The organism is Vibrio sp. MOR3, from assembly GCF_001557775.1.
GTDB classification, from domain to species: Bacteria; Pseudomonadota; Gammaproteobacteria; order Enterobacterales; family Vibrionaceae; genus Vibrio; species Vibrio jasicida.
In genome coordinates this window covers 288,013-345,332 of sequence record NZ_LNRD01000004.1, presented here as the reverse complement: position 1 = coordinate 345,332, position 57,320 = coordinate 288,013, and the positions used below count along the sequence as shown (strand labels likewise).

General features: G+C 44.7%; 58 protein-coding genes (2 of these 58 only partly in view). 17 read left to right on the top strand and 41 right to left on the bottom strand.

Annotated features, from left to right (window positions below; translation table 11 throughout):
* The 4 genes from ATB76_RS11340 to ATB76_RS11325 form a co-directional block, all read right to left on the bottom strand.
* Positions 1-894, bottom strand: the 5' portion of a protein-coding gene (locus ATB76_RS11340) for a sugar ABC transporter permease (RefSeq protein WP_061035211.1). It extends 96 nt beyond the left edge of the window; the window shows 894 of its 990 coding nt (coding positions 1-894); it begins with the start codon at positions 892-894; its stop codon lies off the left edge, out of view.
* A 60-nt stretch (positions 895-954) separates the two neighbouring features.
* Entirely contained in the window at positions 955-2,202 is a 1,248-nt protein-coding gene (locus ATB76_RS11335) for an extracellular solute-binding protein (RefSeq protein WP_061035210.1), read from the bottom strand.
* Positions 2,203-2,224: 22 nt separating this feature from the next.
* A complete protein-coding gene (locus ATB76_RS11330) occupies positions 2,225-3,229 on the bottom strand; it encodes a LacI family DNA-binding transcriptional regulator (protein ID WP_038880186.1) in 1,005 nt (334 codons plus the stop codon).
* A gap of 415 nt (positions 3,230-3,644) precedes the next feature.
* A complete protein-coding gene (locus tag ATB76_RS11325; protein WP_038869775.1) occupies positions 3,645-4,976 on the bottom strand; it encodes a carbohydrate porin in 1,332 nt (443 codons plus the stop codon).
* 447 nt (positions 4,977-5,423) lie between these two features.
* Between ATB76_RS11325 and ATB76_RS11320 the strand changes: the two genes are divergently transcribed.
* Entirely contained in the window at positions 5,424-6,608 is a 1,185-nt protein-coding gene (locus ATB76_RS11320; RefSeq protein WP_038869777.1) for a GGDEF domain-containing protein, read from the top strand.
* Between the two features lie 20 nt (positions 6,609-6,628).
* Here the strand turns inward: ATB76_RS11320 and ATB76_RS11315 are convergent, their stop codons facing one another.
* Both ATB76_RS11315 and ATB76_RS11310 read right to left on the bottom strand, forming a co-directional pair.
* Positions 6,629-6,910: a hypothetical protein gene (locus tag ATB76_RS11315; RefSeq protein WP_038869778.1), complete on the bottom strand. Its 282-nt coding sequence runs from the start codon at positions 6,908-6,910 to the stop codon at positions 6,629-6,631.
* Between the two features lie 163 nt (positions 6,911-7,073).
* Complete coding sequence (locus ATB76_RS11310) at positions 7,074-7,358, bottom strand: pyrimidine/purine nucleoside phosphorylase (RefSeq protein WP_005448986.1); 285 nt, start codon at positions 7,356-7,358, stop codon at positions 7,074-7,076.
* A 221-nt stretch (positions 7,359-7,579) separates the two neighbouring features.
* Between ATB76_RS11310 and ATB76_RS11305 the strand changes: the two genes are divergently transcribed.
* Together ATB76_RS11305 and ATB76_RS11300 are read left to right on the top strand one after the other, a co-directional pair.
* The gene (locus ATB76_RS11305) at positions 7,580-8,083 is read left to right on the top strand and encodes a DUF2850 domain-containing protein (protein WP_061035209.1); all 504 of its coding nucleotides are present in this window, start codon (positions 7,580-7,582) and stop codon (positions 8,081-8,083) included.
* A 394-nt stretch (positions 8,084-8,477) separates the two neighbouring features.
* On the top strand, positions 8,478-11,018 hold the full coding sequence (locus ATB76_RS11300; RefSeq protein ID WP_061035208.1) for a glycosyl hydrolase family 18 protein: 2,541 nt from the start codon (positions 8,478-8,480) through the stop codon (positions 11,016-11,018).
* 118 nt (positions 11,019-11,136) lie between these two features.
* On the opposite strand, the gene ATB76_RS11295 is transcribed toward ATB76_RS11300, so the two are convergent.
* Both ATB76_RS11295 and ATB76_RS11290 read right to left on the bottom strand, forming a co-directional pair.
* Positions 11,137-11,991, bottom strand: a complete 855-nt coding sequence (locus ATB76_RS11295) for an alpha/beta hydrolase (protein WP_061035207.1) — start codon at positions 11,989-11,991, stop codon at positions 11,137-11,139.
* A 122-nt stretch (positions 11,992-12,113) separates the two neighbouring features.
* Positions 12,114-12,704, bottom strand: coding sequence for a TetR/AcrR family transcriptional regulator (locus ATB76_RS11290; RefSeq protein ID WP_061035275.1), 591 nt, complete (start codon positions 12,702-12,704; stop codon positions 12,114-12,116).
* Positions 12,705-12,957: 253 nt separating this feature from the next.
* On the opposite strand from ATB76_RS11290, the gene ATB76_RS11285 reads away from it, so the two are divergent.
* A complete protein-coding gene (locus ATB76_RS11285; protein WP_061035206.1) occupies positions 12,958-13,983 on the top strand; it encodes an acyltransferase family protein in 1,026 nt (341 codons plus the stop codon).
* A gap of 420 nt (positions 13,984-14,403) precedes the next feature.
* Positions 14,404-15,834 carry a sodium:proton antiporter NhaD gene (nhaD, locus tag ATB76_RS11280; RefSeq protein WP_038869787.1) on the top strand — a complete coding sequence of 477 codons (1,431 nt, stop codon included), beginning with the start codon at positions 14,404-14,406 and terminating at the stop codon, positions 15,832-15,834.
* Between the two features lie 26 nt (positions 15,835-15,860).
* Here the strand turns inward: nhaD and ATB76_RS11275 are convergent, their stop codons facing one another.
* Positions 15,861-16,256 (bottom strand): GFA family protein, encoded by a 396-nt coding sequence (locus ATB76_RS11275; protein WP_038869788.1) that lies wholly within the window; start codon positions 16,254-16,256, stop codon positions 15,861-15,863.
* Between the two features lie 218 nt (positions 16,257-16,474).
* Here ATB76_RS11275 and ATB76_RS11270 point away from each other — a divergent pair, with 218 nt between their 5' ends.
* The gene (locus tag ATB76_RS11270) at positions 16,475-17,083 is read left to right on the top strand and encodes a YitT family protein (protein WP_038880163.1); all 609 of its coding nucleotides are present in this window, start codon (positions 16,475-16,477) and stop codon (positions 17,081-17,083) included.
* A gap of 72 nt (positions 17,084-17,155) precedes the next feature.
* Here ATB76_RS11270 and ATB76_RS11265 read toward each other — a convergent pair whose 3' ends face one another.
* The 3 genes from ATB76_RS11265 to ATB76_RS11255 all read right to left on the bottom strand — a co-directional run bounded on the left by ATB76_RS11265 (position 17,156) and on the right by ATB76_RS11255 (position 19,932).
* On the bottom strand, positions 17,156-17,977 hold the full coding sequence (locus tag ATB76_RS11265) for a hypothetical protein (RefSeq protein WP_038880160.1): 822 nt from the start codon (positions 17,975-17,977) through the stop codon (positions 17,156-17,158).
* A 108-nt stretch (positions 17,978-18,085) separates the two neighbouring features.
* Entirely contained in the window at positions 18,086-18,568 is a 483-nt protein-coding gene (locus ATB76_RS11260; RefSeq protein ID WP_005434707.1) for a methylated-DNA--[protein]-cysteine S-methyltransferase, read from the bottom strand.
* Positions 18,565-19,932, bottom strand: coding sequence for an AlkA N-terminal domain-containing protein (locus ATB76_RS11255; protein ID WP_061035205.1), 1,368 nt, complete (start codon positions 19,930-19,932; stop codon positions 18,565-18,567). Before ATB76_RS11255 ends, ATB76_RS11260 begins: the two co-directional genes overlap by 4 nt.
* A 204-nt stretch (positions 19,933-20,136) precedes the next feature.
* Here ATB76_RS11255 and ATB76_RS27200 point away from each other — a divergent pair, with 204 nt between their 5' ends.
* Both ATB76_RS27200 and ATB76_RS11250 read left to right on the top strand, forming a co-directional pair.
* Positions 20,137-20,340 (top strand): hypothetical protein, encoded by a 204-nt coding sequence (locus tag ATB76_RS27200; protein WP_038869796.1) that lies wholly within the window; start codon positions 20,137-20,139, stop codon positions 20,338-20,340.
* A gap of 349 nt (positions 20,341-20,689) precedes the next feature.
* Positions 20,690-21,133, top strand: a complete 444-nt coding sequence (locus tag ATB76_RS11250; RefSeq protein WP_038869797.1) for a DoxX family protein — start codon at positions 20,690-20,692, stop codon at positions 21,131-21,133.
* Between the two features lie 160 nt (positions 21,134-21,293).
* Here ATB76_RS11250 and ATB76_RS11245 read toward each other — a convergent pair whose 3' ends face one another.
* Entirely contained in the window at positions 21,294-22,187 is an 894-nt protein-coding gene (locus tag ATB76_RS11245) for a LysR family transcriptional regulator (RefSeq protein ID WP_038869799.1), read from the bottom strand.
* A 148-nt stretch (positions 22,188-22,335) separates the two neighbouring features.
* Here ATB76_RS11245 and ATB76_RS11240 point away from each other — a divergent pair, with 148 nt between their 5' ends.
* Positions 22,336-22,689, top strand: coding sequence for a DUF413 domain-containing protein (locus tag ATB76_RS11240; protein WP_038869800.1), 354 nt, complete (start codon positions 22,336-22,338; stop codon positions 22,687-22,689).
* 142 nt (positions 22,690-22,831) lie between these two features.
* On the opposite strand, the gene ATB76_RS11235 is transcribed toward ATB76_RS11240, so the two are convergent.
* Positions 22,832-23,083: a DUF3081 domain-containing protein gene (locus tag ATB76_RS11235; protein WP_038880154.1), complete on the bottom strand. Its 252-nt coding sequence runs from the start codon at positions 23,081-23,083 to the stop codon at positions 22,832-22,834.
* A gap of 374 nt (positions 23,084-23,457) precedes the next feature.
* On the opposite strand from ATB76_RS11235, the gene nagB reads away from it, so the two are divergent.
* Entirely contained in the window at positions 23,458-24,258 is an 801-nt protein-coding gene (gene nagB / locus ATB76_RS11230; protein ID WP_038869802.1) for a glucosamine-6-phosphate deaminase, read from the top strand.
* A gap of 126 nt (positions 24,259-24,384) precedes the next feature.
* Here nagB and ATB76_RS11225 read toward each other — a convergent pair whose 3' ends face one another.
* From ATB76_RS11225 to ATB76_RS11190, 8 genes are all read right to left on the bottom strand, one after another.
* On the bottom strand, positions 24,385-25,251 hold the full coding sequence (locus ATB76_RS11225; RefSeq protein ID WP_061035204.1) for a hypothetical protein: 867 nt from the start codon (positions 25,249-25,251) through the stop codon (positions 24,385-24,387).
* Between the two features lie 151 nt (positions 25,252-25,402).
* A complete protein-coding gene (locus tag ATB76_RS11220) occupies positions 25,403-25,831 on the bottom strand; it encodes a hypothetical protein (RefSeq protein ID WP_038880148.1) in 429 nt (142 codons plus the stop codon).
* A gap of 183 nt (positions 25,832-26,014) precedes the next feature.
* Positions 26,015-26,896, bottom strand: coding sequence for an L-ribulose-5-phosphate 3-epimerase (locus ATB76_RS11215; RefSeq protein ID WP_038898432.1), 882 nt, complete (start codon positions 26,894-26,896; stop codon positions 26,015-26,017).
* Positions 26,897-26,904: 8 nt separating this feature from the next.
* Entirely contained in the window at positions 26,905-27,552 is a 648-nt protein-coding gene (locus ATB76_RS11210) for a 3-keto-L-gulonate-6-phosphate decarboxylase UlaD (protein WP_038880142.1), read from the bottom strand.
* A 5-nt stretch (positions 27,553-27,557) separates the two neighbouring features.
* A complete protein-coding gene (locus ATB76_RS11205) occupies positions 27,558-28,379 on the bottom strand; it encodes a Cof-type HAD-IIB family hydrolase (protein WP_061035203.1) in 822 nt (273 codons plus the stop codon).
* A 4-nt stretch (positions 28,380-28,383) separates the two neighbouring features.
* The gene (locus ATB76_RS11200; RefSeq protein WP_061035202.1) at positions 28,384-29,076 is read right to left on the bottom strand and encodes an L-ribulose-5-phosphate 4-epimerase; all 693 of its coding nucleotides are present in this window, start codon (positions 29,074-29,076) and stop codon (positions 28,384-28,386) included.
* 9 nt (positions 29,077-29,085) lie between these two features.
* Positions 29,086-29,562, bottom strand: coding sequence for a PTS sugar transporter subunit IIA (locus tag ATB76_RS11195; protein WP_009702554.1), 477 nt, complete (start codon positions 29,560-29,562; stop codon positions 29,086-29,088).
* Between the two features lie 121 nt (positions 29,563-29,683).
* On the bottom strand, positions 29,684-31,444 hold the full coding sequence (locus ATB76_RS11190) for a PTS ascorbate-specific subunit IIBC (RefSeq protein ID WP_061035201.1): 1,761 nt from the start codon (positions 31,442-31,444) through the stop codon (positions 29,684-29,686).
* Positions 31,445-31,830: 386 nt separating this feature from the next.
* On the opposite strand from ATB76_RS11190, the gene ulaR reads away from it, so the two are divergent.
* Positions 31,831-32,586 (top strand): HTH-type transcriptional regulator UlaR, encoded by a 756-nt coding sequence (gene ulaR, locus ATB76_RS11185; protein WP_038869808.1) that lies wholly within the window; start codon positions 31,831-31,833, stop codon positions 32,584-32,586.
* 124 nt (positions 32,587-32,710) lie between these two features.
* Complete coding sequence (gene ulaG, locus ATB76_RS11180) at positions 32,711-33,778, top strand: L-ascorbate 6-phosphate lactonase (RefSeq protein ID WP_045422910.1); 1,068 nt, start codon at positions 32,711-32,713, stop codon at positions 33,776-33,778.
* Between the two features lie 564 nt (positions 33,779-34,342).
* Here the strand turns inward: ulaG and ATB76_RS11175 are convergent.
* The gene (locus tag ATB76_RS11175; protein ID WP_038869811.1) at positions 34,343-35,047 is read right to left on the bottom strand and encodes a carbonic anhydrase family protein; all 705 of its coding nucleotides are present in this window, start codon (positions 35,045-35,047) and stop codon (positions 34,343-34,345) included.
* A gap of 359 nt (positions 35,048-35,406) precedes the next feature.
* Between ATB76_RS11175 and ATB76_RS11170 the strand changes: the two genes are divergently transcribed.
* Positions 35,407-35,613: a hypothetical protein gene (locus ATB76_RS11170; RefSeq protein ID WP_038869812.1), complete on the top strand. Its 207-nt coding sequence runs from the start codon at positions 35,407-35,409 to the stop codon at positions 35,611-35,613.
* Between the two features lie 308 nt (positions 35,614-35,921).
* Here the strand turns inward: ATB76_RS11170 and ureG (ATB76_RS11165) are convergent, their stop codons facing one another.
* Entirely contained in the window at positions 35,922-36,545 is a 624-nt protein-coding gene (gene ureG / locus ATB76_RS11165; protein ID WP_038869813.1) for an urease accessory protein UreG, read from the bottom strand.
* 776 nt (positions 36,546-37,321) lie between these two features.
* Here ureG (ATB76_RS11165) and ATB76_RS11160 point away from each other — a divergent pair.
* Positions 37,322-38,167: a helix-turn-helix domain-containing protein gene (locus ATB76_RS11160; protein WP_038869815.1), complete on the top strand. Its 846-nt coding sequence runs from the start codon at positions 37,322-37,324 to the stop codon at positions 38,165-38,167.
* Between the two features lie 214 nt (positions 38,168-38,381).
* Positions 38,382-38,774, top strand: coding sequence for a nucleoside diphosphate kinase regulator (gene rnk / locus ATB76_RS11155; protein WP_038869817.1), 393 nt, complete (start codon positions 38,382-38,384; stop codon positions 38,772-38,774).
* Positions 38,775-38,842: 68 nt separating this feature from the next.
* On the opposite strand, the gene ATB76_RS11150 is transcribed toward rnk, so the two are convergent.
* Together ATB76_RS11150 and ATB76_RS11145 are read right to left on the bottom strand one after the other, a co-directional pair.
* Positions 38,843-40,108 carry a Rid family hydrolase gene (locus tag ATB76_RS11150; protein ID WP_045422915.1) on the bottom strand — a complete coding sequence of 422 codons (1,266 nt, stop codon included), beginning with the start codon at positions 40,106-40,108 and terminating at the stop codon, positions 38,843-38,845.
* Positions 40,109-40,224: 116 nt separating this feature from the next.
* Positions 40,225-40,407 carry a hypothetical protein gene (locus ATB76_RS11145; RefSeq protein WP_061035200.1) on the bottom strand — a complete coding sequence of 61 codons (183 nt, stop codon included), beginning with the start codon at positions 40,405-40,407 and terminating at the stop codon, positions 40,225-40,227.
* Positions 40,408-41,573: 1,166 nt separating this feature from the next.
* On the opposite strand from ATB76_RS11145, the gene ATB76_RS11135 reads away from it, so the two are divergent.
* Positions 41,574-41,801 (top strand): PAS factor family protein, encoded by a 228-nt coding sequence (locus ATB76_RS11135; RefSeq protein ID WP_038869823.1) that lies wholly within the window; start codon positions 41,574-41,576, stop codon positions 41,799-41,801.
* A gap of 121 nt (positions 41,802-41,922) precedes the next feature.
* Here the strand turns inward: ATB76_RS11135 and ATB76_RS11130 are convergent, their stop codons facing one another.
* Genes ATB76_RS11130 through ATB76_RS11120 form a run of 3 tightly spaced genes read right to left on the bottom strand, consistent with a single transcriptional unit; the run spans position 41,923 to position 44,680 of the window.
* Entirely contained in the window at positions 41,923-42,927 is a 1,005-nt protein-coding gene (locus ATB76_RS11130) for an iron ABC transporter permease (RefSeq protein WP_038869825.1), read from the bottom strand.
* Positions 42,920-43,909, bottom strand: coding sequence for an ABC transporter substrate-binding protein (locus ATB76_RS11125; protein WP_102778978.1), 990 nt, complete (start codon positions 43,907-43,909; stop codon positions 42,920-42,922). Before ATB76_RS11125 ends, ATB76_RS11130 begins: the two co-directional genes overlap by 8 nt.
* A 9-nt stretch (positions 43,910-43,918) precedes the next feature.
* Positions 43,919-44,680 carry an ABC transporter ATP-binding protein gene (locus tag ATB76_RS11120; protein ID WP_038869828.1) on the bottom strand — a complete coding sequence of 254 codons (762 nt, stop codon included), beginning with the start codon at positions 44,678-44,680 and terminating at the stop codon, positions 43,919-43,921.
* A gap of 273 nt (positions 44,681-44,953) precedes the next feature.
* On the opposite strand from ATB76_RS11120, the gene ATB76_RS11115 reads away from it, so the two are divergent.
* Complete coding sequence (locus ATB76_RS11115; RefSeq protein WP_227740549.1) at positions 44,954-45,730, top strand: helix-turn-helix domain-containing protein; 777 nt, start codon at positions 44,954-44,956, stop codon at positions 45,728-45,730.
* Between the two features lie 113 nt (positions 45,731-45,843).
* On the opposite strand, the gene ATB76_RS11110 is transcribed toward ATB76_RS11115, so the two are convergent.
* The 12 genes from ATB76_RS11110 to ATB76_RS11055 all read right to left on the bottom strand — a co-directional run.
* Complete coding sequence (locus tag ATB76_RS11110) at positions 45,844-46,896, bottom strand: DMT family transporter (protein ID WP_038869830.1); 1,053 nt, start codon at positions 46,894-46,896, stop codon at positions 45,844-45,846.
* Positions 46,897-47,094: 198 nt separating this feature from the next.
* The gene (gene ureG / locus ATB76_RS11105) at positions 47,095-47,709 is read right to left on the bottom strand and encodes an urease accessory protein UreG (RefSeq protein WP_038869832.1); all 615 of its coding nucleotides are present in this window, start codon (positions 47,707-47,709) and stop codon (positions 47,095-47,097) included.
* A gap of 30 nt (positions 47,710-47,739) precedes the next feature.
* Positions 47,740-48,486 carry an urease accessory UreF family protein gene (locus tag ATB76_RS11100; protein ID WP_240538037.1) on the bottom strand — a complete coding sequence of 249 codons (747 nt, stop codon included), beginning with the start codon at positions 48,484-48,486 and terminating at the stop codon, positions 47,740-47,742.
* Entirely contained in the window at positions 48,437-48,946 is a 510-nt protein-coding gene (ureE, locus tag ATB76_RS11095) for an urease accessory protein UreE (RefSeq protein ID WP_009696562.1), read from the bottom strand. Before ureE ends, ATB76_RS11100 begins: the two co-directional genes overlap by 50 nt.
* A 19-nt stretch (positions 48,947-48,965) precedes the next feature.
* Positions 48,966-50,669: an urease subunit alpha gene (ureC, locus tag ATB76_RS11090; protein ID WP_061035199.1), complete on the bottom strand. Its 1,704-nt coding sequence runs from the start codon at positions 50,667-50,669 to the stop codon at positions 48,966-48,968.
* Between the two features lie 11 nt (positions 50,670-50,680).
* Positions 50,681-51,001, bottom strand: a complete 321-nt coding sequence (locus ATB76_RS11085; protein WP_061035198.1) for an urease subunit beta — start codon at positions 50,999-51,001, stop codon at positions 50,681-50,683.
* Between the two features lie 10 nt (positions 51,002-51,011).
* The gene (gene ureA / locus ATB76_RS11080; RefSeq protein ID WP_009696559.1) at positions 51,012-51,314 is read right to left on the bottom strand and encodes an urease subunit gamma; all 303 of its coding nucleotides are present in this window, start codon (positions 51,312-51,314) and stop codon (positions 51,012-51,014) included.
* Positions 51,315-51,391: 77 nt separating this feature from the next.
* Positions 51,392-52,300, bottom strand: a complete 909-nt coding sequence (locus tag ATB76_RS11075; protein WP_045406481.1) for an urease accessory protein UreD — start codon at positions 52,298-52,300, stop codon at positions 51,392-51,394.
* 460 nt (positions 52,301-52,760) lie between these two features.
* Positions 52,761-53,594 carry an AraC family transcriptional regulator gene (locus ATB76_RS11070; RefSeq protein WP_061035197.1) on the bottom strand — a complete coding sequence of 278 codons (834 nt, stop codon included), beginning with the start codon at positions 53,592-53,594 and terminating at the stop codon, positions 52,761-52,763.
* 219 nt (positions 53,595-53,813) lie between these two features.
* The gene (locus ATB76_RS11065) at positions 53,814-54,914 is read right to left on the bottom strand and encodes a hypothetical protein (protein WP_231570848.1); all 1,101 of its coding nucleotides are present in this window, start codon (positions 54,912-54,914) and stop codon (positions 53,814-53,816) included.
* Between the two features lie 72 nt (positions 54,915-54,986).
* On the bottom strand, positions 54,987-56,432 hold the full coding sequence (locus ATB76_RS11060; protein WP_017189782.1) for a TrkH family potassium uptake protein: 1,446 nt from the start codon (positions 56,430-56,432) through the stop codon (positions 54,987-54,989).
* A gap of 604 nt (positions 56,433-57,036) precedes the next feature.
* Positions 57,037-57,320, bottom strand: partial view of an AraC family transcriptional regulator gene (locus tag ATB76_RS11055; protein ID WP_227741140.1) — the 3' portion only. It continues 409 nt past the right edge of the window; only the last 284 of its 693 coding nucleotides appear in the window; its start codon lies beyond the right edge, outside the window — the gene reads right to left on this strand; the stop codon is at positions 57,037-57,039.

The following is a 57,320-nucleotide window of genomic DNA, read 5'->3' as shown; positions in this document are numbered from 1 at the left end:
TGTGCCCATCTCTAACCATTCCCAACCCACTTTGTAGAGGTACATAGAGATGGTTAAACCAGACTGACCTGTACCACCCGTACCGCGCGTTAGGACGAAAGGTTCTTCGAACAGCTGCAAGTTACCGATGATGGTCATGGTGACCGCAAAGAAGATGAATGGACGAATCATTGGCAGCGAAATGCTCCAGAAACGACGCCATGCGTTTGCACCGTCCATGCGTGCCGCTTCTAAGATGTCTTTAGGAATCGTCATCAAGCCCGTGGTGTAAAGCACGATGTTGAAACCGGTGTATTTCCAGAACACCATGATGGCGATAGAAGGCTTAACCATGGTGGCATCATCTAACCAACGGATTGGTTGGAAATCGTTAACCCAAGAAAATGCCCAACCAAAAAGCGTGCTGTCCGCCAGCGCCATTAAGCTTTGGTTGATGATCCCTGAGTTTGGTGAGTACATGTTGAAGAAGATAAGCGACGCTGCCACCGTAGATGTGATGAACGGTAGGAAGTAAGCCGACGTTAACCAGTGACGGAAGCGATCTCCTAGCGACACCAAGATGTACGCAACAGGCAATGCCACCAAGTGTTGCGCGACACCAGAAGTTACAGCTAGCCAGAGTGTGTTCTTTAATGAACGCCAAAGCCACGGGTCGGTCAGTGCAATGTGGTAATTCTCAAAACCCACATAATCCATCGCCCCCAAGCCTTCAACTGGGTTCCACTCATGGAAAGAAAGAAAAATAGAAAACAGTAACGGGAAGATCCCGAAAACAGAAAAAATAATCAAAAACGGCAGTAGGAATCCATACGGTGTAAGCGCTTTCAAACTTAGACGAGAAAAAATGCTCTCACGCTCTGATGTTTCCATAACCTTGCTCGCTGCATGATTCATAGTAACGACCTCTAATCAGGAGGGCACGTCGCCCTCCTTGCTTACCAAATGGCGAATTGCTTACAAATTACGGGTGCGGCGCTTAATCATGCGTTCCGCTTCTTTCAATGCCGTTTCAATGTCTTTGCCTTCATCCAACACTTCCATCAGTGCGTTTTCTAGGATGATAGAGCGAGCAACGTGGTCGCCTTTAGCTGGTGCCACTGGTTTGATGTTTTGTGCTACTTCTGCAAACAGTAAGCGCGCCTGCTGACCACCTAAGAATTCAATTTTCTCTTCAAACATAGGGTCGTCGTAAGTTGTGGTATTTGCAGGGAACGCTGCAATAGTGTCGAAGTGTTTAAGTTGAATCTCACGCTTAGTTGTCATGTATTCGATCAGCTTCCAAGCGTCATCTTGGTGCTTAGATTGCGTAGGAATCGATAGGAATGAGCCGCCCCAGCTTCCGTAAATACCATCAGGAAGGTTAGATACGCCCCAGCTGCCTGCTGTTTCTGGCGCAATCCAGTTGTTTAGGTGACCAAGTAGCCAAGCACCAGAAAGCTGTGTTGCAAATGTGCCGTTACGGAAGCCTTCGTACCATTCGTTTGACCACGCAAGAATGCGACCGTCCAAGCCTTTATCACGGATCTCTTTCGCTACTTCAAAAGCGTGAACAAAGCGCTCTGACGTCACTACTGGGTTGCCGTCTTTATCAAAGTAAAGACCTTCCCCCTCGGGTACTGTGGTGAAGATGATCGCTTGCGCCACATCTGCTGCAGAAGCAATCAATTGAACATTCTGTTGTTTAAGTTTTTCACCTGCTGCAATGTAAGAATCCCAATCTTTGATTGCCTCATTGATATCAATACCCGCTTTTTCAAAAATGTCAGTGCGGTAATACATCACACCTGGACCAAGGTCGACAGGCATACCGTACACATCACCGTCTGCGCCTTTACCTTGCGCCCATGCATAAGGTGCGAAGCTCTCTGCATATTTATCAGCGCCGTATTTTTCAGACAGGTTAACCAAACCACCCGATGCCACAAATGGGCCTATTTTTTCTACATCAACAACAATCACATCACCCGCACCAGAGCCCGTTGCTAGGTTGGTTGTTAGCTTTGTATGGTGATCACCGTGGTTATTCATCAGGTAATCAACCTTAATCCCTGTTTCTTTCTCGAAATCCGGTAGCAGCACTTTCAAACTGCTGTCGAAATCTGGGAAGCCATCAAAGCGAATTTTGGATTCATCAGCTGCGTTTACCGTCGCAGCCACACCCAATGCAGCGGTCATCGCAAGCGTCAAAGTTTTCAGTTTCATGTTGTTGTCCTTAATTATCGTTTTATAGGGTATGCAGTTCCTTGACCGAACTTCTTGGCACTAAGGCCGGTGATAATTTGAAGTTCACATCTCGTTTGTTTTTATTGAGGATTTGAATCACGAGCTGGACAGCTTCAGCACTCATTTGCTCAATAGGGAAGTTAACTGTGGTAAGGGCTGGCGTGAGGTAGCGCGCAAACAAAATGTCATCAAATCCAACCAGAGATACTTGCTCAGGAACATCAACGCCATGGGCTTTAAGCACTTCATAAGCACCAAAGGCCATGTGATCATTACAAGCAAATACGGCAGTAAAATGACAATCGCGCTTCAACAACTTGCGCATTGCGCTTTCCCCAGACTCTTCGGTAAAACCGGCCTCTGAGACCAATGCTTCGTCATACTCAATTCCCGCTTCTTCAAGAGCCTTGCGGTAACCTTGTAGACGCCCCCGTGCATCGGACTTGTCCAGAGGGCCGGTGATACACGCTATGTTACGATGCCCCATACGCAACAAGTATTCGGTCGCCAACTGGCCACCAAATTCGTTGTCGATCTCAATACAGCTTTGTGCCATTTCAGGGATGAAGCGGTTAACTAACACCACCGGCATACCTTTTTCTTTAAGATCGATTAAATAATCATCTGTTAGGTTTTGTGCGTGCAAAATCATGGCATCAACGCGTCGACCAAGCAGAAACTCCACCGATTCACGCTGACTTTGTTCTGAGTTAGAACCCGCTGTAACAATCACGTGGTAGCCAAAACGACGTAGACGCTCTTCCATGCTGTGTAAGATGCCAGAGTAAAATGGACCACCAAGCTCCGGCACTATGATGCCAATGCTGCCCGTACGGCTTGATGCCAATGCCTGCGCAATAGAATTAGGACGATAGCCAAGTGTTTGAATCGCTTTTTCGACTTTCAGCTTTTTATCATGACTCACTCGGCTGGTGCCGTTGATCACACGAGAAACCGTAGCCTGAGAAACACCAGCGTATTCAGATACATCTTTAATCGTCGCCACAAGAAACCTCTTCCACTTGAACCTCAAGATTCAATCTTGCTTCGAGACAAGCTCCTCGAAACCGCTTTCATGGCAGCTAGTATTTCGGATTCACTGAGGTGTTATCGTGAGAGAAATCACACCGAAATCCCTTTAAATTCGGGCAATGTTTGAAAGAATGAGGCGCGTGGCAGTTTGCTTTCATTTCATGAAACCGTTTCATGAAATGGTTATTTCACGCTCAAATGAAACCAAGCAAAGGCATTGATTTCACAACTCTTTAATATCGATCCATGAATCAAAAACGGCGAGTAAGAAAAAAAAGAGCCGCAAATGCGGCTCAAAATAGGGTTAAGAATGGACAGTTTGGCACTCAACTGGCTGCAATGAGCGCCATGACAAAATAGAGAGAGTTAAGAGTGTAGTTTGAGATGGCTTACCACCAAGCTTCCCACATCGCACCTAGGCTAACCGTATCTTGCTTAGGATCGTTGATGCCAGTCGCTTTGTTGTCCACCTCACCGACTGTTGCGTAGAAGCGCAGCATTGGTCGAGCACCAGCGCCCCAATCAAACGAGATGTTTTGTGATAGGGTGACTTTCCAACCTGTGTTGTCATCGTCAGCACGTGCGTAGTCTACCATCTGGTAGCCTGCTTCTAACCACGTAGAGTGTGCATCGTTCCAAAAGTACATCGGGCGTACGATAGCACTGTAGTTGGTGCGCTCATCTTCCACCGCACTTGAACCATCAACGGAATAATCGTGGTAAGCCAATAGGTATTCAATCGCGGCTTTTTCACCGAGATCGGCATTACCTTCGAAACTTGCATAAATCGTAGTGAGATCTTCTGTTTTCCAGAATACGCCGTTATCGGCATTGTCTGAATAACGCAATACTAAACGGTTTGAACCACTATCGTGTGCACGAGAAATCACCGCACCCAATTGGTACGCGTCTATGTGCTCAGAGCTATCAATCGCTTCGGAATCAAAGCCGTAGTTTGCGTACAACTCTAGATCTGCAAAACCCATGTCGATACCATGCAATTTAGAAGTGAAAGCGTATGCGCCGCTGTCACCCGTTCCTGCACCACCCGTACATGAGATAGAAGGGTTTGAACCTGGATCGACAATTTCTGGGCTACAATTTTCTACCGCTGCAACCACACCGAAATCCAGCTTCACAGAGCCAAGCTCAAGGTTATTGATACCACCACCTTGACCATCATGCATCATCCAAAAGTAGTCATTGATGCCTTGTTGTGGACGTTGATGGAAATCACGACCCGCCCAAATGTAAGCATTCGGCTGGCTTTCGAAAACATTCGTTACCCCTGCGTAAGCCTTTTTCAGGTTTACTTCATCACCCCAGTGATCGAACATCACAACCACATCCCAGATCGCACCGCTGTCATTCTTGAACGCTTTCGCTAACTGGAATTCACCGCCGTTGCCTTCGTTACCTAATCGACCAATTGCTGATGACCCATTAAATGAACCATCAACCATGACGTATTTCTGGTCGCCAGCTTGATAATGTGCGCCGTAGCGAGCATAGCCGGAGAAGACAACACCATAAGGAATCTCAATATCCGGAGTCAGTACAGCCGGTTGTTGATCATCAACATAATTAGGATCGATGCGATTCTCCAGTTCTTGAATGCGTTTTTCCAGAGCTTCTACATCAGAATCGGCAGCAAAAGTAGAGAGAGAAGCAAGCGAAGCGGCCACTGCAAGCGCGAGAGGTAAAACCTTTAAGTTTTTCATGTGATTTCCCTAAGTTTTTAGTAGGTGTAATTATTTCAATAGGGATCTTAAGGAATGAAACGTTTGAAAAGCCGCTACGGCTTCACATGGCCATCGTGTTCAAAATGACATGAAACAACGCGTGAAACTCAAAATATTTATTAGCGAGTAAAATCAGACAGTTAAAATGGTGCTTGTTAGATTTTACATTTTGAAATCGCTTTCATTTCACAGGATTGTTTAATTTCTATCACGTTAATTTGTGCAAAATAAGAGCAATCCACTCATGATGACATGAAACATTTCATAATCATGAAACATTTCATACTTCGTAAATTTCTTACAAATTCAACAAGTCACGTAAATAACAAACATGCTTCATATCACAATTAATGGCTTTGCTATTCCATGTACTACTTAATTACGACCTAGAATAGGCATTAAGTAAGTCTAAAGTAGGGATACACAATGTCGAAATTGGCCGGAGCACGCCTAGAAGAAATGGCGGATATCCGATCGACAAGAAAAAAGAAGATAGTTTTTCTCTGTTCTAGCATCGCCACTGCATTTCTAACCTATGGCTCTGTCCTACACTACCTTGAAGGAAATTGGGGGCTCAGTTTACTCATTGGTTTATGTGCTTTGGCATGCTTAACCATCAGCTATCTGATCAAAGTCCGTGGTCACCACCAATACGCCGATCTGTTGCTCACAGGCGTATTGATGTTTGATGGACTGTTGCTACTGCTTTATAACGACGCCCCTTCAGGTCGACTGCTTTGGCTCTACCCGATAGTGGCCGCCATTATCTTGATCAACGAATTCAAAGTCGGTCTGCTGTTTAGCGTGACGTACTCCCTCATCATCTTTTTCGGTTTAACCTTTTTAGAGAGTGTACCCACCGCCAGTGACATGACCGAGCGCCGATTTATGTTTACGCTGGTGGCGATCTGCTTTGTTTGTCATACCTTTTCTTACTATTACTCTAAAGTCGTGAACTACATTCAGACCCTTTATCGCGAAGGGATTGAAGAACTCGCCTATCTCGACCAGTTAACAGGATTAGCCAACCGTTGGAGTTTTGAAACTTGGGCACGTGCCAAGTTAGAAGAGTTGGAACAAGTTGAGACCAAAAGTGTCACGGCTTTAGTCTTTTTAGATATCGATAACTTCAAGCACATTAACGACAACTACGGACACGATGTCGGCGACCGTGTGTTAAAGCACTTTGCGACTCGCTTAAAAAACAACATTCGTAATAAAGACAGAAAAACGGACAAGCATGACTACTCGATTGCTCGCTTTGCTGGTGACGAGTTTGTCTTAATGCTTTACGACGTGCGCGGTAAGAAAGACCTAGACAATATTTTGGAGCGTATCGTCAACCTGTTCCAAAAAGGCTATCAAACGGACGACAACATCAATGAGTTAACCATGAGTGTGGGAGCGGCCATTTACGGCCAAGATGCAACAGATTTATCTGAACTGACTCGTTGCGCAGACAAAGCTATGTACGCTGCGAAGCACACTGGCAAAAACCAGTACGCATATTACGAGCATTGCTCACATGCAGAAGAGTTGCGTCATCAAAGACACTCGTTGGTTGGCGCAATGGGAAATGTGACTTCATTGCAGCGTGACGCCAGCTTATAAACCAAACTGTAGAGCCTAAGTTAGGCGTACATATACATGGCCCATAAGCCAACAAGTAAAAACGTGACAAGCCAGATCACTTGGCCGATTTTGCTTGGTTTATCATCTCGTGGGACAAGAACAGGTTTGAGCGCTCGCTCTTTCATTTTGCCGACAAGGCTTTTCTCAATCGCTCGCTTATAGAAAGCACGTCGTTTTTGAGCCGCGTTGGCCACCTTAGTAAAGCGGTGACGTTGCTCATTAGTAAAATCCGTTGCCTCATAGCGAGGAGGAAGATCGGAATGTTTAGGTTGTACTGCCATCTCATCCTCCTTGGTCGATGGGTGCACCTGTTTTAAGTATATACATAATTAACGCTTTATTGCCAAAAACCGTTGTATCTGAATAACATGCATAAAAAAAGCCACCCGCAGGTAGCTTCTATATAAATCAGTCTTCAATCACTTGTCAGAGATGGCGCTGTGCTTATAAGTACTCACATAGGTAAGCCGTTGCGTCTTTAACTTGAAGCTCAAATGATGAGTTACCTTCGACTTCAAAAAACTCACCGCTGTTGTAAGTCACCCAATCAACCTCTCCAGCTTTCTTTACGATCAGTGCACCTTTGACGACACTCATACGTTCAGGAGCTTGTGTACCAAACGTGTATTCACCTGGCAACATCACACCGACACTGACATCCTGTCCTTGTTGGCTAAAACCCAGTGACTTTACGCCACCAGCAAAATAACTGTTTTCCTTAATACTCATTCTTTGGTTTCCTTATCAAAAATCAGCTCTTTTTTACCCTGTTTCGGTTTACGACTCAAGTCTCTAAATTGACCTTTTTTGAGCTATCGAATACTCAATAACTGTGTTTCGGAATGTAAAAGTGGACATCAGATCATAGTTTAGGTGTCGCAAAGGCGAGATTGTTTGTTTTTGCAGCGTAAGCTTCTCACCATATTAAAAAAGGAAAACAAGCAGGGATCATGACGACCACACCGCGCCGAAAACGCCAGAAGAAACCAGAACCGCAACCTTCATTTTGGGCTCGTAATCAGTTCAGAATCATCAAAGGAGGATTTGCGACGTTTGGCTGCGCGCTGTTGAGCTTTCTCGGCTACCAACTTTACGCTTCTTATCTCGACTATATCGATCCAGATAAAGTGTATGGCGAATGGATTGAAATTGGTGCGCCGCCTTATCAGACCGAACAACTTTCCTTTACGCCCGGCGGGGTCTTTCGCAACCATCGCCTCGTCGCTACCCAGTTTGAGTTCGATGGCAAAGTTGTCACCCTAAACACCGGACTAGGTAAAACAGCCTACCAACTGTCTGGTTCTCACCTCTCTCCCCAAATACGTCGCGTAGAACCAAAGCTACCTGACCAACGCTTTGTGCTTAAAGGATTCGAGCACACCGTACAAGGTTCAGAAATTGGTGCCGCGTCCAAACGCCGAGCCGCATTGAGCGAGCACTTCAATCGCAAGTAATCTTGTTATCGACCCCATCAATCATACGTATCTTTCCCCAAATTCAACAGGGCCGTTACTGGCAATTTCTAACGTAACTTGCTCTGTTACATAATAAAAATTTAATTTCACTCGCAAAATAACACTGCCAGACTGAGTAGATAATTAATTAAACGCATGCAAAATATTTATAAATTATTGGCTCAATATTGTATTTTCTATGCAAAACAATGTTTCTTGTAGTGAGATTTGTGTAACAGAGTCGAATCTTGATTTATTTTTTTTTGAAAAAAAAAAAGGTTCTGAAATGCTGAATGTGATGCTTTTGCACAGTGTGTGAATCGGTTGTCTTTTCTGTCGCAAGAGCAGCTTGTGTTCGTGAATGAACATAAAATCAAGGATTGAGAGAGAAGTTATGATTCGATTTAACCTATGTGCAGCTGGGGTTGCCCTAGCTCTTTCTGGCGCTGCAAATGCGGCTCCAACAGCACCAAGTATCGACATGTATGGTTCTAATAACCTGCAATTTTCTAAAATTGAACTGGCAATGGAAACCACATCTGGCTACAACGACATGGTTAAGTACCATGAGCTAGCTAAGATCAACGTGAAATTTAACCAGTGGAGTGGTACTTCTGGTGACACTTACAACATCTACTTTGATGGAGTTCAAGTCGCTACAGGCCCTATCACTGGTAGCCAAACTACTGCGTCGTTTGAATACGGCCAAGGTGGTTTGTACCAAATGGAAATCGAAGCGTGTGACGCAACAGGTTGTGCGAAAAGCGCACCAGTAGAGATTACGATTGCGGATACAGACGGTTCTCATTTACCGCCGCTAACTATGAACGTTGACCCGAACAACAAAACCTACAACACCGACCCAAGTGTTGTCATGGGTACTTACTTTGTTGAGTGGGGCATCTATGGCCGTGACTACACGGTTGATAATATGCCGGTCGACAACCTGACTCACATCCTTTACGGCTTCATCCCAATTTGTGGTCCAAATGAATCAGTGAAATCGGTTGGTGGCAATAGCTTCAACGCACTGCAAACCGCTTGTCGTGGTGTGAACGACTACGAAGTGGTTATCCATGACCCATGGGCAGCTTATCAAAAGAGTTTCGCGCAAGCTGGCCACGAATACAGCACGCCGATCAAGGGTAACTACGCGATGTTAATGGCATTGAAGCAACGTAACCCTGATCTAAAAATCATCCCATCGATCGGTGGTTGGACACTGTCTGACCCATTCTTCGATTTCGTTGACAAGACCAACCGTGACACGTTTGTCGCATCTGTGAAGAAATTCCTAAAAACATGGAAATTCTACGACGGTGTTGATATCGACTGGGAATTCCCTGGTGGTGGCGGTGCCGCAGCAGATAAAGGTGACCCAGTAAACGATGGCCCTGCTTACATCGCATTGATGCGTGAACTACGTGCAATGTTGGATGAGCTAGAAGCAGAAACAGGCCGTACTTACGAGCTAACGTCTGCAATCGGTGTAGGTTACGACAAAATTGAAGATGTTGATTACGCAGACGCTGTTCAGTACATGGACTACATCTTCGCAATGACTTACGACTTCTACGGCGGTTGGAACAACGTACCTGGTCACCAAACGGCACTTTACTGTGGTTCATTTATGCGCCCAGGTCAGTGTGACGGCAGCGGTGTAGATGAGAACGGTGAAGCGTACAAAGGTCCTGCATATACAGCCGACAACGGTATCCAACTTCTTCTAGCTCAAGGTGTTCCTGCGAACAAACTTGTACTAGGTACAGCAATGTATGGCCGTGGCTGGGAAGGCGTAACACCTGATACGCTAACCGATCCAAATGACCCAATGACAGGTACTGCAACAGGCAAACTGAAAGGCAGCACGACTCAAGGCGTCTGGGAAGATGGCGTGATTGACTACAAAGGCATTAAGTCATTCATGCTTGGTGCAAACAATACTGGTATCAACGGCTTTGAATACGGCTACGATGCACAAGCAGAAGCTCCATGGGTGTGGAACCGTTCAACAGGTGAGCTGATCACATTTGATGACCACCGCTCTATTCTTGCGAAAGGTAACTACGCGAAGTCGCTAGGTCTTGCAGGTCTGTTCTCTTGGGAAATTGACGCAGATAACGGCGACATCCTGAATGCAATGCACGAAGGTATGGCGGGCGGGGTCGTTGTTCCACCAAAACGTAAAACAACGGCAGCAGCAGGTGCGGACCAAGCAGTAACAGGCCCTGCAAGTGTTGTGCTTGATGGCAGCAACTCAACAGACTCTGATGGCACAATCGCAAGCTACGCTTGGGAGCAAGTATCAGGAACAGCAGTGGCTCTATCTGGCGCAAACACTGCGACAGCAAGCTTTGATGCAGCAGAAGTGACTGCAGAAGAACAGCTAACGTTCAAGCTAACCGTGACAGACAATGACGGCGCAAGCGCTTCTGATCTTGTTGTGGTAACGGTTAAGCCTGCTGGCGTGATTGATCCACCAAATACAGCACCTGTTGCGCAAGTCTCTGCACCTGCAAGTGCGAAAGCTGGTGACATGGTTGTAATTGACGCTTCCGCTTCTAGCGATGCTGACAACGACACACTCACGTTCGATTGGACGCTACCTCAAGGTCTAAACGCAACAGTTAACGGTGCGAAAGTGACGTTCACAGCAGCAGAATACCCGCAAGACACTAGCCTAAGCTTCACTGTAAGCGTAAGCGATGGCCAAGCAGCATCTTCAGCAAGTGCAACCGTTGTTGTATCTAAGCACAGCACAGGTGGTGGCACTTGTACTAACGCATGGGATGCAACAGCTGTTTACACTGGCGGTGACCAAGTGACTTACGCAGGTAAGACTTGGGAAGCGAAGTGGTGGACACAAGGACAAGATCCTAGTAAGTCTGGCGAATGGGGTGTTTGGAAAGAAGTTGGTCCAGCTAACTGTAACTAAGCACTGATAAAAGCGTTGTGATTCAACATCACTCGCTTTCAATAGAGTTATAAAAGAAAAGGACAGCTTCGGCTGTCCTTTGTTGTTCTAACAGAATCTATTAAGTGCTTTTCAATAATCAGCTAGCTTCAATTAAACGGTCGAAACTCTGGAACACCTCTTCACACTTCATCACGCGACCGTGACCTTGGCCTTGAGTCGTCACTAATTCAACCCGTGCCATCTCACTCGCTGCTTGCGCAGAGACACTGTGCTTAGTGAACTTGTCTTGCTCATCATGAACAATGATGGTTTTTGCTTCGCGCTCTGCTAGACGCTTTTCTGGGTCAATCGACTGCAGTGGATAGCCAAACTGGTCCTCAACCTCAGACACCACCGCTTTGAATAACTTCATGGAGTATCCTGAGCGTGCAATGCTACCAAACAGGTTTTCTACATAATTCAGAACCGGAGCTATCAACAATAGAGGTTTGTTCTCTAGTTTACTGTGGCGACATTCCAGCGCCGACGCAGTGCCCATGCTGTGCCCAACTAAACCTGCTACGTCTTCCACCGAATCCAATACATCCTCTAGGCCACGAACAAACGCAGGGATGTGTCCGTACTGACCATCACTCTCACCATGTGCAGGATGGTCGTATGCTAATGCGGTGTAACCAGATGCCGCAATGTGCTCCATCAACGGATAGAACTGACTGGCAGTTCCAGACCAACCGTGAGTAAGAATCCATACCGGACCGCTTCCAAGCTGATAGATTTTAATTGCCCCAGCATGACCTTGGATTTCACTTTTGATCAGTCCCTGTGGCTCAGCGTTTTTTGGCTGAGTACGCGCAGGAGTAAGCAGCAATTTACGCGCGGTATTTTTTGCGTGTGAGGGTGCGAGCGTATAGTGCAAACGCGTACTGATGTTGATCAGACTACGCTTAACACTGAATTTCTGCGAAGTATTGAAGTAAATTTTCTCACTCATGATCGTTTCCTTAACTATCAGCCTTGCACAAAATAGAACGGTCGTGCTTTTTATGCTGATAAGAAAGAGCGCTCTGTGTCGCTCTTTCTTATGAATCTCTTACTACGCCCGTTACCGCGGGGCTAGCGCTTCCACCGAATAAACAAGTTATCGATGCCTTGCCAGAACAGTCTCTGGCTCTCTTCTTCCCCTTTGATCGAGTAAAATACGTGTGCACTTAAGTACTGCCCGTATAGATCAAAGGTCGCTTGTCGCGTATCTAAGTCCGCTACAAACTCTTGGTTTTCTTTGCCTTTCTTGATCTGAATTTCTAGGTAATTCAACCAAGTATCAATTGATTTACGCAATGCTGCTTGCAATGCACAACCTTCTTCTGCGGTGTCGTTCCAAGCATCAAGGAACATGCAACTGCCTTGAAAAGAGTGGTTCCACGTCATCCAAGTGTCTAGTAAGCCACGTACTTTACGTTCAATATTGCTGTCACCTAACTCACGTGCAGGCGCAATCACACGCTCAGCAAATACTAGATTGGCGTGTTCCAATACTGACAGCTGAAGATTTAACTTCGAGTTAAAGTGAGCAAATAAACCACTTTTCGACATCCCGCACTGCTTCGCTAAATCACCAATGGTAAGACTTTCCAATCCATTTTCGCTCGCCAGTTGGAATGCACGTTGCAGAATAAGTTCTTTGGTTACTTTTCCTTTTGTCATAACTGCATTTTTAGCACGACCGTACTTTTTTGCAATATTAAGTTTACTGGTCAAACCAACCATCATGATCAGACACAGCCTCGATCTCAATACATTGAAAGAAGTAATGAATCTTGATTTTAGAAATTAGAGATGGGTCTGAATTTCGCAAACTGGTTGCCGTCAATTGCACATGAGTTGATTTTTTACCGCGAGAACTGAATCGTTAACTGCTAATTTCGCAGCGATTTTTCACTTTTTTAGGTAAGCACTTATGGCAACAACAAAGAAAATTGCCAGTTTAGAATTTGCCCGCATCATCGCAATGTTTGCGATCATTGGGCTTCACTGTCAGATGGCTCTCACGTATTGGCAATGGGATGAAGTACCTTGGGTTGGGTACATGCTTAACCAATTGGCTCGCTTTGCTGTACCACTGTTTTTTCTCATCTCCGGATATCTAATCCAGCCTAAACTCAGCACAAATCCCGTTGAGACACTGAAAAACTACGCCAAGCCTCTGCTCAAAATATGGCTGATTTGGAGCCTGATTTGTCTGTTAATGCCGTTTCGCTGGCAAGTAGTTGCAGAAGCAGGTTACCTCGTCGAGCGACAGGGTTATTGGGGTTACCTGATGTCGAACCCAGTGAACTCGCTCTTAGAAGGTGGCTTGGTGCATTTGTGGTTCATTCCTGCACTTGTCATCGCCGTGGCTATTATTGCGTTGCTGGTTCGCATTAACATGGTACAACTGTTGCTTCCTGCGGCGGTATTACTTTACGTCTACGGTGTGTTTGCAGGCAGCTACGTCACACTCACTGAACTACCAACGCCCTTCTTTACACGTAATGGTCCGTTCTTCAGTACTTTATTGGTGGTGCTTGGTTACTTAGCAAGACAACATCAGTGGCAATGGTCGCGCAATAACACCATTCGCTTAATACTGATCGGTATGGCACTGCATTTTGGCGAAGCCTATTACCTTATGAATTATGAAATCGCATTTAACTCACACGACTTCTTGTTTGGTACCGTAATTTGGTCGTTGGGTGCATTCATGTGGCTTCTTGCTCACCCAAACTTCGGCAATATGCCATGGATATTTAAATGGTCACCGAGCATTCTAGGCATCTACGTGAGCCACCTATTGGTGATCATCATCATGATGAACATCGCAGGTATGTTGGGGCTAGAAAACCTAGCTAAAGACGCCTTTATTTATCCAGCAACGATTGTGGTCACTCTGCTGCTTGTGAAAGGCATCGAAGCCACTCCACTGAAAAAACTATTGCTGCGCTAAATCCATTCAGCACTATGTATGGCTTGCTCTAACACTTTGGGGTTAAAGCAAGCCTCTCAAAAATGAGAGCTCTCTCTCACTCGCCAACATTATCACTTCTAATGCTACGTAATTTGCTTTCACTCACAAAAAACATTGTTCATTTACTTTAGATTTATTCGACATCAACAAAATGCTCATTAAACGGGGGCGGTATGTGGGCAAGTCAAGGACTCGTTCCTTTTTTAGAAATTAGCCATTGGCTAACTTACGGTTTATACGCTGCAGTATTCCTATTTGGCGCTGCAAGTATTGCGTCACTCAGAAAGTAGTGGCGCAAGCTACATCAATTCAAAACTCCTACCGTTAATTCGAGCTTTCTCACACTTAACTTATTAATTTGTGGCTAAAATTTCTCCAGTCAGACAAGGAGAAATGTCTATGTCAATCTATCCAATTGTCGCTTTCTGCTGCTTACTCTTTTCAAGCCCCAGTTTTGCAGCGTCCACCAGTGACCTCAACCTCGTCAATTCTGCCGTCGGCTATGCCGCACTGATTCTCTTCACCATTGCTTACATTCTGGTGATGCTGGAAGAATACCTGCATATGCGAAAATCCAAACCAGTACTGCTCGCCGCAGGATTAATCTGGATTTTGATTGGGTACACCTTTGCCCAACACAACCAAGCTGACGTCGCTAAAGCCGCACTGGAACACAACCTTCTGGAATACGCCGAACTTTTATTGTTCCTACTAGTAGCGATGACGTACATCAATGCAATGGAAGAGCGGAGGCTGTTTGATGCTCTGCAAGCATGGATGGTCGGTAAAGGTTTCGATTTCAAACAGCTATTTTGGCTTACAGGCGGTTTGGCATTTGTCATTTCACCTATCGCGGATAACTTAACCACGGCCCTGTTAATGTGTGCGGTGGTGATGAAAGTTTCTGGCGATAATCCAAGGTTTGTGAACCTTGCCTGTATTAACATCGTCATTGCGGCGAACGCTGGCGGCGCATTCAGTCCATTTGGTGATATAACGACCCTGATGGTTTGGCAGGCAGGACACGTCAGTTTTGCTGAATTTATGCCGTTGTTTGTTCCGTCATTGATCAACTACGTCATTCCTGCGTTCATCATGTCGTTGTTTGTACCAAACACTAAGCCAGATACGGTCCATGAACATATTGAATTGAAACGTGGAGCAAGACGAATTGTAGGCTTGTTTATCCTCACTATCGCAACGGCGGTATCTTTCCACGCGGTACTGCACTTCCCGCCAGTAATCGGAATGATGATGGGCTTGGCGTACCTGCAGTTTTTCGGTTATTTCCTGCGTCGAACACTAAAACATTCACTTGCCAAAAAAGCGGCCGAAGCGATTGCCAATGGCGATGATTATGCCTTAAAGCGTTTAGGTTCAGTGGTGCCGTTTGATGTATTCCACCGTGTATCACGTGCAGAGTGGGATACTTTACTGTTCTTCTATGGTGTCGTCATGTGTGTCGGCGGTTTGAGTTTGCTCGGTTATCTTGGGTTAGTTTCCAACGTGATGTACACCGAATGGAGCCCAATCTGGGCTAACGTCATGGTGGGGATTCTCTCTGCTATCGTGGATAACATTCCAGTGATGTTTGCTGTATTAACGATGGAGCCAACCATGTCGATGGGGAACTGGCTGTTAGTCACGCTGACTGCAGGCGTGGGTGGTAGCTTGCTTTCGATTGGTTCAGCGGCTGGCGTGGCATTAATGGGGGCAGCAAGGGGACAATACACCTTCTTTGGCCATTTAAAATGGGCACCGGTGATTGCGCTAGGTTATGCCGCAAGTATTGCGGCGCACCTTTGGATGAATGGCAGTTTGTTCACTTAACCTACCTTGATCAATATTGAATATTCTTACCGGTCTGATGGGTGGTTCACGCCATCCATCACCTCAATATCTCCCAGCTCATAAGGATTTACATCTTCTAAGCAACCAACGTTATAACCGTATTCACTCGGGTCAGAACGGCGCTGATGATGCGTGTAGATACCGCATTCACCACAGAAAAAATGCTTAGCCGTGCTGGTATTAAACTGATACAGCTTGAGTGCCTCCTCACCTTGGATGATGCGAATCCCATTCAAAGGTACTGATGCCACAATCGCGCCACGACGTCGGCACATAGAACAATCACAACGTCTAGGCTTCTCGATTCCATTTGGTAATGACAGTTCGATTTGTACTTTTCCGCAATGACAAGAGAGCTTATGCAAAGGCTGAATTGTGGTACTACCCACTTGTTTAATCATGACTTTTCCTTGTTGCTTCAGTGTTCATCTAGCTTAATGTGTAAAGTCTGTTAAACAGTTAACATCCGCGCAATCTAGGTCAAAAACTCGACATCAATCACTTTTCACGACATTTTATTCATCGATTTATCACTATTTGGTTGGCGTTTTGCCAACCGCATCCGTTTTGGTTGTGCGCTTGCAGTTAAAACGGTTTTAAAACCAAGGAAAATACTTTTATGGATAAAGATCATAGCCTTAGAGAGAACCTCTTGGCTCTGACGCTCGGTAGTGCGTTGGTGTCACTTGGGGTTATCTTTTTTAGCAAAGTGGGACTGCTGACAGGTGGCACTGCTGGTCTTGCTATCTTCCTCACTAAAGTGAGTGATTTTAGCTTTGGTCAGATCTTCTTTGCACTGAACCTACCTTTCTACATTTTGTCTGTGATGCGCATGGGTTGGCGTTTTACCATCAACACTTTTATTGCGGTTTCGATCGTGTCCTTTGCGGTAGACCACCTGCACCATGTGATTGAAATTTCTCGTATTGAACCCGTTTACGCCGCCCTCCTCGGTGGAGGCCTGATTGGTATGGGAATGCTGGTAATTTTCCGCCACAAGATGAGCTTGGGCGGTTTCAACATATTGGCACTTTACCTTCAGGAACGCTTTGGCATTCGTGCAGGCAAAGTTCAAATGGCGCTCGACTGCACCATCGTGGTGATGTCTCTATTTATCGTCGATATTCACTTGATCGCCCTATCTATACTTGGCGCGGTGGCGACCAACTTAATCTTGGCAATGAACCACAAACCAGGGCGATATCAACCAACGCCACAATCGGCATAATCTTCTAACACATGACAAAAACCAAAGCCCCGAGACAAATTCTCGGGGCTTTTCCTTGTCCGCTACATAAGACTACACTAGAGGCGAGTTCTCACAGTATTGTTGGTCCCCTTCAGCCAGCTTGAGCTTGTTTTGTTGGCTTAAGTGATAATGCACCAGCATCAATAAATCATTCGCGTAGAAGAGCTCAAAAGCATCTTCTCCATTTTGTCGACAGATTGCCTCACAGCGATCAGCGTGCACTTTGGCTTGGAGTGGGTTTCCTGCTTTAAGTAGGCTCATGGCTAAACGATATTCTGCGCGCTCTTCTTGCATCCAACCACCAGCAACCTTCCAATTCTCAAGCGCCAATGTTGCAGCCTCTAGCATTCGCTCTACCTGGGCTTCAGAGCGCGTTTCAAGCTCTTCATATTGGCAGGCAAGGTTGTTGCCCGTAATGGCAATTGAACGTGCCAACGGCTCGGCAGTTTGGTCTGAATCTATCCCGTTGGCTGCTTTTGCTAACCATGTGCTAGCTTGCTCTAGCTCGTTCATCGCAGATAGCTCGTTGGCAATCTGAGCAAAAACGCGGCGCTGATCGACATCTTCCAAGTCAACGATATGGTCCGTCGTTTGATCCACAAAGTACTGCGCGACAATTTTGGCTCTCTGACGCACCATACACTGACTCGCTACGCCATTTTCGAGCTTATCTAAACTGGTGAGAAACTGCTTCGGGTCGTGCAGATGACCGATGGAAGTGTGCAGCATCAAGGGTAAGATGCGCTCAGCATGGTTAGTGTCTTCCACCTCACTAAGCGCTTGTTCTAATTGAGTGTATGTTTGTTGTGGCTGCGCTTCATGCTGCTGCCAACTTTGGTTTATGAATGCATCAAAATCCGTTTTGAAAGACATATCCTTATTTTCCTTTTTCATTGCTCTGGATTGCTCTTTAGCTCAACAACCCTACACAAAATCGAAGCAAATAAGGTAAACCTTGCCGGATTCTGAGAATGGCCTCACTTAAAGTGGCGAGCCCTTCTCCAAAGCCAATAATCGCTGTTTGCGCTCTACCCCGCCCGCATAACCAGTGAGCTTGCCACTTTTTCCAATCACACGATGGCACGGCACCACAATCGAAATAGGATTCTTACCATTCGCCAGTCCCACCGCTCGTACCGCCTTCGGATTGCCGATGGCATTCGCCAAGTCTTGGTAGCTCCATGTTTCACCATAAGGAATGGTCGTTAGCGCATGCCAAACTTGAGTTTGGAAATCAGTGCCTGTCGCTGCAAGTGGCAAGTCAAATTCGTTACGCAGCCCAGCAAAGTATTCTTCCAATTGAGTAACAGTCTGACTGAGCACTGCATGTTGATCATCACGCTCACCCAAATCATCTGGTTTGGTGGTACACGTTTCAAACCAAATTCCGAGCAAACCTTGATCGTTAGCTTGAATGGTCACAGCGCCTAACGGACTTGGCATTACCGTATAAAGTGATTTCATGATTGATTCCATAAGTGAAAAGTCGCGTAACTGCCCCAAGGCGATGCAGTATGAGCATTCAATGACGGATAGTTTGGCATGGTTTTCTTCACCACCAAGTCTTTATCTAAAAAACAATCGGGCTGAGATTGGCCACGCAATTGCGCATAGCTCACCGTCCACGGACCAATGCCTTTTAATTCCAGCCATTGCTGCGGATCGGCTTCTGGGTTTTGCTGCATGTACTGAGCAAATCGCACGAGCGTGTCTTTACGGCTTTGCGGCATACGCAAGAAGCTAACATCGGCATTAGCAATCGCTTCTGGCGTTGGAAAGTGGCGCGCATGCTGATCGCTGCTGAGTGTTTCCACTAACAAGTTAAGTTGCCCAATTGCGGCTTTGACCGACACTTGTTGACCCAACACGGCACGTACACCGGCTTCCCACGCACTCCAGACGCCCGGAATCCGAATCCCGTGGGTTTTCACCAATCCAGGCGCAATGTATTCCAGGTGCTGCTCGACGGTGCAAATATCCGCATCGAGATCGAACATTCGACGCACGCCAGACACAAGGTTTTGCAGCTTAGTAACATCTTCAATATCAAACTCTATCTCAAGGTAGCCCTCCCCTTGAGTAGCCTTGAATCGTGCATGGCAATCATCCAGCACAACATTGCGCTGGTAGGTGTTTTGCTTAACTTGCTCCATCCCCTCAATCGCACGCAGACGATAAAAATCGAGCATGTGTTGCCAGTTCAACGCGCCCCGATAAGGGAGCACGATTCGATTCGTCCCTACGCCATCAAATTCCTTTCTGCGCACTTGGGAAGGTGTCAGTTGGAGGAACTTTTGAAACGCATCGTTGAATCGTCGAGTGCTGTTAAATCCTGCGGCAAAGCCAACTTCAGTGACTGACATCGAACTCGAATGCAAGAGCTGCTTAGCAAACATCAACTGCTGATACTGCGCATATTGCTTAGGTGACATCCCCAAATATTGCTCGAACAGCATGCGCAAATAACGATCTGAGATCCCGAGACGATCGGAGAGATCCGCGAGGGACCTATGGTGCAACTCACCACGATCGATCATTTTGATCGCACGTTGAAATGTAGTTTCAACCCCTTTCCAAGCCCATGATCCTGGCGCACTGTCTGGGCGGCAACGTAAGCAAGGGCGGTATCCGGCCTTCAGTGCCTGCGTCTTGTCAGTGAAGTACTCAACGTTTTCCTCTTTGGGCAGATTGGCTGGACAAATTGGTCGACAAAAAATCCCAGTGGTTTTGACTGCAACGTAGAAACGACCGTCAAAACGGCTGTCACGTGCCATGCGCGCTTTTTGGCACTGCTCGAACGTCAACAATGTATGGGGATGGATAAGCATGATGCTGTCCTTGCTTTCGCATTGGGTGCTCTATAGAGCCGCATATTCGGTTACAACTCAAACGGTATAACTTCATTGTAGAACGAAGGGTTACTGTAAATTAGCCATTTTCGGAACTCAATATTGAGAATTTTTGGCATTAGTAAATTTGTGCACTAGAGTTAAATCAGAACAACACAACAACGTCGGCTAAAGGGAATTGGCATGGACTTACATACGTGCGTGATTGTACTTAGAAATCACAAGGTTATTACCAGTAAATCAGTCGAGCACTCTATAGGGATTATTGAGCGCGACTCTGATAACGAGATTTCAGAAATTCAAATCAATGCGTCGGATGGTGTGAGTATACGCACCTACCACTACCATAGCGTAGAGGACTCGCTTGAAAGCTTAATGAATCTTTAAACACTCCTTTCTCCCTTGTTAATCGTAAAAACAAAAGAGCACAGAAATGTGCTCTTTTTTTTGCTCAGTATTTACGACATTCTTATTTCAAAATACAAAACACGATTGGAAAGTTATTCGAAATGTTGCGACTTCCATAAACAAAAACACCATAGTAACGAACAATAAAAAGATCCTAAAATTAGCCTAAAACCCTGTATTTGTTACGTTAAAAATGTTCCATCAAATTTCTCGAACGAGAGCATCAAATTGTCCCGATTTTTTCTTCTGAACCCACTACCTAAACTTGCTCCAACAACAAAGAGGCGATCACCCCAAATAAGTAGAATTTCCGAGGAAGGATAAAATCATGAAAGCACTGCTACACAAAATCACGACTTCAAATGCAGGTTACAGCGCACTCACCCTTCGCATTCCGGTTGGCATTATCTTTATGGCGCACGGTGCACAAAAACTTTTCGGCTGGTTTGGCGGATACGGCCTTGAAGCAACAGGTCAGTGGATGGCATCGGTCGGTTTAGGCCCAGGCATGTTGATGGCACTCCTTGCGGGCAGCGCAGAATTCTTTGGCGGCTTATTCATCTTGCTTGGTCTTCTAACTCGACCAGCGGCTGTGGCTCTAGCATTCACCATGGTGATTGCGATTTTCTCGGTTCATTTCGAGAATGGTTTGTTCATGTCGAACAACGGTTACGAATTTGGTCTCGCATTACTGGCAGCTTGTGTTTCTCTCGCATTTTCTGGCGCAGGCAAAGCGGCACTGGATGGCACACTTCATCAAAAACTGGCGTAAAGCAGGTTCGTCATGGGCCTAAATTCTGCCATGACTCTCGCTTCAAGCATCACGCTGAATTTATAAACATCTGTGAATTTACGCAAACCAATACAGAAAGCCCCTTGGTTTATACCAAAGGGCTTTCGTTTAAATTTGCACTGGATCGCAAAAGAAGAAATTACTCGTCTGCCGGAATGTCCGCAATTTGCTGCAAGCTGTACGCCGTTAACGGGTCAATCTCTTTCACGATTTCTTCAACCTGCTTAATCGCTTCTACAGACGTGCTGGCTTTGCGATAGCTCAAATAGATAGGACGGTACCAATCTTCTACGCCAGATACCTTGTGAAGCTGCCCGCTTGCAATGAACGGCTCAACCAGAGACACCGGTAGGTAAGCACTGCCGCCCTTCTCCAAAACGAAGTCTAACGCGATACGCGCGGTAGAAGTGCGAAGGTAAGGCGCAGGGATTTTAGGGTGGCGTTCTGCATGCTCAGACGCAAAGCGTGTGCCCCAATCTACGTAAACGTATTTCTGCTCAAATACGGTTTCTAAACAATCTGGCTTAGTTGAAACCAACACAAGCACCACATCAGCGACTTTTTTACAGTTCAGCTCATCCGCTTTGATTTGGTCGAAAGCAAACGCCATATCTAGCGTGCGCTCAAGCAGGCTGCGGCTTAGCATCTCACGGCCCATGACTTCCGCCATAAAGCCATAACCGCCGAAAGAGTCAGTAACAACACTTAGACAGTTTTGTAAGTAAGCATCCCAAATGTTTGGCGTTCCCCCCATGGTCAGCTGTAACGCTTTACCATCTTCGAGGGATAATTCGAGCTTGGCTTGCTGCAAAGTGGTAACCATCACCTCTGCATAGCCTATTAAACGCTCACCTGCAGAGGTCAACTTTATGTTATTTCGATCACGAATAAACAACTGCGTATCGAAATAACTTTCCAATTGTTTGATGCGTGCGCTCACCGCAGCTTGTGTAATATACAAGTTCTCAGCAGCTCGTCCGAAGTGACGAACCTTTGCCAGCTCTAAAAATGTTCGAAAGACCTTTACATCCATAAACCATCTCCTGGTCAATATAAAACCAGATTAACAACTAATTAAAATTTTGACGACAAAAAAGTTTTGTTTTTCTTTTGTTAGCTTTGCGCCTAATTTTCGCCGTAATTCATCACATTCATCAATAACGGTTACAGAGGCTGTTGATATGTCTGACACTGAATTTCGTCATGGCAAAAAACGTTTTTACGACAACGTAAAATTCCCACGCGGCTTTGCAAAGTCTGGCGATTTTACTCTTTCAGAAGAGGAAATCCTAACAATTTATGGGGATACTATGCTTGGCTTAGAGTCAGGCGAGTTGACACCTGAGAACAGCGAAGAAAAACACTTCGTAAAAGTTCTCGAAAACCCAGGCAAAGCGAAAACTAAGATCGAGCGCACTTGGCTAAAATACGTACAGCTAGCTCGTGGTCGCAAGCGCTTCCACACGCTAAATGGACGTAACAAACAAGAAGCGACAGATGATTATGCGGAAGAGAGCCTAGCAGAAGACGATTAATCGAATAGCCGAGCTATAATGCTTGGCTAAGCCGCCAAAAAATACAACTTGGTGGTGTTGCAAAACCATTTCTTTTCCAAAAGCCCGAAGGTGACATTCCTAAGGGCTTTTCATTTTTTCCGAACAACTATTTGGCGAGTGATTATTTCGCTAACATGGCTACCTTCTTCAAGAAGCTGTCTTTCAGATGCTCTTGGTCATATTCCAAATGATAGGTGTTGTGGAACCCCACCGTAAGCTCCACACCATTGCCTCTCAGAAACACGTTATAGCCATCGTAATCAGAATAGGCCTCTATCCCTTCATACATCTTGCCAAACTCAGTAGGCGTGCCGTTGTTCATCACACATTCGTATGCTTGGAGCACTTTGGTTGCGTCTAATTCGTTTTTCATTGCGATTCCCTCAGCAATAAACACACTTAAAGTATGGATAAGGAAGAAACGCCGTGCCACACCATAGATTGCGTGAGATCATAACTTCAGCATTTTTCTTCCCTTTCTCCTACGCAACTCCATTCAATTCGGCTCGCTCGTTCAGCCAAAAAACTTAATTTCAGTCATAAATTTTACATGCTAATCAACTAGGCTTGCTTCACGGCTTTGCATAGATTCAACTCGAAGCAAACGTAAAAACCGCCCAGAAAAGCAACATTGGTTAAAGAAAAAGCAAATTTTTGACCTAAAACAATAGCAGTTCAACATTACTTATTTTATAATGCGAATTAATGTTTCAGAACATCTTAAATTCCAATAACTAGGGGCACAAAATGAGACTTATCCCGTTAGCTCAAGCAGCACAAGTAGGCAAGTGGGCAGCAGCACACATCGCTAAGCGCATCAACGACTTCAAACCAACTGCTGAGCGTCCGTTCGTTCTGGGTCTACCTACAGGTGGCACTCCTCTAGCAACTTACAAAGCATTGATCGAACTTTACCAAGCTGGTGAAGTGAGCTTCGAACACGTTGTAACTTTCAACATGGACGAATACATCGGTATCCCTGCGGATCACCCAGAATCATACCGTTCATTCATGTACACCAACTTCTTCAACCACGTAAACATCCAAGAAGCGAACATCAACCTTCTTAACGGTAACGCGGAAGATCACGAAGCGGAATGCCAACGCTACGAAGACAAAATCAAGTCTTACGGCAAGATCAACCTATTCATGGGCGGCGTAGGTAACGACGGCCACATCGCATTCAACGAGCCAGCATCTTCTCTGTCTTCTCGCACTCGCATCAAGACACTAACTGAAGACACTCGTATCGCGAACTCTCGTTTCTTCGATGGCGACATCAACCAAGTTCCTAAATACGCACTAACTATCGGTGTTGGTACGCTACTAGACGCTCAAGAAGTGATGATCCTAGTAACTGGTCACAACAAAGCACTTGCTCTACAAGCAGCAGTAGAAGGCAGCGTAAACCACCTATGGACGGTTTCTGCACTTCAACTACACCCTAAAGCAGTGATCGTTTGTGATGAGCCTTCACAACAAGAGCTTAAAGTGAAGACAGTTAAGTACTTCTCTGAGCTAGAAGCGGAAAACATCAAAGGTTTCTAATCCTTCGGATAACAACCAAAGATAAACGCTGAAGACACAAAACCCGTGAGTCATCACGGGTTTTTTCGTTTTTAAAGACTGGCAGGTTTGAAGGTGTAGGAATTTAAACAACCGCTAGCGAGGCGTTTAATAAGCTTGAATACCAAACTGGCGCAGACGTTTCGGCAATACCTCATCGAGCTTATCTAACTCACTCGGTTCGACCTCAATGAGGTTGAAGTTATGCTGCTCGTAAACCGCACGAATCTTCTCTCGCTCCGCTTCTAACATCTCACCGGTGTCGCTGCCCCAAAACTGCAAATAGACTTTGCCACCCGGTAGGTAGAAATCGCTTGTCACGTCTTGGTCGATCGGCAGTTGGCGCTCGTAAGCATGCACCACACCAGCCAAATACAGCCAGTTATCGATCAGCAGTTCTCCTTTAGAACGAACATAATGCCCGTCTAAAGTACGGTGCTTAGCTTCAAACTTCTGGCGAAAACTAGAAAACGACTTATCTGTGGAATGGGACTCGGCATCTTGACCTAAAAACTCAATCACAGACTGCTTGAGTCGCTTGTTACGCAGCACTACATCGTGCCACACCACAAAGGTGTTCTGCGACTCTTTATCGGCTCTCTGTTGACCACCTGCGCGGATTCCGGCTTCGGTTAAACTCCAACCTTCTTCGGATTTGCTGATCCAGCCTAATTCACTTAACAGCTGGTTCATGCGCTTGGCATTGAGCTTCAGCTTCTCGCCCAACTGGGTTGCGCTGTAGGTTTTGCCAGACGTTGCAGCAAGCTCGATGTGCAAGTTGGTCGGCCAAACAATAAATTGCCCGAATTTAGGGTGATCGACATACTCACCGCCGAACTTGGCGCCCTCTTCGGTCAAAATCCATTTCTCGTCTTGACGAACGATGTAACCAGCGCGTTTGAGATCCGCAAACAGCAGCTTGGCTTCTATCTGACGCATTTTTGCCAGCGCCGACGTCGATATTTTTTCAGACACGATTCATGCCTCCTGCTACTGTTTGAAATAAGATGATGACTTGGATATTAACGCATTGATTTCATTGCTTGAAGTAAGAATAGTTGGGATTTCCTATCCACAACAAAAAAGGAGCGCTTTGGCTCCTTTCTCTACATCGAATTGAATCGGCTTAATTATTCGCGAGTTTGGCAAATTTGCTGTAGGTGCTGATTTTGCCATTGATGTACTCGATACCACTGTGCACATTGTTTTCTGTATGACCAACAATTTGGTATTCGACGATGAATTCACCGCTGATGACTTTGATGAACAAGAAGCCGTCGCTGACCTTCCATAAGCCCTGTAAACCACGCTCACTGAACAAGTCTTTTTCCATCAGCGTACCATTTGGTTTGAGCTCTAAAATCGATGAGAAACCGTCGACGTTCACTTTTACCCAAGGCTGTTGATGCACTTCGTAGCTGAGGATTTTGCGGCGTGTTTTCGCCCACTCACGCAGTTCTTGCTCTTGCGCTGGGGTAAGAATTGGCAGGTCTTCCATCTCCAATAGGGTGTGATGTTTTTCGTACCAGAAAAGTTGCAGATGGAGTAATTTCATTCAGATTAACGGGGTTTCATAACGACAAAGCGCAACTTTGCGCCAACCCTGATGGTAAGTCAACCAATGAAACGAAAGAGTGCAGTTTTCACGAGGGTTAAAAACTGCACGTTCCCACGATGGGAAAACGGTGCCCAATAACGAGCACCGGAGCATGTAAGTGTCTATACGACCCAGAAAGAATTATGCGGCAAACAACCTTGGTAATTCCGCATGATCACACGCTTGATTTAAGCGCTGCTGGGCAGTTTGAATGTGCGCACGCCAATGTTCATCTTGCGCCCACATCTCAATCACCAATGGCACGACGCAGTCTGTCTCTTTGAGTGTGCGGAAGATGGCATCGAAGTTCACTTCACCATCGCCAATCACCAGATCGCGGAACTGACCTTTGTATTCTGGCGTCACGCGATACGTGTCTTTAAGGTGGATTTGGGTAATGTGTGGCTTACTCAATTTCAGCTCAGTACACACGTCATAGTTCCAACCAGAGATATTGCCCACGTCTGGATAAGCAGTAAAATACGGCGAGTTCACTTCGCGATTGAGCACCTCAAACTTACTCAATGAATTGAGGTAATCGGTGTCCATGATTTCGACAGCAAGCATCACACCTGCGCGCTCTGCCAGTTTCGCCGCTTCCTTCATACCTTCAATAAAACGCAAGTGGGTAGCACGGTTTGCTGGCTCGTAATACACATCGTAGCCAGCTAATTGAATGGTACGGACGCCAAGTTTGTACGCCAATGCGATCGCCTTTTCCATGTGCAGCACGGCTTGTTCGCGAATCTTCGGATCAGCCGAGCCAAACGGGAACTTGCGGTGCGCGCTCAAACACATTGACTGCAATGGCATGCCGTAGCGTTCACACTGGTGACGCAGGGCATAAATCGTCTCGTCATCCCAATCTAAGCGGCTGCGGCGCTCGTCTGATTCGTCCACCGAGATCTCAAGAAAGTCGAAGCCTAATTCTTTGGTCACGCTGAGCTTTTCTTCCCAGCTCAACTCGTTCGGCAACGCTTTCTCATACAAGCCAACACGATGACGTTGTAGGTTCTGATACATGTCGCCCCCTAGTTCCAGTAACGGTCGATTTGCGCTTTTAATGCTTCTGCGGTTTCTTGCCCTTTGTCGCCCGCCAATGCACGACCTGCGATAAAGGTTTTCGCTTTGATGCCTTCGAACAGGTAGATGTCTTCTGGCACGATACCGCCCGTGATAGAGAGCTCGATACCTAGCTCAGAGAGTTGACGCATCTTGTTGATGTCAGCATCTGTCCAGCCAATCCCTGCCAACTCTGCATCGCGAGAACGGTGGTAAATCGCTTGAGTGATACCGAGATCCACCCACGCTTGCGCATCTTCCATCGTCCAGTTGCCGTAGATTTCGATTTGGATTTCGCCGCTAAACTCATCCGCGACTTTCTTACACGCTTCGATGGTCGCAATATGCGCTGCGGCTGAAACCGTAATCCAGTCAGCGCCTGCTTCAAACGCCATGCGAGACAAAATCGCGCCGCCATCAGTGGTCTTCATATCGCACACTAGAATGTGGTCTGGGTGGTTCTTACGTAGCGTCGAGACCGCATTCATCCCTTCTGCAAACGCGAGAATGGTGCCCACTTCAATCACATCGACATAGCTGTGCACATTGCTTGCAACCGCCACGGCGTCAGTTAGGTTAGTTTGGTCTAAAGCGATTTGAATCATTGGTTTGGTCATGATGCTTATCCTTGAATTTTTTCACGTATCAGACGAGCTAAGCCGTCGTTATTGTTATCGGTTTCGCACACCAAACGGGCGCTTGAGCGTACCGTATCGTCTGCGTTATTCATGGCAACGCCTAATCCGGCGTAACGGAGCATGGAAATATCATTGTGGTTATCGCCTACGGCAATGACATGATTCGGGTGATAACCCAACTCAGAAACGTATTCCGCCAGTCTTAAACCTTTGCTGTTGCCTTTTGCTGCGAAGTCGATGCGATTCGACCACGAGCGTTCGCCGTTGAATTTCTCTTTCACCCATGGGTTTTCAATCAAGCGTTCTACCGAGCTTGGTAAGCCTTCCACCACGAATTTCCACACGAACTCGGTATTGCGCACTTCTTCACTGAACGAGTCGACTTTGTAGATCTTCGGTTGAAGGTGCTCAGGCGCGGTTTTCGCCCACTTTTCCAGCGCTTCCATGTAATGAATTGGGTTGTAGTTTGAGTACGTCATGGCATCGGTTACGTACATCACCATCTTGACCTGAAACTCCTTCGCCAAGGCGATGAACGTCAGCGCGTCTTCCTTATCGATGGAGTTGTGCTTGAGCACTCGGTCATTGTGGTAGTCATAAACATAAGTGCCGTTGCAGCAGATGATAGGCGTGGTAAGACCCAACTCATCGTAATACGGACGTGCCGCAGTGTGATGGCGTCCGGTGACAATCACCACGTGACACTTCTGCTGCGCTTCTTGAATCGCTTTTTTCACCTCTGGGTGAATGCTGTGGTCATCGGTGAGGACGGTTCCGTCTAAATCTAAAGCAAGCACTTTGTACATGTCGTTACCTCTGCCCGTAGTAGGCGTTTTCACCGTGCTTACGCAGGTAGTGTTTGTCTGAAAGCTCAGGCTGGATCTTGATGCCGCTGTTGAGTGAACGCGTTGCTAATGCCATGGCAGAAATCTCTTCCAATACCACTGCGTTGTGCACGGCATCGTCAGCGTTGGTTCCCCAAGAGAAAGGCGCATGCCCTGCTACAATCACGCTTGGCACTGCCATTGGATCGATGCGGCGTTGACGAAACTCTTCCACTATCACTAAGCCAGTGTTCTTCTCGTACTCTTCGGCAATTTCGCGTTGTGAGAGCTTGCGAGTACATGGAATGTCGCCGTAGAAGTAGTCGGCATGAGTCGTGCCCAGCGCAGGAATATCAATCCCTGCTTGCGCCCAAATCGTTGCGCTGCGTGAGTGGGTGTGCACCACGCCGCACACTTGTGGGAACGCTTTGTAGATCTCGATGTGGGTCGCGGTATCGCTGGATGGATTCATGTTGCCTTCCACCACATTGCCGTCTAAATCGACCACCACAATGTGCTCAGCGCGCATGCCATCGTATTCCACCCCCGACGGTTTAATCGCAATCACGCCGCGCTCGCGGTCAATCTCAGACACGTTGCCCCAAGTGAAGGTCACCAAACCGTATTTCGGTAGTTTGAGGTTGGCTTCGAGCACACGTTGTTTCAGTTCGCTGTACATGATTCCTCCTTAAGCAGTAACAGCCAGAGCTTCATCAATCACGTTGAATACATCGGTTTTGCTGCGGCAACGGCGAAGCTTGTCCAAATCCACGCCCGTTTCGCTGTCTTCATCATCCAACACTTGGGTCACTTCCATCAGACCTTCCATGTGCTCATCGGAAGAGCTGCCCGCTAGCGTGATTAGCACATCAACTGGCTCGTCTTCGCCTTCAAAGTAGATTGGCTCTTCTAGCGTAACCAGTGCGAAAGCAGTACGAATTACGCCGTTTTCTGGGCGTGCGTGTGGCAGTGCCAAGTTAGGCGCGATGCAGATGTAAGGACCTAACTCTTCCACGCTGCTGATGATGGCGTCGTGGTAAGAAGGCTGAATCGCACCAGAGGCAATCAACATGTCCGTACCAATCTTGATGGCTTCACGCCAGTTAGAGGCTTTTGCTTGCAGTTTGATTGAGTTGTTGTCGATCAGTGATTGTTTTAATCCCATTGTTCTATCTCCAGTTTGGGTGCCGTGACTTTGGCTTTCCGAAGCCCGGCACCACTGTTGTCATCCGCTGTTTGTTATTGGTTTCTTATCTCTTCATTGAGAGATATTTGGTCATGCTGTTTTATTTTGCTGGTACAAAGTTTTTATTGATGATGTCGAGTAGCTCGTCACCGAAGGAGTTAGGGTTAAGCATGTTTTGCACCCCGAGTACAAACTTGCCTTCACCTGGCTCCATCTCTGCAGACAGGTGCTTCGACGATACGATGATGTCCGTGCTCGCAAGCTTCGACTTGTAGTCCGACACTGCGCATGAGTCCATCACGTGAGGAATGCCTTTCTTCTCTAGGTATTTGCCGATCTTCATTTTCATCATCATCGATGAGCCTTGACCGTTACCACATACTGCTAGGATGCTGACTGGGCGCAGACCGTCGCTCGCTTTGATTGCTTGCTCTACCGCTTCAATCACTTCTGGCTCTTCACTGATTTCTACTGTGCCTTGCGCGTCTTCTTCAGCACGTAGCGTGCGAGAGGCGAAGAACATGTAAACCAGAGACAGACCAACAAGAACGAAGAAGAACATTTTCGATGCAGACAGACCTTGCATGATTGGTGGGAATACAAGCGCCCAGTCCGCCATGCCCATCCAGCCGTTGAATTCTGTGCCGTGTTGGCTAAATAGGTGGATAGCCCAAGCAGAACCTAGCACCTCGATGATGCCCATCACGAAACAGATCTTCATCACCGCTTTCCAACCACCGAAATGGTTAGCAAATACGCCGATGGTCGCGTTAGAGAAGAACATTGGAATGAAGCCAGGGATGATCATGATTGGCGCATCGAATGCCAACATCGCCAGTACTGCAGCGAACTGACCCAGCGCACCCCACATGAAACCAAATACCATTGCGTTTGGAGAGAATGCGTAGATAGCCGCACAGTCAATCGCCAATACCGCATTTGGAATCACACGCTCAGAGATGCCTTTGAACGCTTCAGACAGCTCAGCAACGAACATACGAACACCGGCAACAATCACCTGAATCGCAACAGCGAATTTCAGACCCGTTTCTAGGATGTAGATAGTCCAGTGTGTAGTGCCTGCCATTTCTTGAAGGTTATCAAGACCGAATGAAAGCAGAATAATGCCGAAAAACACCGTCATCACGATCGCCGTTGCTGCGATGCTGTCGTGGAAGATATGTAGCCATTTAGGCAGTTCTAGGTGGTCAACGCTGTCGTTCTTATCACCCAGTTTTGGCGCGACTTTTGTTGCAATCCAAGACGCGACCTGTTGTTGGTGACCAATAGAGAAACCCGCCCCGCCGGTGACTTCTTCAGTTGGCTTGAACATGATGTTGGAGGAGATACCCCAGTACAGCGCCATTAACACCGCAGAGTAAATGATGGTTTCCCACATGCTTGCGCCAAGCACAAAGTAGAACACGGCAATCAGACCTGCTTGCTGGAACATGATGTGACCAGTCAGCATGATGGTGCGGATACCCGTGTAGCGGCGGAACAGTACCAAGAGGATGTTGATACCTAATGCTAATAGAACGGCGTAACCCACCCAAGAGTAGTTGTCGCCCATCGCTTCCATGGTAGACATCATGGAGGTGTAAGGGTCAATGACCGAGCCGGTTAGCCCGTGGTATTCGGAAAGTTTGGAGATCACAGGTTTGAAGCCAGCAACTAGGGTGCCCGCACCCACTTGAACCAGCATGAAACCCACGATCGTTTTGATGGAACCTTTAATGATGGTGGTGGCGTCTCTTCTCAGCAACCAATAGCCAATGCATGTTACCAAACCCAGCAGTAGTGGGGCTTTGGTCATAACTTGGCTGTAAAAAATATAGAAGATGTCGTACAAGAACTCCATATCTTTACCCCTAGAGTGTTTTTTATTTGTAATCGTATGTAGGTCAAAGTGATTCCATCTGATGTCGCAGAATCTACTCAGTTTTTGCTCACGAAATAAACTCTAACAATCAAAAGTAATCACGCAATGCTCATTTGTGATTATTTTGATATTTATCAATTTTGCCCTCCAAAAAACCACACAAATGGTAAGTGGATCACACATGAAAATTAAATCACCAATAAATACAACGACTTATAAATTCTTGTGATGAGGTTCAGATTTTCATCAGTCTTGAATTTGACAATCAAGAGCGTGATTAATAGAATCAAAACAAATCACAAGTAATCACCAAATAATCACTAGATACACATTTCGGTGAATTTGAATCAAATAGGGTGATGGGTATGAATGAAGTACAAAGACACAATGGCATTCTGTCTTTACTAGAAGAAAATCAGACGATTAACGTCTCACACATTATTGAGAGCTTTAACGTCTCTCCAGCTACGGCTCGCCGTGATATATCTAAGCTGGATGAGCTAGGCAAACTACGCAAAGTACGCAACGGCGCAGAACGCGTCGAAGCAGAAAAGAAAAAATGGTCACCGCTGAACATCAACAGCACTGAGTATTACGAAGAAAAATCCTTGATTGCGATGCAAGCCGCTGAGCTTTGTCAGCCTGGCGACAGCGTGGTCATTAACTGCGGTTCGACCGCTTTCCTACTTGGGCAGAAGTTGTGTGGGCAAGACGTGCAGATCGTCACCAACTACTTCCCATTGGCAAGCTACCTGATCAATGAAGACCATGACGATGTGATCATCATTGGCGGTCAATACAACCGTTCACAAAAACTGTTCTTAAATCCGGCGCCCAACTCGCTTGGCAGTTACGCAGGCAATTGGATGTTCACCTCGGGTAAAGGGTTAACCGAAGCCGGACTCTACAAAGCCGACATGTTAACCGCGGTGGCTGAGCAGCAAATGCTTGAGCAAATCGACAAGCTCGTCGTCGTCGTAGACAGCTCCAAAGTGGGTCACAGAACGGGCATGTTGTTCTGTCCTACTGAGAAAATCGACATTCTGATCACTGGCAAAAACGCCAACCCAGAAGTCATCAAAGCGATAGAAGCAAAAGGGACACAGGTCATTCTGGTCTAACGCGCCCTAGCCTCTTTCTCAAATAAATAAAAATAATTCAGCTCAGTGCCTTAACCACAAATTAAGGCGCTCGGCTCCCTACATCCCAAATTTAATAAAAATTGTGAAACAAAAAGGTGTTGCTATGAGTAAAGTAAATGAAATCACTCGTGAATCTTGGATCCTAAATACATTCCCTGAGTGGGGTACCTGGTTAAACGAAGAGATCGAAAATACGGTGGTAGAACCAAATACATTCTCGATGTGGTGGCTAGGTTGTACAGGTATCTGGTTGAAGAGTGAGGGCAACACCAACATCTCTATCGACTTCTGGTGTGGTACGGGCAAAAAGACGCAAAAGAACGCTTTCATGAAGAACCAGCACCAAATGATGCGTATGGGCGGTGTCGAAGCGCTGCAACCAAATCTACGTACTGCTATCTTCCCACTTGACCCATTTGCTATCCAAGAGATCGACGCAGTAATGGCATCCCATGACCACGCTGACCATATCGACGTTAACGTTGCGGCAGCGGTACTGCAAAACTGTGGTGACCACGTGAAGTTCATCGGTCCACAAGCATGTGTCGATTTATGGATGGGCTGGGGCGTGCCAGAAGAGCGTTGTGTGGTCGCGAAAGTGGGCGATGTGCTTGAAGTCGGCGACATGAAGATCCGCGTACTGGATTCATTCGATCGCACTGCACTTGTCACGCTACCAGAGGGCACTTCTTCTTACGATAAAGAAATCCTCGACGGCATGGACAAACGCGCGGTGAACTACCTGATTGAAACCTCAGGCGGCTCGGTTTACCACTCTGGTGACTCACACTACTCGAACTACTACGCCGCACACGGCAACGAATACCAAATCGACGTGGCACTGTTGTCATTCGGTGAAAACCCACGTGGCGTGACTGACAAGATGACGTCTTCTGACATCCTACGCGCAGCAGAATCGTTGAATTGTGATGTCGTGATGCCATTCCACCACGATATTTGGGCTAACTTCCAAAACGACCCACGCGAAATCGAAGTGTTGTGGAACATGAAGAAAGACCGTCTGCAATACAAGTTCGCACCGTTCTTTTGGCAAGTTGGGGGCAAATACACCTTCCCAACCGATAAAGGTCGCATGCACTACCAACACTTCCGTGGCTTTAGCGATATCTTCAAAAACGAACCAGAGTTGCCATACAAAGCGTTCTTGTAATTCCGTCGCAACGTCAGACAGCGAAAACCAAAAGGGCTCTCAATTGAGTCCTTTTTTATTGCAGAAACTTCAGATTATACAGAGCGCATTTTATGCGACGATTAACATTCGCTATCTATAAGTAGGAGAGCTTTCAGAGAGACTAACGCTCTCAAAAACCCCAGACGCTAGCGTACATCTACAAGCATTCTAATAAATGCCAACTTCGCTCTAACTTACGCTCAATATCCACAATATCCATCTAAAACCTCGAAGATAAACCACTTAAAATTTAGCTACTTAGACATCTTTAATCGACAAAAATCATTTGATGTACTGCTTACAAGTCCAATGTTAAATTGGTTTCGGTTAGTACATCCGAGTGCAATGTGTGACTGCGTTCGATGTCGCTTAAGTGTCAAATCTCCAAGGATGGAGTACCCATCAGACACTTGAGTTCCACTTGATGTATGCTCTTATTTTTAATATCAAAAAGGACTCACTAAGAGTCCTTTTTTCGTTTAGACAACCGTTAATCTCAGATAGCACGCAAACCGCGTCAAACTTCGGTTCGTCATTAATGGGTTAGTTGATAATGAGTCGAGCGTTAATCGGCTGGATAGGGCGATTGTTCTTGCCCATGATGTCCATAAACGCTTTCACTTGCGCTGCAGATACCGTTTGAACCTCTTTTAGTACCAACCAACGAACACCTTCAGAACACGGAGGTGTCGTTAACGAACCATTGAATCGGTAGTAGCTGTGCTTAGAAGGAACAAGAGACTTGATGCTCACAGGTTCAAAGCTGGTTGTTTTGCCTTTTTTAAAGTCATGGTTTAGCAACTTCTCCAGTGTTGGGTTTTCATCTCCTAGCTTATAGAAGACTGCCACAACCGCTAGATTGCCATCCTTATCGGCATGAACAAAGTGCGCCTCTAGCGGGTACTCTTCTCCGTTGATGTGGTTTTCAGATGGCGTATGGAAGTGAAATTGAGAAAGCGTGTACTTTTTATCGTCAACCAGTAGCGTATTATTGCCCTCAACACTGGCTTGCAGAGTATGACCATTATCAATAGCTGAAACGGCATGACCTAAATAGTTGATGTGTATTTCATCCATAATACCCAACACGGTTGATTGGATATTAACAGGACTTTGGTTCTTACCTTGCTGACAATCTTCAGAGAATTTACCCCAAAACTCAGGCCCATTCTCGCCTTCGTATCCCCAATGCTCAGCATGTGCTGCAGAACTTAATAAAAGGCCAATCGCTAACAGTGATTTCTTCATCTTATCCTCATTTAATAAATTATTAAAAATCAGATAATTAGTAAAACCTCAAAGTCATTGCAATGTCAGATAAATGCAAGCACACCCATATTCAACATTTATAAAAACAAATTAAACAAATATTTAAATCACTTTGGGACAGAACTAATAGTGAGATTTGTATTTCACCATCAGACTAGATTATTTCAACATACAAGAATCACAGCAAAACTGCTTGAAGCCTTATTCTTATACTTTAATAATCCAAACGCAAAACGAACATCGTCTAAAACGACATCAATTTACCTCGTCATAAAAAACCAAACTCTAATTCAGGGTTTATTGCCAACTAAAACTATCATTTAAAAGGACATACGATTATGAGTGAATATATCTACGTTTATGATGAAAAAATCTTGGATGAATACCTAGATAAAGTGAATGCTCGTAAAGATATGGTTAATCGATCGACATTAAGATTACTTGCCAATGAGCTTAAAATTGAACTTTCAGTCGGTAGGCTTAAAGCAAAAGAGTTTTATGACTATATAAGAAGGCCCAAGAACATCATTAGGCTATTGAAGTAGGGACTATTTAATAATCTGCTCCAGATATTTAGATTTAGCTTCAACCACAGCTGAACACATTGAAACAGAACGTGAGTCATATACTATAGCTTTCATCAAACGTTACTACACAATTGTTTGGTTTCACTTTGTTTCCGTAGATGTAATCATCTACTTTTCCTGCTATTGATTCTTTGCAGCTTTAATCATTTAAAGCTGCTTTTTTTCAGTATCGACTTATTGTGAGTATTAGGCATAGAAACGACTGCGAATAAACATAATTTTTCATGCATCATGATACGCAGCAGTTTCTTTGGCGTACTTCGATGCTATCTCTTTTCAAGCATACCTTTATCGACAATGAAGTCTATGATTTCCTGCAGCCCCTTACCTTCTTTTAGGTTGGTAAACACATAAGGTTTTTCTGGACGCATTCGAGCGGTATCCGCTTCCATGACCTCTAATGATGCTCCAACATAAGGCGCAAGGTCTATTTTGTTGATAACAAGCAAATCAGAGCGTGTAATGCCAGGTCCGCCTTTGCGTGGAATTTTCTCCCCTTCCGATACATCAATCACATAGATCATCAAGTCAGCCAGTTCAGGGCTAAACGTGGCACTGAGATTGTCACCACCACTTTCGATAAATACCACGTCTAGGTTTTTGTGCCGCATAGAGAGTTCCTCCACTGCAGCGAGGTTCATCGAGGCGTCTTCTCTAATCGCGGTATGCGGGCAACCACCAGTCTCGACCCCAATAATACGCTCTGCATCTAAGGCTTCTGCCTGAGTGAGTATCTTTGCATCTTCTTGCGTATAGATATCGTTAGTGACGACAGCGATCTGATAAAGATCTCGGAGAGTTTTGCACAGAACCTCTAGCAATGCCGTTTTACCAGACCCAACAGGTCCACCAACGCCAATTCGCAAAGGTTGTTTGTAGTTTTCTTGCATAAGAGTTGTCCAAATTATGGATGGAGTTAAAATTCGATGTGTAATTATTTAATGGCTAATAATGAAAAAGCCGAACGTTATTGAAAGTCACCAATTAAGAGGATGATTTTGAATGGCAGTCATCAAGGAACAGATGATGTTTTTTTAGTGAGTATTGGAGTATTAAATAAGGCACTGAGTTGTGAATGGTTTGAGAGTGATTAGGCAAACTCATTGGCGAAGTTTTTGACTAACTAACCCGTAAATATTGATAACGAAGGTTTGCAATTTTTATCATCAACAATGTCTACATGATTCGACTGGTAGGTTATGTCTCCTAACCACTCTCGAAGCAAAATATACAATAAAAGCCTCACCATTCCATTCCGATATCAGCCCATAAAATTTAGAATTAGAATTCAGGCTAAATTATCTGAACATTGTGACTTCATATCTACATCCTAAGATGTTCAAAATACTTCAAGCACCATCTCTGCATAAAGAACACTATTACTAGGTGTGCTATTGATCCTCAATTCAGCTATCTGACTCGTAATCTTAATTTTCATGATTGATAACAACAAAAACATTATTCATTACTTTCAATAAGTTAAATAAAAAATCAATAGCGCCTATTTAGATTTGAGCTCAAATTACTGAGATAAGACACTTTCTTTGATGAATTTATGAAAAGAACAAAGGAGTAGCGTTATACTGTGCGTTGTACTGTCGCATGGATGCTTTTCTTTTAGCCCAACTTACTGCCTGTAGTAAGCCCAATTATGAGATAAGCAATAGTGGAATATAGATATATTGAAATGTTCAAACCAGTGAAGCTTGAGGAGTTTTACGTAGAGTATCACTACATTGTCAACATCGCCTTCGCAAAAGGCACCGTTTACATCAATGAACAACAAATCACCATCGATGGCCCGTCAACCTTAATCATCCCTCAATTTACCTGTTTGTCGTGTAATTTGACTCAGAAATCGTCGTTCTCACCATTACAGATTCAATTGTTAATCGTGACCGATGACATGTTAGAAGGCTTGCTACTTCAACTTCCTCAAAAGCGTAGGTTCATCAAAAATACCGTAGCTCATCAACTCCCAACACCAGTGGATGTGGACAATAACTTTCAACTACTCAAAGAAGTGTATGACTCATTAAGTAGAGATGCTTTGAAAATCATGCTTTTAGAACAAACGCTATATTTTATACTGCTCTCTCTTTGCGAATCTGGTATCGATGTTTTCAATGTCTTTCAGTTCAATTACGAAGAAAGCAAACGTGAAGTCATCGCACGAATGATCACAAAGGAACCACAAAGAAAGTGGCAAATTCAAGATGTCGCCAAGCAGCTGTTTACCTCTACCTCAACATTAAGAAGGCATTTGCAGAAAGAGAACCTGTCGTTTAGCCAGCTATTGGTAGATGTAAGAATGGGGCTTGCATTGAACATGCTAACGTTCACTTCCTACAACGTTTCACAGATCAGCAACCGCTGTGGATTTGGTAGCGCCGCTTATTTTTGTGATGCCTTCAAGAGAAAATATCACTTAACGCCATCACAGTTCCGAGCTCAGTCTAAGAAGACCAGTGATGCGTCACTTGTCTCCACAAGAAGTGACGATGTGAGCTAACAACGCTCTAGTGGATGACGGATCGAGCGTAAAGCCTTGCGCTTTCTGCTCACTCTATTTTGCTTTTCATTTAAATCACCAATCATTGCGTCCAGGTAACGTTTTCTCTCGTCCTTCAGGAGTATGGTGTTTCGCTTTATGCACTAGAAAACTTCACGATATACCCAAGCCATCTCAAAGGCTGGGTCATAAAAATTAGATTTAGGGAAATATTATGTCTAATTCGATCACCGTTACATCTGATGACTACAACAACATCTGTCGATTACTGGATAACATTCCGAATTTCACCGACGAGCTGCTTAAATTAGAAGATGAAATTGACCGCGCATTGATTGTCGATGCACACGAGATCGACAACAATATTGTCACGATGAACTCTAAGGTGACGTTCAAATTCCTTGGTGAGGAAGAGCATATTCAGAAAGAGCTCGTTTACCCAAACCAAGTGAAAGATAACTCTCACATCTCCATACTCGCGCCGATTGGCATGGCACTTATCGGGCTGTCTGTCGGTCAACGCATCGATTGGATACTGCCAAATGGCAACAAGAAAACCATTGAGATCTTGGATGTCGTTTTTCAACCAGAAAGAAATATAGAGTAGAGATAATCCAACGAGTAATTTCAATCATTAGCCATCACTCCTTACCAGAGTGATGGCTTTGTGTTTGATTACACTTGTGGTTTTGTGCCTTCCGCATTAGAAAGCACACAATCCATTTGAACTTTGGCACCTAGCGCGATGTTAGACACAGCAATCACGGTTCTTGCTGGCAAATCGCCATCAAAGAAAGTGGCGTACACCTCGTTGATTGCATCAATATCAGCGATGTCAGTCACTTGAATATTGACCTTAACCGCGTCATTCATCACGTGACCGATGCTCTCAACGATCGCTTTAATGTTTTTCAAACATTGCTCAGCTTGCTCTTTAGCCCCACCTTGAACCAGTTCATAACTCAGAGCATCCATCGGTAGTTGCGCAGAAATGTGGTTATAGTGAGAAAACGCCACAGTTTGCGTTGCAAGCGCATCAAGAGGTGCATTCAGCGTGTTGTTTGCCTTAATCACAATGCCATGGCGATCTTCAACTTCTTGAGGCGGCGTGCCATCACCATGAGAAATCACGGCATCAATTTGTACTGCAGCGCCCATTGGCAGCGCTGAAGCTTGAATAACCGAGCGAGCAGGCATGTAAGCCACGGCTCTTGCGATCGCCGAATCTGGGAAGAAAGTACGGTACACTTCGTTCACTGATTCAATATCTGCTAGATCTTGCAGGTAAACGGTCGTTTTTACGATGTCATCTAGCGGAACATCAATGCTCTCTAGAATGTTCTTGATGTTTTGCAGACATTGATGAGTTTGTTCTTTTACGTCACCTTCGACCAAGTCTCCTGTCGCTGCATCTACCGGCAACTGTGCGGAGATGTTGTTGTAGTGCGAGAATGCGACCGTTTGTGTAGAAATCGGATTGGTCGGTGCTAGATCAGTATCACGCGACACCTTGATCAAGTCACATGGCTTTTGGGGTGTTGTCCCCTCTCCATTAGAAATAAGCGCATCCATTTGTAGTAACGCTCCTTCAAAAGGCACCGCCTCAATCGCCAGCACTGTGCGTGTTGGTAGAAGGTTAGTAAAGAAAGTCGCATACACCTTGTTTACTTCTTCAACGTCATGAATGTTGGTCAAGTAGACATTTATCTTAACGACATCATCCATTACATGATCAATGCTCTCTACAATTCTTTTAATGTTCAAAAGACATTGTTTGGCTTGCTCCTGAATACCACCGTCAACAAGCTGGTTGGTTTGAGGATCAATCGGAAGTTGAGCGGAGATATTGTTGTAGTGAGAAAACGCAACACTTTGCGTTGAATGGCTGTTAAGTGGTGCAGTTTCTGTGTTTCTAGAGCATTTAATAATGGTGCCAGTCATTTAATGTTACCTTTAATTAATGATAAAAGTATTTAACTTACGTGAACATCATTGAGGCTAGAAAGGAGAGCTATCAGCTATATTTCATTGCAATTTAATATAGAATAATAATAGAGTTAACCGCTTCTGTTATATCCATCTTTTAAACCATAGATAAATAGAGCTAAGATCAACAAAGAAGCGGTGATAATCAGAATCGTTCCTAATATATCGATTTTATTTAAAGAGAAAGTAATCATTCCGGATAGGACCCCAACAAGGATGACTAAATCAATTAATATGCCTTTAAATATTTTCATACCTCTCCTTTCACAAACAATCACATCGTAAGTAAAACTATAAGATTATGCTGATTATTTAGACGCAATTCATTACAACATGCGCGCATTATGTTTAATTTTTACACGCTTTACATTTCAAGTTTCCCATTGCCTTGATGCAGCTTTTCCTACTCAAAATTTCATCTCTAATATCATTAATAAAATGAAACCAAGAAGAACAGAAAAAGGCTTGCATTTGATTTTATAAATTAAACAATTAAGTCATAATGTTTTGAAATAATAAGAAATATTTCACACCCACTTGTCGATATAAACTCCTATTTGATAGAGTCCACTCGCTCATATGAATTGAGTAACCTACTCACAAATAACTTTATTCCGCTCTTGCACAACTTAGCCCTATCCAATTTTGGTTAGGGCTTTTTTTGAGGTAGAAAATGAACTTAGAAAGGATTGACTATTCATCGATTGAGGACTTTGAGATTAGGTTAAAGCCCTTCAATGCCACATACTGGAACAAGATATTAAGTTTTCTCAATTCTATTGATGATGTCACCTCCTTTTCTTGCGATTCAGAAGACAACGTCTTTGTCGAATTAGACTCAAGCTTACTCTTCTACAACTGTGAAAATTCAAATAAATACAAGTTTAATTTCGATAACGTTTTTATTTGTCAGTTTAAGTCTATCGCCAGTGATGGGTATAACATCCGCTTATATTCGAATGGTGTTAATTTTTTATCTATTTAACGGATAGTAAGCCAAAAAAAATATGTACGAGAAAACAGATAAGTTATGTCCAAATTGCTTTCGTTGGCTACTAAGAAATACAGCCAAAGGTGAGATATATTGCCCCGACACTATCTCATGCAGAGTGAAGGGGTCACTGAACGTCCCTCCATTAGAAGTCACTAAAGCGAGGCTAAGGAAAACCTTAGTTAACGAAATTAGAAAAGACAGACAGCACCAGAACCTAACGGTGATCAACCGAATTAATAAGCTCTTGAGCTAGAAAATAACAAAAGAAGTGCTTTCACTTTGAAGCACTCACTAAAACTTGGATAAAGCGAGCAATCTCGCCCAAACCAATACTGATGAACACGACCACCACCGAGTATGCACATGCTCGGTGGTGCTACTTTATTTAAGCCCTAACAACGTAGAAAACAAAAGGACAAACAACAGATGAAAACTGTTATTCATGAAACCCTACTACGCTTATCTTCAGCCCCACAAGAGTCTCATGTTCAAATTAGGCAGGAGCTTTACAACACTCTAAAACTGCCATTCGAGAAGCAGTTAGCACTATATACCCATGTTCTTGGTCCAGTAAGTTCCGGTCAACTGTCCAGCAACCAAAGCTTAACCAGAGCGGTAGGCGATGCGGAAAGAATCATCCTAAGCAACAAATAATCGATAACGAGGAATAAGCTTTCTCACGCCCTTAACCAAAAAAGTCGGCCTCACCACTTTAAACGGTGAGGCCGACTTATATAGCAGAGTTATCTCCATGACCTTGGGATTCTATCTCGCCTTATTTCTTTCTAAGTACGAAAAACAGAATAAACATAGATCCAATTGCTGAAGTCATCAGACCTATGGGTAACTCCTGACCGGGGATCAGCACTCGGCTCATTAAGTCACTGGCTGAGAGCAGCATCGCGCCAATAAAAGCACATAAAGGCAATAGATAACGATGACTTGGTCCGGAAAATGGTTTCGCAAGATGCGGCACGATGAGTCCAACAAAGCCAATCACGCCGCTTAAAGAGACAAAGATCGCTGTAGAGAGTGCCGATAAGATAAACACGGTCACGCGGAGGAATTTTACGCTTACACCCAGTGAGTTACTGGTGTCCTCATCCACCAACATGGCATCAAGCGAACGCCAGCGCAACATGGTAAACAGTGCGAGCAAAATAACCCCAACAGAGGCAAACGGCAGATTTTCCCATTTTGCCAGCCCTAAGCCTCCCATCGACCAAAAGAGAATATTACTCGCCGAACGTTGATCGCCGGTATAAATCAAATATCCAGTAATGGCACTGAACAGGAACGAAACCGCCAATCCAGATAAAATCAGGCGCTCAACTCCTTGAGACTTTTGCAGAAAGAACACTAGGATGACCGAAGCCGCCGATAAGGTTGCCCCAGCAAATGCTGCCACAGGTAAAGACCATTGACCTAACGCCAAATCGAAATGGCTAATAACCGCAACAACGCCAGCCGATGCACCTGCAGATAACCCGAACAAGAATGGATCAGCCAAGTCGTTCTTAGTCACGGTCTGCAATAGCGCCCCCACCATAGCAAGCCCAGCACCAACTAAAATCGCAAGCAGAAATCTAGGAATTCGAATCTCACTCAAAATAACGTTGGTCATTGCAGGTAGCGAGGCGTGGTCAAAGGTAAAAAACTGATAAACCGAGGAAAAGGGTATGTTTATTGTTCCGTAAGAGAGCGAAAGGAACAGTATGACCGATAGCAACATCAGGCTTGCCACGATAGCAAGCCAAAACTTTACATTCGAATTACTCATTAATCACGATACCAGCCTCGGGATGGAGCTTGGCTGCAATCTTCTTGATAGCAACCACATTGTTGGGACCTGGCGTCAGCTCACTGTACTTCAACCGCAAAAATTGACCATTTTTCACCGCATTCGTTTGGCGCATTAGAGGGTTATCACTCAGAGCTTTTATCGAGCTGTTGATCGCTGCATCATCTGAGCTGCCATAATCCACCAAAATAATCATATCGGGATTATGAATGGCGACTTTTTCCCATGGCGCGGTGCCCCAACTAAAGTTTTCGTTGCCCATCACGTTGACGCCACCAGCCGCTTTGATCAGCGCATGAGGCATGGCAAAGCGCCCACTGGTAAAGGGCTGATCAATGCCTGAATCGTAGAGGAACACTTTCTTGGTTGGATAAGCGGCTACCTTTGACTCTATGTCTTTGAGGTCTTTCTTCCAGCCCTCGACTAAGCTCTGTGCTTTATCACTCTTATCAAAGACTTTGCCCAGCTTAAGGACATCGCCGTAAAGCAGTTCCATAGAAGCTTCTTGTTTCTTCTTAGTGATGTGAGCGCAGCTTTCGCTGAGGACCAGCGTCTTTACAGCAAAGTGCGCCAAGTTTTGTGGCGTCAGATCCGAGCCAAATTTAAGACCGTAGTTCCAACCAGCAAACAGGAAGTCTGGATTCTTTTCTAGTAAAGGTTCTAGCGTTAAGTAACGCCCAGAGATTTCGGGAATATCACCTAAGTCTGCCTTGAACTGATCGGATACTTGATACCAACCTGTAATACCATTTACCGCCACCATGTTAGGTTGTAGCCCCAATGCGAACGCCATTTCCGTCATATTGAGGTCTTGGAATACCGCGCGTTTTGGTGCTTGTTCAAACGTCAACACGTCCCCGCAGCTTTCAACACTGACTGGGTAATGTGGTTCCGTCGGTGCATTGGTGTTTGCGTAAACAGAGACAGATAAAAACAACGGCATCAAGCATATTTTTTTCACGGTAACTCCTTAATCTATTTCAAAAAAACGGATCGCTTTTCCTGTTGTAGGATGTAAGAAATGAAGGGTATTCAAATCAAAAGTATCTTTTATCCAGTGAGCGTTGAGCGTGTTTTCGACCGTATCGCACACCTGCATTTTGCCTCGATTAATGATCATCACTTGGTCGGCAAAGTATTCGGCAAGGTTTAAATCATGTAACACGGCAATCGTTGTAATCTGCTTATCCTTAACGATTTTGAGGAGCTCTATTCTCGCTTTAGGGTCTAAGTGATTCGTCGGCTCATCTAAAAGCAGCAACTTGGGCTCTTGCACCAACACTCGCGCTAAGTTGACGCGCTGAAACTCTCCACCAGAAAGCTGCCCAACTTTTTGCTCTCTTAACGTCTCCAGTCCAAGCTCAGCGATCACACGGGTAATGCATTCGTTGTCGTATTGGCGTGTGGAATAGTGAAAATGAGGAAATCGCCCCAGAGAAATATAATCAAGCACTCTCATTTGTGGGTCGACGGTATTATTCTGCCCCATAAATGCAATATATCTTGAACGCATTTTATGGTTATAACTCGAAAGTGGTTTTCCCAGAAAAATCAATTCACCAGAGAATATATTCACCGTTCCCATAATGGTACGAATAAAGGTCGATTTTCCGCACCCATTAGGACCAACAACCGCTAAGAACTCTTTCTCTTTTAGACTAAAGCTAATATCCCTAACTAACTCCGTTTTAATGCCCAGTGACAATCCCTTAATGGTTAACACTTCTTTCACATTAATAAGCCTTGCTAGTTAATATTTAGCCATTATCAAATAAAAAAAACCTTAGTCAATAAAAACAGAAAATAAAAAATATGTTTTTAATTATGATTTAGAAATATATTCATTTTACTTAGAAATAGAGCCCTATCCTTTATTCATGTGAAACGAATAGCAAAGTTAATTGAAAAACTACTATATCAAATAGCTAAATTTTCAATCGTGATAATAGATATGAAGTATAGAAAAGTAATTGACTGTAAAACGATAACGCTCAGAGAGTTTTATGTGGAACATCATTACATAATATATCTCTCTGAAGCCAAAGGACTTGTGTCCATCAATGACAGTAAGATCGCCATTACCTCCCCAACTATCTTGATGATTCCTCAATACAGCCGAGTTTGGTGTGACTTACGCAGCGAGAGCCCGACACAGTGCATTGAGGTTCAAATACTGACTGTATCAAACCATACGATCGACTCTCTGATTGCTAAAGTTCCACAGCGGGCATTTGGTGCCAATAAGATCTCTTACACTATCAGTGACAACTTCGAGATAAAGGACAGATTCAAAATATTAAAAGAGGGGCATGACACCTTAAGTAACCACGTTTTAAAGACGTTACTGGTTGAGGAGACTCTGTTTTTTATATTCTTAACAATGAGTTACTATGAAATGGATATTGTTCGAATGTTCAAATCCGATCATTACCAATCAAAGCGAGAAGTCATCACTCGGATGATAAGCCAAGATCCGACTCATAAGTGGCAAATTGAGGAAGTCGCCAGCAAGCTGTTCATCTCCTCTTCCACGCTAAGAAGACACTTGAATAAAGAAGACGTCTCTTTCAGCCAATTGCTGTTAGACGTAAGAATGGGCATTGCACTCAATATGCTGACGTTCACTTCCTACAATGTCAGTGAGATCAGCCATCGTTGCGGCTTTGGTAGCTCGGCTTATTTCTGTGATGCATTCAAACGAAAGTACAATCTTACGCCCTCAAAGTTCAGACAATATTCTAGAGAAAACAACGGTTCATCACTGCTGACACTCAAGTACTAATCACTCCCTCATAGCCAAACAAACACAATCGAAGCTCATAATCCACAAAACCTAAAAAAGCCCAATATTGGCGTTAATATTGGGCTTTCTATTATGTTTATAAGAACTGAAGCTTAGCCTTCCACTTTCGCTGGCTCGCCTTTGAACTTGTTTAGCACGGCAGTATGCAGACCATTCTGATATGCCACCGCAACGAGTACAATCACCACACCGATTGACTGCAATAGCGTCACCGACTCACCGCTTGTAAATGGTGCAACAAGAACGGTAGTAATTGGGCTTAATAGCAATAGACCTGCAACAACGGTTGGGTCCAAGTTTACCGAACCAATTTGTACAAATACCCAAGCAACCGCATGACCAACAACACCTAAGATCACAATCCAGATCCAGTTGCTCATATTAATCGCATCACCCGCAATCGAACCATCAGCCGCTGATAGTGGCAGTTTGCCGTCGACAAGAACACCCGTGGTAATGTTGAAACCGTGCGTCGTCGCCATAACAATCGCAGCAGGGATAAGCTGAGCAAGGAATACCCACATCAGTGGCTGGAAGTAGCGACCTGCGTTCAGTGTGCCCGACTTACGGCTAGTGTAGAGGTATAGCGCGTAACAAATACCCGATTTAATACCCAGAATCGTACCCACTAGCGCAATTGGATAGCCCCACATGGTGCTTGGACCTTCGGATGGACCGCCTTCTAGAACACCACCCGCTAGAACAATACCGAACAACATAATCGGTACTAGGAACCAGAAGCTTTTCTCCGGCTTAAACTTATCAAACGTCATGGCAAGCAATGGCATGATGATGATCTGTAGGTTAAGCAAGATAGATGAGATGCCCGCACCAATAAAGAAGATCGCAAAGTTCCAAGAGGTCATATCAAGACCAAGGAAAATACCAGCGACGATAGCGAGTGCAAAACCTGATTTGTTAATTAAGCCTTTCTTTTTAATTTCAGAGACAGCAAAAGGAATTAAAACTAAGAAACCTACTAAACAACGTAAAAACGCGTTGGTTGCTGGTTCAAAGTTGGCCTCTTTTACCATGATGGCAGAAAATGCTAACGCAATAATACCAATCATAATAAACATATAAGCAAGTGGTTTGCTCATTTTATTTTCTGGTCCAGATGTGGACGCGGTTCTAACTTCAGACATAAATAGCCCCAGAATGTAAATAAAAGTAATATTGGATTTTTTAATTAACGCACATTGTTATTTAGCAAAATAAAAATATGCATTAATAAGCCATACCAGTACTCAATGACTGGTATGGCTTAATTAATACAGAGTTAAATAATTTTCGTAGGGAGACGCTAGGGTAAATATCGTTTTTATATTAAAAGAAGATTGATGCTATCTACGGTCAGGCAGCATGCCTTCTTTCAAAATAAAGCGAATAATATCTTCTAAACCAACACCGTCATGTAAGTTCGCGAAAATAAATGGACGATCGCCACGCATCTTCTTCGCATCACGGTCCATAATATCGAGAGACGCGTGTACATATTCAGCAATGTCGATTTTATTAATGATCAATAGATCTGACTTAGTGATACCCGGACCACCTTTACGTGGGATCTTGTCGCCTGCAGACACATCAATAACGTAAATCGTTAGGTCAGACAGCTCTGGGCTGAATGTCGCAGCCAAGTTATCACCACCAGATTCGATCATCACTAGCTCAAGGTCTGGATGACGCGATTGTAAGTCGTTCACCGCCGCTAGGTTCATCGAAGCGTCTTCACGGATAGCAGTATGTGGACAGCCGCCTGTTTCTACGCCAAGAATACGATCCGATGGCAGCGCGTCATGCTTGAGCAAAAAGTCCGCATCTTCACGGGTGTAAATATCGTTCGTTACAACCGCGATGTTGTAATGATCTTTAAGTGCTTTACACAATTTACGTAGCAGCGCTGTTTTACCAGAACCAACAGGACCGCCTACACCAACACGTAAACACTGTGTCATATTAATTTTCCTTTTGTTCTTTAAAGCAAATTAGCTTCGAAATAGTCTTGAATATTGCGTTTCATGTTTTGCACTTCCTAGCGCTAAGCCAGGAAGCGTTGGACCTAGCTCCCAATCCTCTAAACTGAGGGCAGATTCGACCGCTTCAACAAGCTTAGGTTGCAGTCGAATGCACAGACGCTGCGCTGCAGTATGCCCCAGCGGTAGTGCTTTACATGCCACCGCCAATTGGTTTTCTAACCATCCCCATGCAAAGCCAAGCAGGCTCTGCCGAACAGGAATATGGTTAAGCTGCGTAACCCAAGCAAACATGGTCACGTATCCAGGTTCTTGAAGCTGTTTTGCCCCTTCAACATGCAGCTGAGGGTGCATTTCAAGATTGGTCAGTAAGTCTATTAATGCTTGACCAAGACGAATGTCTTCTTCACATAACTCAGAGGTTTCGCGATTCGCTAACAGCCAATCGTTCCAAAACGTCACTTCTTGGCAATCACGATTCGCCCACGAGTGATACAAGCGCGCTAGCACAGGTAATTCGCAACGCGCTAAACCGTCATCAAGCACGCCTTCTAGCCACGCACCAAGCTCTTCTTCGTTTTTCACCCAACCAAGCTCAAAAGCGCTTTCTAGCCCTTGCGACCAAGCAAACGCACCAATAGGAAGTGCTGGGCTAATAAATTGCATCAAACCAAGTAGTGCTAGATCACCGACTTCACGATCAGAAGTATTAGTGTTCATGCTGATGCCCGTGGTGATGGTGACCATGAGAATGATCATGAGATTGCTCACGACCAACATGTGCGTACGCACCGGATTCTGGGTCAAAAGGCGCTTGATGGTGCGTCAATGTTGCGCCAAGCAGCAGTGCCAATTCTTCAAGCACATGGTCCGGCGTCATTCGTACCCAACAACGTCCGTCTTCATCCTGACCAACCGCGAGCAATGTGTGGCGGTTGCCTAGGTGATAACAAAGGCGAGCGAGAGGAAGCGTACCGTTGATGTAAGCCGTCGTGACAGGTTCGTTCGCAGCATGGACACGAATCACTTCACCCGTTTTCGCTTCTAGCAGGTCGCCATCACGTAATACTGGTCCACGATCGAGAAACAAACCGACATCATGTCCCTTTTCCGTCACTCCTTTAAGGCGTCCTCGGATACGCAGCTCATAAGGAAGAATAAGACTATCGAATACCTCACATTCCGTATTGGCATCTAATCGTTTTGTTAGTTCAAGCATTGCAAGCCCTTACTGTTAATTAGAACAAATGGTAGCGTTGAGCCAACGGAACTTCTGTTGCTGGTTCACACGTCAATAGAACGCCGTCTGCACTTACTTCATAAGTTTGTGGATCAACGGTCAGTTCAGGACACACATCGTTGTGCTTCATGTCTTGTTTGGTCTTGTTACGAACGTCTTTACACGCAACAAGCGGGCTGTTCAGACCCAGCTTTTCTTCTAGACCTGTGTTCATCGCAGCTTGGCTAACAAACGTCATGCGCGTCGCTGACACTGCGCGACCTAGTGAGCCAAACATGTTGCGGTAGTGAACTGGCTGAGGCGTTGAGATCGCCGCGTTTGGATCGCCCATCGCAGCGCCTGCGATCATGCCACCTTTCAAGATGATGGATGGCTTAACGCCGAAGAATGCTGGTTTCCAAAGCACCAAGTCAGCGAATTTACCTACTTCAATCGAGCCCACTTCGTGTGCGATACCGTGAGTGATGGCTGGGTTAATGGTGTATTTCGCGATGTAGCGCTTCGCACGGAAGTTATCTGCGCCAAGATCTTGGTCTTCAGGAAGTAGACCGCGCTGGACTCGCATCTTGTTTGCCGTCTGCCAAGTACGACATACCACTTCACCCACACGTCCCATTGCTTGTGAGTCTGATGACATCATCGAGATCACGCCCATATCGTGAAGAATGTCTTCTGCGGCGATACTTTCACGACGAATACGAGAGTCTGCAAACGCAACATCTTCAGGGATGTTTGGATCTAGGTGGTGACACTCCATCAACATATCCAAGTGCTCATCAACGGTGTTGATGGTGTAAGGGCGCGTTGGGTTTGTTGAAGAAGGCAGTACATTTGGCAGTGCACACGCTGCAATGATATCCGGAGCGTGACCACCACCCGCACCTTCAGTGTGGTAGGTATGGATACAACGATCTTTGAATGCAGCCAGCGTATCTTGTAGGAAGCCAGATTCGTTCAAGCTATCTGAGTGAAGCGCAACCTGAACATCGTAGCGATCTGCAACATTCAAGGCGTTGTGAATACATGCAGCAGTCGCACCAAAGTCTTCGTGGATCTTCAGGCTCATCGCGCCAGCTTTTACTTGCAGCTCAAGCGCTTCAGGCGTACTTGCACTGCCTTTGCCCAGTAGACCAATGTTCATTGGTAGATCATCGACCGCTTGCATCATCTTGCCAATGTGCCAAGGACCCGATGTGCTGGTTGTCGCTAGACTGCCTGTTGCAGGACCCGTACCGCCGCCAATCATGGTCGTTACACCGCTCATCAGCGCTTCATCAATCTGTTGCGGACAGATAAAGTGGATGTGTGTATCGATACCACCTGCGGTTAGAATTTGGTTCTCACCTGCGATAATTTCAGTACCAGGACCAATGATGATATCAACATTCGGCTGTACGTCTGGGTTGCCCGCTTTACCGATAGCTGCGATACGACTTTGCTTAAGGCCAACGTCAGCTTTAACGATGCCCCAGTAATCCATGATGATAACGTTAGTAATAACCGTATCCATTACTGCGTCATCACAACGCTGGCTCTGACCCATACCGTCACGGATTACTTTACCGCCACCAAATACGACTTCTTCACCGTAGTGCGTGTGGTCTTTTTCAATCTCAATCCATAGCTCTGTATCACCCAGACGGACTTTGTCGCCCGTCGTAGGACCGTACATGTCTACATACGCTTGTCTAGAAATCTTCATTACTGTTACCTTTACTTAGAATTGTTATCTAGTGAGCCCATCACGTCGCCACGGAAGCCGTAAACTTGACGTAAGCCAGCGAACGGAATCAGCTCCACTTCGCGGGATTGACCTGGTTCGAATCGGATTGACATGCCAGCGGCGATCGCTAGGCGGTGACCGTAAGCAAGCTCTCGGTCAAAAGATAAAGCGCGGTTCGCTTCAGCAAAGTGGTAGTGCGAGCCAACCTGAACAGGGCGGTCACCCGTATTAGAAACTTTCACTGGGATCGTTGTGCGGTCAGTACACAGCTCAATGTCATCCGCTTTTAGTTGGTATTCACCTGCAAACATGGTGGTCTCCTTAAATAATCGGGTTATGCACAGTCACTAGCTTTGTGCCGTCAGGGAAAGTTGCTTCTACTTGTACTGTTTCAATCATTTCAGCAATGCCAGGCTGAACATCAGCACGAGTTAAAATTTCACGACCTGCACTCATCATTTCTGCAACGGTGCGCCCTTCACGTGCACCTTCCATGATTGCGCAGCTGATCAGCGCAACAGATTCTGGGTAGTTCAGCTTGATGCCTTTTTCTTTGCGTCTTTCAGCAAGCAGACCTGCAGTGAACAAAAGTAATTTGTCTTTATCTCTAGGTGTTAATTCCATCGTTTACTCCGTTTCATGATTTTCAATATAAAATCGCGTTATTAGGTGTTTAATAAGGCGTTATAATTCGATTTTGATTAAGTCAGCCAGATTCTTGGTATCACCGGTTCCATGCCAATAAGCATCGGACGCAACACCTCTCTCGCTTGTTGGAATAAGTCCCAAACTTCGTTTCTTTCGGTACCGAGATAACGAATGACCAACACACCACGTCGCTCACTTACCGCCCAACGATCGGATGCTGGCATGTGCTCTCGAAGCGCTAAAATGGCTTGTTTTGGATCGTCTAGACCCACCGCCCACATATTGGCGTGAACCGTTGAACCACCTTGTCCCCACTTACCAGTAAAACGCGGATGAGTCGGGTCGACCGTTTGTCTTTCAAGCCACAGCGGTTTGCCATTTTGGTAGAGGTTAAATTGTTGAGTGATGCACCCACTTTCGAATGGCAGCTCACTGGCAGGTCGCCCAAGAACGGTAATTTCCCAGCCAAGACACTTGGCATTTGTACCCAAGTTGATCGTGCAAGTTTGGTCACCAATAGAACCATCAAAAGCAATCGACTCTTGAGGAAGCCACTCTAAAATGGCGTTATCCTCAACATCCAAGTTGGTGTGTTGTTTCCACGGCACCAAGTTGCGGTCGGCTTTGTACAGCTTGTTTGCGGCAGGGGTTGTCACTAAAGCGTGAGCGTCACTTTGTACACCAATGTTGAAGTTCAGCTCGTCGCCACTCACCAAGCCACCAGGCGGGTGCAGAATGTAGACATGGCAACAGCCGTCTTTGCCCTCAGGATAGAAAGGTCTTTGGACAATCAAGGGACCAAAGTGTCGTAGGGTATTTAATCGCGTGATACTGGAATTACCTTCAGCATGCACACCAAATTTTAATGTCAAAGACGCTAACCACTGACGATTGAGACCAAAACCTTGTTCAACACGAGGTGTATGGGTTTTGTCAGTCGTTGTCGTTTGGAAATCTGTCATATGAACATACCTTTCTACCTACCTTTAAATAAAAAATTAGGATTAAAATGCTTATTACTGTTTCACTGGTAACGAGTGAAATAGGTCAAACTTCAACGAATAACGCTGAATAGGAATAGAAATCACGAGTAATAAATAACACCTAGTGAAAAAAAAGAGGCTTAATAATTCTCTTCTTTAATTTCACCCATAGCGTCACTATTAATAAAATTACACAATTACATGGATTTCTATATCGATGCTGTAACGAATGGACACAATATACAGGAATCAAGCGGAGTCTAAATTAGACATTTTGCCCAAAAGATTACAATATAAATGTCAGTATCACTTCATTATTAATGGAATGTTTAAAACTATTTCTGCGTTACTAAATAAAAAATATAAACAGTGAATTTACTCACAATTTCTATCATTGCTAAACGATGAGATAAGAGTGAATTACCGGAAACCAATAAACTTAAATAATGGATTTTCTGAAGCGGCTTCTGAACTGCTGAGGTGTGGTAAGTTTATTTTTTTTAAACACAGTGCAGAAATAGGCGGAGCTCTTAAATCCACTCAGGTTGCTTATCTTCAATATGCTGAAGTTACTAAACTTCAGATACCGAATCGCGACATTGAGCCTCACCTCGTTGAGGATGCAAGAGAAAGACTTCTGCTCTGCTGATAATCCTCTCCTCAAGGTAGAAATGCTGGTCGCCATAGACAAAGCCGCCGCCTCAAGCGTCCAATGCTTCCTCGGTTCACGCATAAGCAGATTGGACAATCTCTCAGAAACCGACAGATCAGTTTTCATGTTTAAGACGATATTGATGTCTTTGTTTTCCAGATGTAGGTGAATCAGAAGGTCAACCACACTCTGTCTAAGCAGCGCTTTGTTCAACCGCCCCATACAACGGTGCCCATCAACGACCCGATTCATTAAAAAGACATCACAAAAATCTTTGTTATGAGCTTTTAAGAAATTTCCGCCATCACTCGAACGACACAATTTTCGATTCCTCTTATCAAAGATAAACTTGTTTAACTCGTAAAGGTCTCGCTTAATAAAGCCAATATCAAAATCATTTAAGCTAATGAAGTCTAATTCAGACTGCTCAGTTAACTTTGATATATTAACGTGAATAAACGAGTTTTTTGGAATGATAATTAAGCTATTGTTAAACTCCTGAATGGGAGAACCATTAATAGTAATGTCTCCTTGATAACCTGAGACTCTGACAAATATGGTCTTTTTAGTTCTGTAATTGTGTAGTCTAAAATTGCTGGCATTAATACTATGAAAAAACATTGCTATCAAATAATTAACATCTATATACTGTCAAGCATACTAGCAAGATAGTCGATTCTTTGTGCGACATGTATAGGTAATCAATCCATAAGTGAAGTTATATGACTTCAAATCTAAATCACTCCCCTACCCTTATAGAAAACTGGTCGCAGTGCCATCGTGAAGATGGCGTGATTTGATAGGAAAAGATGACCGCTCCGCTAAAAGCACGAAACTCAACTAGCATAGCAAGTACTTCTTGGTGTTAGCCTCAGTTAGGCTTTTGACCACCCCTTCTTCTTCAAGCAGAGTGAGCGCTTTTTCAATAGGCAGTCTTAACAACCCTAGCTTTATCATTAACGTATCGACCGATACCGAAGTGTCGCCGATGGATGACAAGCACTGAACAATGCAATTTCTGGTCTTACGCTTTGACTCGTAGTTGCTGATAAATCGCCTTTTGACGGCAACCTCCTCTTGCTTGCTCTTACATTGATTACCCAAATCCATACGAAACCAATTTAAGTCTTCCAATAACACGTTATATGGGTCGCCCAAGTTATCAATGACAACGAACTGATCATCCGTTGAGTTGATCACGGTGTAATCCACACCTTCCGATATTCTTGTCTCGCTCGGTGTTTTAATACTCGAGTAAAAGCGAATGGTGTCACCAAGCAAGCTATCACTCTCTTTCTCCAACTTTCCCGTAGCGACAGCCAAGCCAGCATCAATCAACTTATAGAACTCACGCACGATTTTGTGTTTTGGCTGATAGGCACAGTCCAAGTTCAGCTCGCAGGTTGCACAGTGATAATGACATTTACATTGGACGTAGGATTGGTTGGAACCATCATAGACCCAGTTATTGCGATAATTAATGTAATACATACTGCCCAGAGCCGTGTGGATCACATTCACCTTGTTATTTTTTACCAACCGACTCATGGTGGTAACGAGCATCTCTTGGTCATAAACACCCTTGATATAGAGGTTTTGAGAAAGCTCTTTTAGGCTCACCTTCTGCTCAGAGTTAAATAAATAACCAATAACTTGGTTCTCTAAAGCATCAAAGGCATCGTTTTCTTTTTCCTCGAATTCTTTTTTGAACTTTCGGACTAAGATTTTCAGTTTATCTTTAGCAAGACGTATCACTTGAGCCTTGGAGATATCATGTGTTGGTTCTAACAAGGAATAGAGCTCAAACCCCGCGCCTTCAAACTGTAGGGTGCGACATAAGCCTTGCCTTAACGTTCTAATTTCTTTCTTTTTTCTCCCATCCACAGCATGAATACGCAAGATAAAGTGATGAATCTCTTTCGCAAAAAATACCAATTTCATAATCATAATTTAAAAATAAAGACCTGAAGAGCTCACTAGCATTTAAAGTGAGTGTTAGAAAAATCGGCGAGGTTAAATACGCCAGAAACAAGGAGACAAAACGACCACAATGGTTAGGATCTCCAAGCGTCCCATCAGCATTCCGAGGCTCAAAATCCACTTTGCTGCATCTGGTAGTGTCGAGAAATTGCCAGTAGGACCAATAATGGAACCTAGACCAGGACCGACATTCGCCACCGAAGTAATGGCACCGGACAAGCTCGTGACAGGGTCTAAGCCTATGATTGCCAATAACATTGCGATAAAAATAATGGTTAATGCATAAACAAAAGCGAATGCCGTTACACCTTGCACAATACTGTCTGACAAACGTGCTTTGTTGTAACGCAAGGTAAAGACACCAGAAGGGTGTACCAGTTGGAAAACCTGCTTTTTAAGGAGTGAGGTCGCTATCTGAATTCGGAAGATTTTGAAGCCCCCTGACGTTGAGCCAGAGCACGCACCCATCAACAGAACGAAGCAAAACAAAATGGTTGGTAAACTCCCCCAACTGGAGAAATCGTCTAATGCAAAACCCGTGGTGGTCATCACCGTAACGATATTAAAGGTCGCAATACGAATCGCGTCGATAAACGGGTAATCGAGCTTCAATGCCAACCAGCAAGCAACAACCAAACTCAACGCAACCACCAACTTAAAATAGGCTCTGATTTGCGCGTCTTTCACTAAACACGACAGACTCTTTTGGTTGATTGCTGCCACAAACTGAATGAATGGCATACCACCCGCAAACATAAAGATGATCGCCACCCAATGAGCCATTGGCGAGAAGCCGTTCATGGAGGCATCGGTCGTTGAATACCCTCCGGTAGATACAGTGGTCAGTGCGTGGTTTATCGCATCAAATACAGTCATGCCAGATAGCAAGTAGCTCATCACACAAAGAAAAGTCAGCAGCAGATAAACAGACAGAATACTCTTGGCAACACTCTTCATTCGAGGTGCACTTTTTGTTGACCAATCAGAGGATTCGGTTTGGAAGAGTCGCATCCCACCAACATTGATCATGGGTAGAATAGCGATAGCCATCACGATGAACCCTACGCCACCAAACCACTGAAGCAGCGAACGCCAAAGCAATATGCTGGGAGCCATGTTATCAAGACCAGCAAGAACCGTAGACCCAGTCGTGGTGATACCAGACATGGTTTCAAAATAAGCGTTGGTGAAGCTGATTTCATTGATGAACACAAAGGGAAGTGACGCAAACGCGCTGCCTAGAACCCAGACTAGCGTGGTGATCAAAAATGCATCTTTTACCTTGAGAGCGATTGATGTTTTCCCGCCAATCGCCACGCACACTAATCCACCGATATGGGTAATGATTGCTGATAAACCAAAATCTAACGCCCCTTGAGTCCCTGTCACTACAGCCATCAAAAATGGGATATACATAAACAATGCGAGTTTAGATAACAGGAATCCCAAAACGAGAAACACTGGTTTATAGCTAATCATTAAAAATCAGTTCATTTATTCTTACCAACAACTTTATTATTTATTCAATTTTCCCAATTAAATTCAATTGATATATAAGGTTAAATCAATGACCGATATAATATGAGCAAAAATATAAATAATGCTATTTATTAGGGAGAAACATCAAAACACAATAGGCAGATCGCGCAATGACTTATTCTTATCGTTTCGTTACATTGAGATAAACAACTGACTAAAAACAATCTGACTTAATATTTATAACTTTATGTTTCTGCCTAAAAAGATCCCTCTATTACCGAGTTATTCGATGTCGAGTAACTGCTATATAAACACAGACTTTTCATCCCCCTTGAGCAATTGCAGTGAAAAAATTAAAATTACATCATGTTTAACAACGGTTTATGTCAAGTTATACAAAACCACCACTGATTTATATCTCTCGAAGTTTTGTTTGCCATTAAGCTCCATCATGAGCAATGGACTCATCAATTCACTCGACATTCTGCTCAAGAAAAATGACGATACTCTATCTTCCATGGATAAAGATTTACTAACCCATGCCATCTACTTTTTTAGGTCTCAGTTCTCAAACTAACGCTGAGCTACCATATAACCATCATCTTTAGACATTGTTTTCTTTGGAGTTTTTTCTGAACTCCTGAGGCGTTACACCATACTTCTTCTTAAAGATCGTACAAAAGTACGCCGAGCTATTGAAACCACTGAGTTCACTGATTTTTAAAACGTTGTATGAAGTGAACGTTAAGTAGTTGATGGAGATACCTAACCTTACATCATTGAGAATGTGCGAGAAGGCTCCTCCTTCCTTAGAGAGGTTTCTACGTAACGTAGAAGGGCTGGTAAACATACAACTCGCCGCCAAGTCTAACGTCCACTTCTTCGTTG

What these genes read in the sequence shown, in the direction of transcription:
- ATB76_RS11335 (WP_061035210.1), bottom strand. Translation starts at nt 2,202, where the DNA reads ATGAAACTGAAAACTTTGACGCTTGCGATGACCGCTGCATTGGGTGTG.
- ATB76_RS11325 (WP_038869775.1), bottom strand. Translation starts at nt 4,976, where the DNA reads ATGAAAAACTTAAAGGTTTTACCTCTCGCGCTTGCAGTGGCCGCTTCG.
- ATB76_RS11320 (WP_038869777.1), top strand. Translation starts at nt 5,424, where the DNA reads ATGTCGAAATTGGCCGGAGCACGCCTAGAAGAAATGGCGGATATCCGA.
- ATB76_RS11315 (WP_038869778.1), bottom strand. Translation starts at nt 6,910, where the DNA reads ATGGCAGTACAACCTAAACATTCCGATCTTCCTCCTCGCTATGAGGCA.
- ATB76_RS11310 (WP_005448986.1), bottom strand. Translation starts at nt 7,358, where the DNA reads ATGAGTATTAAGGAAAACAGTTATTTTGCTGGTGGCGTAAAGTCACTG.
- ATB76_RS11305 (WP_061035209.1), top strand. Translation starts at nt 7,580, where the DNA reads ATGACGACCACACCGCGCCGAAAACGCCAGAAGAAACCAGAACCGCAA.
- ATB76_RS11300 (WP_061035208.1), top strand. Translation starts at nt 8,478, where the DNA reads ATGATTCGATTTAACCTATGTGCAGCTGGGGTTGCCCTAGCTCTTTCT.
- ATB76_RS11295 (WP_061035207.1), bottom strand. Translation starts at nt 11,991, where the DNA reads ATGAGTGAGAAAATTTACTTCAATACTTCGCAGAAATTCAGTGTTAAG.
- ATB76_RS11290 (WP_061035275.1), bottom strand. Translation starts at nt 12,704, where the DNA reads ATGACAAAAGGAAAAGTAACCAAAGAACTTATTCTGCAACGTGCATTC.
- ATB76_RS11285 (WP_061035206.1), top strand. Translation starts at nt 12,958, where the DNA reads ATGGCAACAACAAAGAAAATTGCCAGTTTAGAATTTGCCCGCATCATC.
- nhaD (WP_038869787.1), top strand. Translation starts at nt 14,404, where the DNA reads ATGTCAATCTATCCAATTGTCGCTTTCTGCTGCTTACTCTTTTCAAGC.
- ATB76_RS11275 (WP_038869788.1), bottom strand. Translation starts at nt 16,256, where the DNA reads ATGATTAAACAAGTGGGTAGTACCACAATTCAGCCTTTGCATAAGCTC.
- ATB76_RS11270 (WP_038880163.1), top strand. Translation starts at nt 16,475, where the DNA reads ATGGATAAAGATCATAGCCTTAGAGAGAACCTCTTGGCTCTGACGCTC.
- ATB76_RS11265 (WP_038880160.1), bottom strand. Translation starts at nt 17,977, where the DNA reads ATGTCTTTCAAAACGGATTTTGATGCATTCATAAACCAAAGTTGGCAG.
- ATB76_RS11260 (WP_005434707.1), bottom strand. Translation starts at nt 18,568, where the DNA reads ATGAAATCACTTTATACGGTAATGCCAAGTCCGTTAGGCGCTGTGACC.
- ATB76_RS11255 (WP_061035205.1), bottom strand. Translation starts at nt 19,932, where the DNA reads ATGCTTATCCATCCCCATACATTGTTGACGTTCGAGCAGTGCCAAAAA.
- ATB76_RS27200 (WP_038869796.1), top strand. Translation starts at nt 20,137, where the DNA reads ATGGACTTACATACGTGCGTGATTGTACTTAGAAATCACAAGGTTATT.
- ATB76_RS11250 (WP_038869797.1), top strand. Translation starts at nt 20,690, where the DNA reads ATGAAAGCACTGCTACACAAAATCACGACTTCAAATGCAGGTTACAGC.
- ATB76_RS11245 (WP_038869799.1), bottom strand. Translation starts at nt 22,187, where the DNA reads ATGGATGTAAAGGTCTTTCGAACATTTTTAGAGCTGGCAAAGGTTCGT.
- ATB76_RS11240 (WP_038869800.1), top strand. Translation starts at nt 22,336, where the DNA reads ATGTCTGACACTGAATTTCGTCATGGCAAAAAACGTTTTTACGACAAC.
- ATB76_RS11235 (WP_038880154.1), bottom strand. Translation starts at nt 23,083, where the DNA reads ATGAAAAACGAATTAGACGCAACCAAAGTGCTCCAAGCATACGAATGT.
- nagB (WP_038869802.1), top strand. Translation starts at nt 23,458, where the DNA reads ATGAGACTTATCCCGTTAGCTCAAGCAGCACAAGTAGGCAAGTGGGCA.
- ATB76_RS11220 (WP_038880148.1), bottom strand. Translation starts at nt 25,831, where the DNA reads ATGAAATTACTCCATCTGCAACTTTTCTGGTACGAAAAACATCACACC.
- ATB76_RS11215 (WP_038898432.1), bottom strand. Translation starts at nt 26,896, where the DNA reads ATGTATCAGAACCTACAACGTCATCGTGTTGGCTTGTATGAGAAAGCG.
- ATB76_RS11210 (WP_038880142.1), bottom strand. Translation starts at nt 27,552, where the DNA reads ATGACCAAACCAATGATTCAAATCGCTTTAGACCAAACTAACCTAACT.
- ATB76_RS11205 (WP_061035203.1), bottom strand. Translation starts at nt 28,379, where the DNA reads ATGTACAAAGTGCTTGCTTTAGATTTAGACGGAACCGTCCTCACCGAT.
- ATB76_RS11200 (WP_061035202.1), bottom strand. Translation starts at nt 29,076, where the DNA reads ATGTACAGCGAACTGAAACAACGTGTGCTCGAAGCCAACCTCAAACTA.
- ATB76_RS11195 (WP_009702554.1), bottom strand. Translation starts at nt 29,562, where the DNA reads ATGGGATTAAAACAATCACTGATCGACAACAACTCAATCAAACTGCAA.
- ATB76_RS11190 (WP_061035201.1), bottom strand. Translation starts at nt 31,444, where the DNA reads ATGGAGTTCTTGTACGACATCTTCTATATTTTTTACAGCCAAGTTATG.
- ulaR (WP_038869808.1), top strand. Translation starts at nt 31,831, where the DNA reads ATGAATGAAGTACAAAGACACAATGGCATTCTGTCTTTACTAGAAGAA.
- ulaG (WP_045422910.1), top strand. Translation starts at nt 32,711, where the DNA reads ATGAGTAAAGTAAATGAAATCACTCGTGAATCTTGGATCCTAAATACA.
- ATB76_RS11175 (WP_038869811.1), bottom strand. Translation starts at nt 35,047, where the DNA reads ATGAAGAAATCACTGTTAGCGATTGGCCTTTTATTAAGTTCTGCAGCA.
- ATB76_RS11170 (WP_038869812.1), top strand. Translation starts at nt 35,407, where the DNA reads ATGAGTGAATATATCTACGTTTATGATGAAAAAATCTTGGATGAATAC.
- ureG (WP_038869813.1), bottom strand. Translation starts at nt 36,545, where the DNA reads ATGCAAGAAAACTACAAACAACCTTTGCGAATTGGCGTTGGTGGACCT.
- rnk (WP_038869817.1), top strand. Translation starts at nt 38,382, where the DNA reads ATGTCTAATTCGATCACCGTTACATCTGATGACTACAACAACATCTGT.
- ATB76_RS11150 (WP_045422915.1), bottom strand. Translation starts at nt 40,108, where the DNA reads ATGACTGGCACCATTATTAAATGCTCTAGAAACACAGAAACTGCACCA.
- ATB76_RS11145 (WP_061035200.1), bottom strand. Translation starts at nt 40,407, where the DNA reads ATGAAAATATTTAAAGGCATATTAATTGATTTAGTCATCCTTGTTGGG.
- ATB76_RS11135 (WP_038869823.1), top strand. Translation starts at nt 41,574, where the DNA reads ATGAAAACTGTTATTCATGAAACCCTACTACGCTTATCTTCAGCCCCA.
- ATB76_RS11130 (WP_038869825.1), bottom strand. Translation starts at nt 42,927, where the DNA reads ATGAGTAATTCGAATGTAAAGTTTTGGCTTGCTATCGTGGCAAGCCTG.
- ATB76_RS11110 (WP_038869830.1), bottom strand. Translation starts at nt 46,896, where the DNA reads ATGTCTGAAGTTAGAACCGCGTCCACATCTGGACCAGAAAATAAAATG.
- ureG (WP_038869832.1), bottom strand. Translation starts at nt 47,709, where the DNA reads ATGACACAGTGTTTACGTGTTGGTGTAGGCGGTCCTGTTGGTTCTGGT.
- ATB76_RS11100 (WP_240538037.1), bottom strand. Translation starts at nt 48,486, where the DNA reads ATGATCATTCTCATGGTCACCATCACCACGGGCATCAGCATGAACACT.
- ureE (WP_009696562.1), bottom strand. Translation starts at nt 48,946, where the DNA reads ATGCTTGAACTAACAAAACGATTAGATGCCAATACGGAATGTGAGGTA.
- ureC (WP_061035199.1), bottom strand. Translation starts at nt 50,669, where the DNA reads ATGAAGATTTCTAGACAAGCGTATGTAGACATGTACGGTCCTACGACG.
- ATB76_RS11085 (WP_061035198.1), bottom strand. Translation starts at nt 51,001, where the DNA reads ATGTTTGCAGGTGAATACCAACTAAAAGCGGATGACATTGAGCTGTGT.
- ureA (WP_009696559.1), bottom strand. Translation starts at nt 51,314, where the DNA reads ATGGAATTAACACCTAGAGATAAAGACAAATTACTTTTGTTCACTGCA.
- ATB76_RS11075 (WP_045406481.1), bottom strand. Translation starts at nt 52,300, where the DNA reads ATGACAGATTTCCAAACGACAACGACTGACAAAACCCATACACCTCGT.
- ATB76_RS11070 (WP_061035197.1), bottom strand. Translation starts at nt 53,594, where the DNA reads ATGTTTTTTCATAGTATTAATGCCAGCAATTTTAGACTACACAATTAC.
- ATB76_RS11065 (WP_231570848.1), bottom strand. Translation starts at nt 54,914, where the DNA reads ATGAAATTGGTATTTTTTGCGAAAGAGATTCATCACTTTATCTTGCGT.
- ATB76_RS11060 (WP_017189782.1), bottom strand. Translation starts at nt 56,432, where the DNA reads ATGATTAGCTATAAACCAGTGTTTCTCGTTTTGGGATTCCTGTTATCT.